Source organism: Flavobacterium sp. (assembly GCF_046155325.1).
Lineage (GTDB): Bacteria > Bacteroidota > Bacteroidia > Flavobacteriales > Flavobacteriaceae > Flavobacterium.
This window is the reverse complement of sequence record NZ_JBJXDQ010000096.1, coordinates 1-54,238: the sequence shown is the minus strand read 5'-3', so window position 1 is coordinate 54,238 and position 54,238 is coordinate 1. Positions and strand designations below refer to the sequence as shown.

47 protein-coding genes are annotated in these 54,238 nt (G+C 32.4%); 18 read left to right on the top strand and 29 right to left on the bottom strand.

Features of this window, described 5'->3' with window-relative positions; all coding sequences use genetic code 11:
* Together ACKVOD_RS06680 and ACKVOD_RS06675 are read right to left on the bottom strand one after the other, a co-directional pair.
* A partial coding sequence (locus ACKVOD_RS06680; RefSeq protein WP_409208693.1) for a thrombospondin type 3 repeat-containing protein occupies positions 1-1,004 on the bottom strand: 1,004 nt, incomplete at its 3' end.
* 221 nt (positions 1,005-1,225) lie between these two features.
* Positions 1,226-4,375, bottom strand: coding sequence for a UvrD-helicase domain-containing protein (locus tag ACKVOD_RS06675; protein WP_409208692.1), 3,150 nt, complete (start codon positions 4,373-4,375; stop codon positions 1,226-1,228).
* A gap of 163 nt (positions 4,376-4,538) precedes the next feature.
* Here ACKVOD_RS06675 and ACKVOD_RS06670 point away from each other — a divergent pair, with 163 nt between their 5' ends.
* A complete protein-coding gene (locus tag ACKVOD_RS06670) occupies positions 4,539-5,144 on the top strand; it encodes a superoxide dismutase (RefSeq protein ID WP_409208691.1) in 606 nt (201 codons plus the stop codon).
* Positions 5,145-5,466: 322 nt separating this feature from the next.
* Here ACKVOD_RS06670 and ACKVOD_RS06665 read toward each other — a convergent pair whose 3' ends face one another.
* The 4 genes from ACKVOD_RS06665 to purN form a co-directional block, all read right to left on the bottom strand.
* Positions 5,467-7,365, bottom strand: coding sequence for an amidophosphoribosyltransferase (locus ACKVOD_RS06665; protein WP_409208690.1), 1,899 nt, complete (start codon positions 7,363-7,365; stop codon positions 5,467-5,469).
* 143 nt (positions 7,366-7,508) lie between these two features.
* Entirely contained in the window at positions 7,509-8,432 is a 924-nt protein-coding gene (locus ACKVOD_RS06660; RefSeq protein WP_409208689.1) for a PfkB family carbohydrate kinase, read from the bottom strand.
* Between the two features lie 73 nt (positions 8,433-8,505).
* On the bottom strand, positions 8,506-8,985 hold the full coding sequence (gene rnhA / locus ACKVOD_RS06655; RefSeq protein ID WP_409208688.1) for a ribonuclease HI: 480 nt from the start codon (positions 8,983-8,985) through the stop codon (positions 8,506-8,508).
* Between the two features lie 9 nt (positions 8,986-8,994).
* Entirely contained in the window at positions 8,995-9,576 is a 582-nt protein-coding gene (gene purN, locus ACKVOD_RS06650; RefSeq protein WP_409208687.1) for a phosphoribosylglycinamide formyltransferase, read from the bottom strand.
* A gap of 176 nt (positions 9,577-9,752) precedes the next feature.
* Here purN and ACKVOD_RS06645 point away from each other — a divergent pair, with 176 nt between their 5' ends.
* From ACKVOD_RS06645 to pyk, 5 genes are all read left to right on the top strand, one after another.
* Positions 9,753-9,989, top strand: coding sequence for an acyl carrier protein (locus tag ACKVOD_RS06645; protein ID WP_409208686.1), 237 nt, complete (start codon positions 9,753-9,755; stop codon positions 9,987-9,989).
* A 174-nt stretch (positions 9,990-10,163) separates the two neighbouring features.
* Positions 10,164-11,417: a beta-ketoacyl-ACP synthase II gene (gene fabF / locus ACKVOD_RS06640; protein ID WP_409208685.1), complete on the top strand. Its 1,254-nt coding sequence runs from the start codon at positions 10,164-10,166 to the stop codon at positions 11,415-11,417.
* Positions 11,418-11,559: 142 nt separating this feature from the next.
* Positions 11,560-12,306, top strand: a complete 747-nt coding sequence (rnc, locus tag ACKVOD_RS06635) for a ribonuclease III (RefSeq protein WP_409208684.1) — start codon at positions 11,560-11,562, stop codon at positions 12,304-12,306.
* A gap of 107 nt (positions 12,307-12,413) precedes the next feature.
* Positions 12,414-12,902 carry an IPExxxVDY family protein gene (locus tag ACKVOD_RS06630; RefSeq protein WP_409208683.1) on the top strand — a complete coding sequence of 163 codons (489 nt, stop codon included), beginning with the start codon at positions 12,414-12,416 and terminating at the stop codon, positions 12,900-12,902.
* Between the two features lie 5 nt (positions 12,903-12,907).
* Entirely contained in the window at positions 12,908-14,338 is a 1,431-nt protein-coding gene (pyk, locus tag ACKVOD_RS06625; protein ID WP_409208682.1) for a pyruvate kinase, read from the top strand.
* A gap of 53 nt (positions 14,339-14,391) precedes the next feature.
* On the opposite strand, the gene dinB is transcribed toward pyk, so the two are convergent.
* Positions 14,392-15,474, bottom strand: coding sequence for a DNA polymerase IV (gene dinB, locus ACKVOD_RS06620; protein ID WP_409208681.1), 1,083 nt, complete (start codon positions 15,472-15,474; stop codon positions 14,392-14,394).
* Positions 15,475-15,578: 104 nt separating this feature from the next.
* On the opposite strand from dinB, the gene ACKVOD_RS06615 reads away from it, so the two are divergent.
* Complete coding sequence (locus ACKVOD_RS06615) at positions 15,579-16,049, top strand: CYTH domain-containing protein (RefSeq protein ID WP_409208680.1); 471 nt, start codon at positions 15,579-15,581, stop codon at positions 16,047-16,049.
* Here the strand turns inward: ACKVOD_RS06615 and ACKVOD_RS06610 are convergent.
* From ACKVOD_RS06610 to uvrC, 7 genes are all read right to left on the bottom strand, one after another.
* Complete coding sequence (locus ACKVOD_RS06610) at positions 16,046-16,531, bottom strand: septal ring lytic transglycosylase RlpA family protein (protein ID WP_409208679.1); 486 nt, start codon at positions 16,529-16,531, stop codon at positions 16,046-16,048. The two genes, ACKVOD_RS06615 and ACKVOD_RS06610, sit on opposite strands and share 4 nt — an antisense overlap.
* A gap of 69 nt (positions 16,532-16,600) precedes the next feature.
* On the bottom strand, positions 16,601-17,023 hold the full coding sequence (locus tag ACKVOD_RS06605) for a hypothetical protein (RefSeq protein ID WP_409208678.1): 423 nt from the start codon (positions 17,021-17,023) through the stop codon (positions 16,601-16,603).
* A 126-nt stretch (positions 17,024-17,149) separates the two neighbouring features.
* Complete coding sequence (gene pgi / locus ACKVOD_RS06600) at positions 17,150-18,793, bottom strand: glucose-6-phosphate isomerase (RefSeq protein WP_409208677.1); 1,644 nt, start codon at positions 18,791-18,793, stop codon at positions 17,150-17,152.
* A 120-nt stretch (positions 18,794-18,913) separates the two neighbouring features.
* On the bottom strand, positions 18,914-20,131 hold the full coding sequence (locus ACKVOD_RS06595; protein WP_409208676.1) for a peptidoglycan DD-metalloendopeptidase family protein: 1,218 nt from the start codon (positions 20,129-20,131) through the stop codon (positions 18,914-18,916).
* An 81-nt stretch (positions 20,132-20,212) separates the two neighbouring features.
* Entirely contained in the window at positions 20,213-20,998 is a 786-nt protein-coding gene (locus ACKVOD_RS06590) for a DUF3108 domain-containing protein (protein WP_409208694.1), read from the bottom strand.
* Between the two features lie 408 nt (positions 20,999-21,406).
* The gene (locus tag ACKVOD_RS06585; RefSeq protein WP_409208675.1) at positions 21,407-23,605 is read right to left on the bottom strand and encodes a patatin-like phospholipase family protein; all 2,199 of its coding nucleotides are present in this window, start codon (positions 23,603-23,605) and stop codon (positions 21,407-21,409) included.
* 3 nt (positions 23,606-23,608) lie between these two features.
* Positions 23,609-25,405 (bottom strand): excinuclease ABC subunit UvrC, encoded by a 1,797-nt coding sequence (gene uvrC, locus ACKVOD_RS06580; RefSeq protein WP_409208674.1) that lies wholly within the window; start codon positions 25,403-25,405, stop codon positions 23,609-23,611.
* Positions 25,406-25,493: 88 nt separating this feature from the next.
* Here uvrC and ACKVOD_RS06575 point away from each other — a divergent pair, with 88 nt between their 5' ends.
* Together ACKVOD_RS06575 and ACKVOD_RS06570 are read left to right on the top strand one after the other, a co-directional pair.
* Positions 25,494-26,057, top strand: coding sequence for a 5-formyltetrahydrofolate cyclo-ligase (locus ACKVOD_RS06575; RefSeq protein ID WP_409208673.1), 564 nt, complete (start codon positions 25,494-25,496; stop codon positions 26,055-26,057).
* Positions 26,058-26,123: 66 nt separating this feature from the next.
* A complete protein-coding gene (locus ACKVOD_RS06570) occupies positions 26,124-27,455 on the top strand; it encodes a hypothetical protein (RefSeq protein ID WP_409208672.1) in 1,332 nt (443 codons plus the stop codon).
* A 116-nt stretch (positions 27,456-27,571) separates the two neighbouring features.
* Here ACKVOD_RS06570 and ACKVOD_RS06565 read toward each other — a convergent pair whose 3' ends face one another.
* The 6 genes from ACKVOD_RS06565 to gdhA form a co-directional block, all read right to left on the bottom strand.
* Positions 27,572-28,180, bottom strand: a complete 609-nt coding sequence (locus ACKVOD_RS06565) for a lipoprotein signal peptidase (protein ID WP_409208671.1) — start codon at positions 28,178-28,180, stop codon at positions 27,572-27,574.
* A 109-nt stretch (positions 28,181-28,289) separates the two neighbouring features.
* Positions 28,290-28,670, bottom strand: coding sequence for a TraR/DksA family transcriptional regulator (locus tag ACKVOD_RS06560; protein WP_409208670.1), 381 nt, complete (start codon positions 28,668-28,670; stop codon positions 28,290-28,292).
* A 7-nt stretch (positions 28,671-28,677) separates the two neighbouring features.
* Positions 28,678-32,157, bottom strand: a complete 3,480-nt coding sequence (gene ileS, locus ACKVOD_RS06555; RefSeq protein ID WP_409208669.1) for an isoleucine--tRNA ligase — start codon at positions 32,155-32,157, stop codon at positions 28,678-28,680.
* Between the two features lie 187 nt (positions 32,158-32,344).
* Complete coding sequence (recO, locus tag ACKVOD_RS06550) at positions 32,345-33,058, bottom strand: DNA repair protein RecO (protein WP_409208668.1); 714 nt, start codon at positions 33,056-33,058, stop codon at positions 32,345-32,347.
* Positions 33,059-33,071: 13 nt separating this feature from the next.
* Complete coding sequence (locus ACKVOD_RS06545; RefSeq protein ID WP_409208667.1) at positions 33,072-35,375, bottom strand: T9SS type A sorting domain-containing protein; 2,304 nt, start codon at positions 35,373-35,375, stop codon at positions 33,072-33,074.
* A gap of 120 nt (positions 35,376-35,495) precedes the next feature.
* Positions 35,496-36,839, bottom strand: coding sequence for an NADP-specific glutamate dehydrogenase (gene gdhA / locus ACKVOD_RS06540; protein ID WP_409208666.1), 1,344 nt, complete (start codon positions 36,837-36,839; stop codon positions 35,496-35,498).
* 285 nt (positions 36,840-37,124) lie between these two features.
* Between gdhA and ACKVOD_RS06535 the strand changes: the two genes are divergently transcribed.
* The 8 genes from ACKVOD_RS06535 (at position 37,125) to ACKVOD_RS06500 (ending at position 43,980) form a co-directional block, all read left to right on the top strand.
* A complete protein-coding gene (locus tag ACKVOD_RS06535) occupies positions 37,125-37,931 on the top strand; it encodes a THC0290_0291 family protein (RefSeq protein ID WP_409208665.1) in 807 nt (268 codons plus the stop codon).
* 58 nt (positions 37,932-37,989) lie between these two features.
* On the top strand, positions 37,990-38,340 hold the full coding sequence (locus tag ACKVOD_RS06530; protein ID WP_409208664.1) for an arsenate reductase family protein: 351 nt from the start codon (positions 37,990-37,992) through the stop codon (positions 38,338-38,340).
* Positions 38,340-39,236, top strand: a complete 897-nt coding sequence (locus ACKVOD_RS06525) for a DMT family transporter (protein ID WP_409208663.1) — start codon at positions 38,340-38,342, stop codon at positions 39,234-39,236. The genes ACKVOD_RS06530 and ACKVOD_RS06525 overlap by 1 nt, the downstream gene beginning before the upstream one ends.
* Positions 39,237-39,337: 101 nt before the next feature.
* Complete coding sequence (locus ACKVOD_RS06520) at positions 39,338-40,198, top strand: YicC/YloC family endoribonuclease (RefSeq protein ID WP_409208662.1); 861 nt, start codon at positions 39,338-39,340, stop codon at positions 40,196-40,198.
* A gap of 54 nt (positions 40,199-40,252) precedes the next feature.
* On the top strand, positions 40,253-40,825 hold the full coding sequence (gene gmk / locus ACKVOD_RS06515) for a guanylate kinase (RefSeq protein WP_409208661.1): 573 nt from the start codon (positions 40,253-40,255) through the stop codon (positions 40,823-40,825).
* Positions 40,826-40,908: 83 nt separating this feature from the next.
* Entirely contained in the window at positions 40,909-41,499 is a 591-nt protein-coding gene (gene nadD / locus ACKVOD_RS06510; RefSeq protein WP_409208660.1) for a nicotinate (nicotinamide) nucleotide adenylyltransferase, read from the top strand.
* Positions 41,500-41,565: 66 nt separating this feature from the next.
* On the top strand, positions 41,566-42,729 hold the full coding sequence (locus ACKVOD_RS06505; protein WP_409208659.1) for an iron-containing alcohol dehydrogenase: 1,164 nt from the start codon (positions 41,566-41,568) through the stop codon (positions 42,727-42,729).
* A 255-nt stretch (positions 42,730-42,984) separates the two neighbouring features.
* Positions 42,985-43,980 (top strand): NAD(P)H-dependent glycerol-3-phosphate dehydrogenase, encoded by a 996-nt coding sequence (locus ACKVOD_RS06500; protein WP_409208658.1) that lies wholly within the window; start codon positions 42,985-42,987, stop codon positions 43,978-43,980.
* Positions 43,981-43,982: 2 nt separating this feature from the next.
* Here the strand turns inward: ACKVOD_RS06500 and ACKVOD_RS06495 are convergent, their stop codons facing one another.
* From ACKVOD_RS06495 to ACKVOD_RS06485, 3 genes are all read right to left on the bottom strand, one after another.
* The gene (locus ACKVOD_RS06495; RefSeq protein ID WP_409208657.1) at positions 43,983-44,390 is read right to left on the bottom strand and encodes a hypothetical protein; all 408 of its coding nucleotides are present in this window, start codon (positions 44,388-44,390) and stop codon (positions 43,983-43,985) included.
* Positions 44,391-44,613: 223 nt separating this feature from the next.
* Positions 44,614-45,633, bottom strand: a complete 1,020-nt coding sequence (pheS, locus tag ACKVOD_RS06490; protein WP_409208656.1) for a phenylalanine--tRNA ligase subunit alpha — start codon at positions 45,631-45,633, stop codon at positions 44,614-44,616.
* 134 nt (positions 45,634-45,767) lie between these two features.
* Positions 45,768-46,124 carry a hypothetical protein gene (locus tag ACKVOD_RS06485; RefSeq protein ID WP_409208655.1) on the bottom strand — a complete coding sequence of 119 codons (357 nt, stop codon included), beginning with the start codon at positions 46,122-46,124 and terminating at the stop codon, positions 45,768-45,770.
* A gap of 108 nt (positions 46,125-46,232) precedes the next feature.
* On the opposite strand from ACKVOD_RS06485, the gene ACKVOD_RS06480 reads away from it, so the two are divergent.
* Complete coding sequence (locus ACKVOD_RS06480; RefSeq protein ID WP_409208654.1) at positions 46,233-46,736, top strand: CvpA family protein; 504 nt, start codon at positions 46,233-46,235, stop codon at positions 46,734-46,736.
* Between the two features lie 224 nt (positions 46,737-46,960).
* Here ACKVOD_RS06480 and ACKVOD_RS06475 read toward each other — a convergent pair whose 3' ends face one another.
* From ACKVOD_RS06475 to ACKVOD_RS06450, 6 genes are all read right to left on the bottom strand, one after another.
* Entirely contained in the window at positions 46,961-47,704 is a 744-nt protein-coding gene (locus ACKVOD_RS06475) for a tetratricopeptide repeat protein (protein WP_409208653.1), read from the bottom strand.
* 105 nt (positions 47,705-47,809) lie between these two features.
* Positions 47,810-49,567 carry a BatD family protein gene (locus tag ACKVOD_RS06470; protein ID WP_409208652.1) on the bottom strand — a complete coding sequence of 586 codons (1,758 nt, stop codon included), beginning with the start codon at positions 49,565-49,567 and terminating at the stop codon, positions 47,810-47,812.
* 16 nt (positions 49,568-49,583) lie between these two features.
* On the bottom strand, positions 49,584-50,342 hold the full coding sequence (locus tag ACKVOD_RS06465; RefSeq protein WP_409208651.1) for a tetratricopeptide repeat protein: 759 nt from the start codon (positions 50,340-50,342) through the stop codon (positions 49,584-49,586).
* On the bottom strand, positions 50,342-51,376 hold the full coding sequence (locus ACKVOD_RS06460; protein ID WP_409208650.1) for a VWA domain-containing protein: 1,035 nt from the start codon (positions 51,374-51,376) through the stop codon (positions 50,342-50,344). Before ACKVOD_RS06460 ends, ACKVOD_RS06465 begins: the two co-directional genes overlap by 1 nt.
* 157 nt (positions 51,377-51,533) lie before the next feature.
* Positions 51,534-52,535 carry a vWA domain-containing protein gene (locus ACKVOD_RS06455; protein ID WP_409208649.1) on the bottom strand — a complete coding sequence of 334 codons (1,002 nt, stop codon included), beginning with the start codon at positions 52,533-52,535 and terminating at the stop codon, positions 51,534-51,536.
* Complete coding sequence (locus ACKVOD_RS06450; protein WP_409208648.1) at positions 52,535-54,202, bottom strand: hypothetical protein; 1,668 nt, start codon at positions 54,200-54,202, stop codon at positions 52,535-52,537. Before ACKVOD_RS06450 ends, ACKVOD_RS06455 begins: the two co-directional genes overlap by 1 nt.
* Positions 54,203-54,238: the final 36 nt, after the last annotated feature.

Below are 54,238 nucleotides of genomic sequence, written 5' to 3'. Positions count from 1 at the left end.
TCTTTGTCTAAAACTGCATCTCCGTCTGTATCAGGCCATGGACAACCAAAGTTTTCTTTTGGTCCTTTTACACTAGGGCATTTATCATCACCGTCTTTGATTCCATCTACATCAGTATCAGGACATCCTTTGAAAGCTGCTAAACCAAAAACATCAGGACAATCATCTTCTTTGTCCATAATTCCGTCTTTATCAGTATCTGGACAACCTTTGAATTCAGCTAAACCAGCTACTTCGGGACAATCATCTTCTTTATCCATAATTCCATCACCGTCGGTATCAGGACAACCTTTGAATTGTTTTAAACCAAAAACTTCAGGACAATCATCGTATTTGTCATAAATTCCATCTTTGTCAGTATCTTTTCCACCAAATTTAAATGTAAGACCTGCTGTATGTTGGAAATGAATTGGTGAATCCGGATTATCTGTTCCTGGATAGTTTCTCTCACCAAAATTATGTTTGTAGGTTGTAGCTAATGATAAACCAACAAATTCAGTAAACCATAAAGTGACACCTGCGCCACCATTTAAAGTACCAAAACTATTATCTCCAAAGAATGTATAACCACCTCCCATTTGAAGAGAAGGGTCAATAACTTTAGATTTAATCATATTCATGAAACTATATTTAATAACACCATCAGCTGCATAATACATTAAATCGCCAGGAGATATTGCAACATCTGTATGTCCTGGACCTTCCCAGTTAGCGTATTTTGTTATTTTATTTAAAGATCCTGACACACCAAAAGAAAAGTTATCGCCTACGTATCTAGTCACGTTTAAATAAGATACAGAAGGAATAACATTCCAGCTCTCGTTTACTTTAAAAAAATTTGAAAAGTGATCTCCAAAATGGCTTGGTCTATCACTAGCGCTAGTTCTTGTATCAACAGCGTTGACACCAAAAGTAATCGTCCATGGATTATTTCCGTCTTGTGCATTTGAAGTAAAGCTCAATATTAGCATTACAGCAAATAAAATTTTGTTAATTTGTTTCATCTTTTTTTTTTAAATTACGATTTAGTTAATTACTGACAAAAGTAATATGTAATTTTTACAAAACAAAATAAAATGTTAAATAAAACCTAATAAAAACCCTTTTTAACATAGAATTGTATTATAAAAGCAGTGCTAAAGTTGAAAAACTTACCCGTTTTAAGTCGTGATAATTATGTCTAAGACATTTTATTATTTCTGTTTCTTAACAAATTACTCATTTTCTAAAAATTAATCACATTGATTTCTCCGCCGATATATATAAGTGCTTTTTTTACCACTTTATAATCCATTAATTCAATTGCTTTTTGATAATTTTCTAGTTGCAATTGATGCTTTTGATGATGCGTACCGGTTTTATAATCTAATAAGTAGATTTCATTATTTTGGGTTACTACCATCTTATCTGGTTTTACAGCATTTCCATCTTTTTGAATAATTGTTTTTTCGTTTAATACAATATTATCTTGAGAAAAATAAACTAATAAATCTGTATGATTTATAATTTCATATAAAGTTTTTATCACAATTTCTTTTTGAGACATGGTAATCAAACCGTTTTCAATAGCATTTTTTATTGCAAATTCAATATCGCTTTCTGTTTTTATAAAAGACAAGATTTCGTGAATCACATTTCCATATTCGATTGCTTCTTGCTGAAATGTTCCCCACATCAATGCTTCTCTTTGAGCCATTTTAATGTGTTTTGGATTTAAAACATCGTTGACAAGCGAGATTGTTTTTAAATCATCTTTTATATTACTCGCTAATGACAATTTTTTCGGATTACCTATTTCATATTCTAAACGGTTTTGTTGAAATTGGTTTTTCTTTACTAAATATTTGATAAAGAATGAAGCCATATTGTCTGGATACAATCCGTCTTTTTTTGGTTCTAAGTATTGCGAAACAATATAAAGTTGTTCTTCTGCTCTAGTTAAAGCTACATAAAGAACATTAATATTATCTAATAATTCTTCTTGCTTTTTTTGAAAATATACCTCCGATGCTTCGGTGCCAAAACCTTCTACAGCACTAGTATTATCAATAAGTATTCTTGGTAAATCAAAAAAGTCTTCATCGGCATTTATCCATAATTTATCTTTTGGTTTTCGGCTATAATCTTCTTCAGCAAATGGAAAAATTACTACAGGAAACTCTAATCCTTTAGATTTGTGGATGGTCATAATACGCACAGCATTTTTTCCTTCAGGAGATGGAATGCTAAATTTATCCGCATTTTTATCCCAATAATTTAAAAAATCCGAAATACCCGCTTGATTTCTTATGTCTCGATCTAGAACGATGTCCATAAAGAACTGAACATAAGCATTCGTTTTATTGAGTTTAAGAAATGTTGATATAATAATCTCTACGGCTTCATATAATGATTTTTTTCTGATATTTTCAAAAGATAAAGTGACATCAAAACTTGCTAACCAATCTTCAAAATCACTTTCATTACTGTTAGTCATTCCTTGGGCGATAAAATCATGAACTGGTAATTTTTTTTGATTGTTTTGAGACAAATAATGTAAAAAATAAGATTTTGATTCTAAATCCGATTTGTTTTTTAAATATTTTAAAATATGAATTATAAAACGCACTTCTGTAGCATTTTGAATCATCAATGTTTCTGACGATAAAATTGGAATATGTTTTTGGGTCAAATAATTTGCTACAGCAATACCCTGTTTTCGTTTTCTAGTTAAAACTACAATTTCGCGATATTCAAATCCATTTTCAATCGTTTTATTTATAGCATTCAAAGTCGCTTCAACAAATAAAGCTGTTTTATCTAATGCTTCTTCTTCGTATTCATTTTCTGCTACTTTTGGAATAAAGGAAATATTGACATAACCACCTGTTTTATTGTTAGACTTTTGAAAACTTTGATTAGCATATAAATCTTTGAAATCTTCTTCTTTAAATTCGTTAGAAATCAATTTAAAAAAATCATTATTAAAATCAATTATTTGAGAATAACTCCGAAAATTTTTTTCCAAATAAAACAATTCACTTGGGTGATTTGGAAAAGCTTTTTGATCTTTGGCTAATTCAATAAACTGTTCGGCTTTACCACCTCGCCATCTATAAATAGACTGTTTTGGATCGCCTACTATCATTAAAGTTCCTTTTTCTCCATTTTCTTCCCCATCTAGAGCATTAGCAATTAATGGGATTAAATTCTGCCATTGCATTTCTGAGGTGTCTTGAAATTCGTCAATAAAAAAATGGCGATACCTTTCACCCATTCGTTCGTAAATAAATGGTGCTGGCTGATTTTGAATTTCGCGATGAATTATTGAGTTGAATTCAGATATGGAAAGTAAATTTTGTTCTACTTGAATCTTGGCTAATTCATTACTAACTGTATTCAACAAGGATAAAGGAGTAATGTTTTTTAGAAATGCTTTGTAAAAGTCTCTTTTTTCAAAACTTTTATATATTTCAGACAAAACTTGTAATAATTCAGGTATTATATTTTCGATTTCCGAACGATCTTTTGCTGTTTTATTAATTCTAATATCTTCAAATTCGTGATACGTTTTGTTTTTTGGATTAAAATTTCCTTCCTCAATACTTTGTAAATGTTTTGGAAAATAAGACCCAGAAAATGATTTGACATCTATCCCTTTTTTTTCAATCAACGATAATGCATTTTGAGCAAGTTTTGAATTTGCTGTTTCTAAAACTTTACAAGCCTCGTCTAATTTATTTTTTATTGCTATAAACTCAGCAATTGACTTGTCTTGAAAATGAGTGATTTCATTTCTATTATTTTCATTAAGAATTAAACGACCTGTTTCCAAAATTTCTTTTGAAATATCCCAAGATTTATCATCATCCGTTTTTTGGAGTGTAAAATCAATCAGTAAATTAGTTAAAGTTTCGTCTTCACCTGCTCTTGAAATTATTGAATCAACCGCTTCAATTAGCAAATTTTCTGTATCAAGCGTAACTTCAAAACTCATAGGCAAACCCAAATCATGGGCAAAAGCACGAATTACTTTGTGTGTGAATTTATCTATCGTAGAAATATCAAAGGCAGCATAATTATGAATTATATGTTTTATAATTTGTTTCGATTTGGATTTTATTTGTGGTATTGTAAGTTTAGTTTCTTGTGATATAACAGCTAATACATCTTGTGCTTTATGATTCGGGGAGTCTTTTGAAAATTCGGATAAGTTCCCTACAACCCTACTTTTCATTTCATGAACCGCTTTGTTGGTAAATGTAATTGCAAGTATATTTCTATAAGCATCATTATTCTTTGCTGTAAGAATTATTTTTAGATACTCTTTTACAAGTGTATATGTTTTTCCTGAACCAGCAGATGCATTATATATAGAAAAAGTAGGTCTTTGCATTTAAAATTTGATTAGGCACTTGCTGAAATTAATTGAATTTCTGTTGAAAAACCATACTATCAATTTATTTAATAGAATTATAACAAAATAGAATTTTCAATTCCAAAGTTAAATGTTTATTTTTGAATAAAATATTTAATAAATCATTTAAAATAATAACACTATGGCTTTTGAATTACCACAATTACCGTATGCGTATGACGCATTAGAACCTTATATTGATGCACGCACGATGGAAATTCATCATACAAAACATCATAATGCTTATATAACTAACGTAAATGCAGCTATTGCAGGTACAGATTTAGAAGGAAAAAGCATCGAGGATATTTTGAAAAATTTAGATATGAAAAACATGGCGGTTCGTAATAACGGCGGTGGGTTTTTTAATCACAGTTTGTTTTGGACAATCATGACTCCAAACGGAGGAGGACTTCCAACAGGAGAATTATTGGCTGCAATTGAAAGTGCTTTTGGTACTTTTGATGCTTTTAAAGCTGCTTTTTCGAAAGCTGGAGCTACACAATTTGGTTCAGGATGGGCTTGGCTTTGTGTAAAAGACGGAAAATTAGAAGTTTGCGGAACGCCAAATCAAGATAATACATTGATGCCGGGTGTAGGTTGTGGCGGAACTCCAATTTTAGGAATGGATGTTTGGGAACACGCTTACTATTTGCATTATCAAAACAGAAGACCTGATTATATTGAAGCTTTCTTTAATGTAATTAATTGGGCTGAAGTTTCTAGAAGATACGATTTAGCGAAATAAGCCCCCTAACCCCCAAAGGGGGAATTAGCACAATAGGCAAGAAAAAAAGACTACTAAATCTTTTTTCTTGCCTATTTTTTTATGCTAAATCCAAGTATTCATTCTTGTTTTCCTTTTTTTTAAATTCCCCCTTTGGGAGTTAGGGAGCTTTGACTTTATTCCAATAAAAAAGGTGAAATTGCTTTCACCTTTTTTGCCCCAAATCTACCATAAACTTAACCTACTAATATTATGGTGAGTCAAAGCTACATACGCAATTGACTTTCTACAAATAAAATAGATAAAATACATTAATAGTCGATAAACTGCTTGAATTTACTTTTTAATATGCTCTGGCATTTTTACCTTCATAGAAATTCATAAATGCCTTATTTACAACTCTATTACCTCCTGGAGTTGGATAATCTCCGGTGAAATACCAATCGCCTAAATTCTTAGGACAAGCAATATGTAAATCTTCTACTGTTTGAAAAATAATTTTCACCTCTGCTTTAATTTCAGGGGAACTTAACAATTGTGCTGTTTTATTTGAAACTTCTTGTTGGGTAAATGGAGCATAAATTTCGGTTACATAATTAACAACTTTGCTGTCCTTTAAATTTTGTTGTGCCTTACATTTTAGATAAACTTCGTCTACAATATGGTATAAATTGCGTTCTTTCAACAATTCTAAGGCAGCTTGAAAAGCTACTAGTCCTTCTAATTTTGCCATATCAATACCATAACAATCTGGATACCTTATTTGTGGAGCAGAAGATACAATAACAATTCTTTTAGGATTCAAACGATCCATCATTTTAATGATACTCATTTTTAGTGTAGTTCCTCTTACAATACTATCATCAATAATTACTAGATTATCTGTTGGTTTAATTACACCATAAGTAACATCATAAACGTGAGCTACTAAATCGTTTCTGCTACTGTCCTCGGTTATAAAAGTTCGTAGTTTTGCGTCTTTTATAGCTACTTTCTCGGTTCTAATTTTTACAGAAAGAATTTCCTCTAGTTTTTCTTTGGTTAATTTTTTTCGATTTTCGAGAATATAGTTGTTTTTACGTTGGTTCAAAAAGTCCTGAGCTGCTTCTATCAATCCATAAAAAGAAGTTTCTGCAGTATTTGGAATATAAGAGAACACGGTATTGTCAGTATCTTCATCTATTACATCTAGCACAGCCGGAAGGATTAGTCGCCCCAACATTTTTCTTTCTTGATAGATATCAGCATCACTACCTCTAGAAAAATATATTCTTTCAAAAGAACATGCCTTTTTCTCAGTTGCTGGAAGAATTTCTTTTTGGGTTACATTACCATTCTTTTTGATTATTAAAGCTTTACCTGGCTGTAGTTCTTGTACTTTTTCGATAGGTACATTAAAAACGGTTTGAATTACTGGACGCTCCGATGCAACTACTACTATTTCTTCATCTTCATAAAAGAAAGCTGGTCTAATTCCTGCTGGATCTCTAAAAACAAAGGCGTCTCCATGGCCTAAAAGTCCTGCCATAGCATATCCTCCATCTAAGTTTTTGGATGATCTAGTTAATATTTTTGCTATATCCAATCTTTCTGCTATTACAGGAGAAGCTTCTCGCTTTGTATAACCTTCAGCCTTGCAATCTTGATATAAATCTCTGACGGCTTTATCTAAAAAATGTCCTATTTTTTCCATCACGGTGACCGTATCTGCCATTTCTTTTGGATGTTGTCCTAATTCAACTAAACTTTGGAAAAGTTCACTAACATTAGTCATATTGAAATTTCCTGCTAAAATCAGATTTCGATGCATCCAGTTATTCTGGCGTAAAAAAGGATGAACACTTTCAATACTGTTTTTTCCAAAAGTTCCATATCGTACATGTCCTAAAAATAATTCTCCAATATATGGTATATTCTTTTTCTGCCAAGCGACATCATCTATGAATTCAGGATTTAATTTTAGCTCTTCGCTAATTCTATCATTAATTTGGGCGAAAACATCTTGAATAGGCTGTGATTCATTCGAACGTACTCTACTTATATATCGTTCTCCAGGCTCGACATCTAATTTAATACTAGCAAAACCAGCTCCATCTTGTCCACGATTGTGTTGCTTTTCCATCAGAAGATACATTTTTTGTACTCCATAGAAAGCTGTACCGTATTTATCTTTATAAAATTGTAACGGCTTTTTTAATCTAAGAAGGGCAATCCCGCATTCATGTTTAATTGCGTCGCTCATTGTATTGTAGTTGTTTAGTTGAATTTTTCTTGTTTTACCAATGATTCACAGATAATAAATAGATAGAAATTAACAATAGTGAATCTGTGTCTACTCTCTATTTTCAAAACAAAAAATGCCCCGAAATTTCGAGGCATACTTTATTATATTTCTATATCAAAATGGGTTAAAGATTTGAACTGTTTCAATCTCGATACCACTTCTTGTTTTTCTAATCTAAGCATACGTTCAGTTCCAAATTTTTCTACACAAAAGGAAGCTAAATTTGAGCCCTGAATAATTCCTTTTTTCATATTTTCAAATGAAATATCACCACTTTGTGTTATATAACCTGTAAACCCACCAGCAAAGGTATCACCAGCACCAGTTGGATCAAATACTTCTTCAAGAGGTAAGGCTGGTGCAAAGAAAATTTGTTTTCCTTCAAACAATAATGCTCCATGCTCTCCTTTTTTAATGACAACATATTTTGGACCCATAGCATGAATTTTAGCTGCTGCTTTTACTAATGAATATTCGCCAGAAAGTTGTCTAGCTTCTTCATCATTAATTGTTATAACATCCACACGTTTGATTACTTCCAATAATTCAGGCATAGCACAATCCATCCAGAAATTCATTGTGTCTAAAACCACTAATTTTGGTTTGGCTTCCATCTGATCCAATACGCTACTTTGCACTAATGGATGTAAATTTCCTAACATTACCACATCAGCATTTTTGAAATTTTGTGGCACTTTAGGCTGAAAATCTGCTAAAACATTTAATTGGGTGTCGAGAGTATCGCGAGAATTTAAGTCATTATGATAACGACCACTCCAAAAAAAAGTTTTCCCTCCTTTGACGACTTCAAGACCTGAAACATCTATGTTTCTATCGGTCAATAAATTGATATATTCTTGAGGAAAATCTTCGCCTACAATCGAAACAATGGCCGATTCGAGGTTAAAATGAGAAGCCGAAAGTCCGATATAAGTTCCTGCACCACCTAAGATTTTGTCTGTTTTACCAAAAGGGGTTTCAATTGCGTCAAAAGCAACAGTGCCAACAATCAATAATTTGTTCATTATTCAAGTTTCGAATTAAGGTGCAAAGATAGTTTATAAGGTTGTAAAATCAAAGATTGTAAATGCTTAAGTTTTACAAAAGTTTATCATGTTCTTTCTCATAAAAAGCATCAATAGATAATGTTTTTTGACTTGATGCAAAAACCGCCAATGCATCACAACGTTCATTTTGCGGGTGGTTATTATGCCCTTTTATCCATTTAAAATCAACTTGGTGTTTGCTATAAATTACTAAAAAGCGTTTCCATAAATCGGGATTTTTCTTTCCAGTAAAACCTTTTTTCTCCCAACCAAAAACCCATTTTTTCAAAACAGAATCAACTACATATTTAGAATCCGAAATAACTAAGACTTTCATGTTGATATTTTTAAGCTTTTCGAGCCCTACGATAACAGCTAATAATTCCATTCTGTTATTTGTAGTATGGCGAAAACCTTCATAAAATTCTTTTTTATGAGCAGTTCCTACTAGTTCAATTACAACACCGTAACCCCCCGGGCCAGGATTACCCTTGGCAGCTCCATCAGTGTAAATATGTATGTCGTGTTGCAAAATTAGAAGTTAAAAGTTAGTCCCGAAGTCTCGGGATAGAAGTTTTTCTATAATTTCAGGAAGATATTTTTGTTCCAGTTCGTGAATTTTTTCTGCCACTATTTCTGGTGTGTCTGTAACCAAAACGGTTACTTTTTTTTGAAAAATAATAGCTCCTTCGTCGTAATTTTCATTTACATAATGAATTGAAATTCCGGTTTCCATTTCTTTATTTTCAACAACTGCTCGGTGTACATTCATACCGTACATCCCTTTTCCGCCATATTTTGGCAACAAAGCAGGATGGATATTTATTATCTTATTAGGGAAAATTTCTACTATTGACTCCGGTAGTTTTAATAAAAAACCAGCCAAAACAATTAAATCAGGCTGAAGATTAATTAATTTTTGTAAGAAAATAGGTTCGTTAAATAATGTTTTAGAAAAAATTTCGGTCGGAATATTAAAATTCTGAGCTCTTTCTATAACTCCAGCATTTGGGTTATTGGTGAAAACTGTTATAACCTTAGCAATTTTTTTATTTTCAAAAAATTTAATAATGTTTTCGGTATTAGTACCCGATCCCGAAGCAAAAATTACTATTTTATTCATAATTATAATGATTTCTTTTATGCAAAAAAAAGAATAAAAAGGGAGAATAAATAACATTATGTGTTCTTTATTAAAAAAAATATTCTACTTTAGACGACACATTTATTAACTAAATAGTTGTTTTAAAATAAAGTTTTTTATTTTTGCAAACAATTTAAATTTAAAATTCAAAGATTATGTCAGACATTGCATCAAGAGTAAAAGCTATTATCGTAGACAAATTAGGTGTTGACGAAAATGAAGTTGTAACAGAAGCTAGCTTCACTAATGATTTAGGAGCTGACTCTCTAGACACGGTAGAGCTTATTATGGAATTCGAAAAAGAATTTGATATTCAAATTCCAGACGATCAAGCAGAAAATATTGGTACTGTAGGTCAGGCTATTTCATATATTGAAGAAGCTAAGAAATAATATTAAACACCCATTTTCTTTTTTGAAAATGGGTGTTATTATTTTTTAAACAAACATTACTGATTGAAATTCAATCAAAACGATATTAAATACTATACCCATAGCTCTTTTGTGATTGTTATTCAACAAGAAAGCATGGGTTTTATTTGTTAAAAACATCAAATACATCAAATTATGATATTAAGACGAGTTGTTGTTACAGGTTTAGGGGCGCTTACTCCTATTGGAAACAATATTCAAGAATATTGGACTGGTCTAATAAATGGTGTTAGTGGAGCTGCTCCAATAACCTATTTTGATGCTTCAAAATTCAAAACTCAGTTTGCTTGTGAATTAAAAAACTTTAATGTTGAAGATTTTATTGACAGGAAAGAAGCTCGAAAAATGGATCGTTATGCTCAATACGCAATGGTTTCATCTGAAGAAGCTATGAATGATGCTAATTTTGACTTAAATACTATTGATAAAGATCGTGCAGGTGTAATTTGGGGATCAGGAATAGGAGGCTTGGAAACTTTTCAAATTGAAGTTCTTAATTTTGCAGCTGGAGATGGTACGCCAAAATTCAATCCTTTTTTTATTCCCAAAATGATTGGAGATATTGCATGTGGCCATATATCGATAAAATATGGATTTAGAGGCCCAAATTTCGGAACCGTTTCTGCATGTGCTTCTTCAACAAATGCCATAATTGATGCTTTTAATTATATAAGATTAGGTCATGCCGACATTATGGTAACTGGTGGCTCTGAAGCCGCAGTGACAATTGCTGGTATGGGAGGATTTAATGCTATGCATGCCCTTTCTACAAGAAATGACGATCCTAAAACAGCTTCAAGACCTATGGATAAAGACAGAGATGGTTTTATTTTAGGAGAAGGTGCAGGAGCTTTAATCCTTGAAGAATATGAACATGCCGTTGCTCGTGGCGCCAAAATTTACTGTGAATTAGGTGGTGGTGGAATGTCTGCCGATGCACATCACATTACTGCTCCTCATCCTGAAGGTTTAGGTGCAAAAAATGTAATGCTCAATTGCTTACGTGATGCTGGTTTAAAACCAACTGATGTTGATGGTGTCAATATGCATGGAACTTCAACTCCTCTTGGAGATTTAGCTGAATCAAAAGCTATAGAACATGTATTTGGCGATCATGCTTATACTATGAATTTAAATTCAACAAAATCCATGACAGGGCATTTACTTGGTGCAGCAGGTGCGATAGAAACTATATCTTCGATTCTCGCTATGAAACATGGAATAATTCCACCTACTATAAATCATTTTACAGATGATGAAAACATCAATTCTAAATTAAACTTTACTTTTAATGTGGCGCAAAAAAGAGAAGTTAATGTTTTGATGAGTAATACTTTTGGATTTGGAGGGCATAATGCTTGTGTATTAGTAAAAAGATTAGATTTTTAAATATCTATGAAATGAGCATGACTAATAATTGGTCACAATTGAAAATCATCGAATACCAAAATAAAATAGCAACCGATGGGATAAATACCAATGAAGATATGCGAATTACACATGACCGATAAAAAACAATAAATATCTACATATGAATATAATTAAAAAAATGTTTTCAAAATCCCGTTCTCAAGAAGACGGGATTTTTTTTAATGCTATTCATGAAATCTTAGGATTTGCTCCAGTTTCACTTGAAAATTACCAGAAAGCATTTACACATAGATCATCAAATAAGTTTGATGTAAATGGAAATGCAATGAACTATGAACGCCTTGAGTTCCTGGGTGATGCCATGATAAGTGCTGTTATAGCTGCTCATTTGTTTGAAGAAGTTCCTGCTGGAGACGAAGGATATCTCACCAAAATGAGATCAAAAATAGTTAGTAGAGAACATTTAAACGAATTAGGAAAAGAATTAAACTTAGTTCGATTTGTTTATAGTAAAGTTCCTATACAACATTTTGGAGAAAATATTCACGGAAATATTTTTGAATCTCTTGTTGGAGCGATATATGTTGACAAAGGATATTCATTTTGTGAAAGATTTATTCAAAAAAGAGTTATTATTCCTTTTGTCGATATTGCACGATTAGAAGGAAAAGTAATTAGTTATAAAAGCCTTGTAATTGAATGGTGTCAAAAAGAGAAAAAACATTTTCATTATGAAATTTTTGAGGATAATGGAATAGATGGGCAAAAATATTTTGGGGTTAAATTAAGTATCGACGAAAAAATTATTGCAAAAGCACGAGCCACATCAAAAAAGAAAGCAGAAGAAAAAGCTTCTCAAAGAGCCTATTTTGTCTTTCAAAAATTAATTGACACTAAACTAACTTGAAAATTAACAAACTAAATCGTTATCGTTTATAAAATAAAGAAAACAAACATTTTATAAATAATAATGCTTTCTAAAAATACTATATTTACATCTTATTTTTGATGAATATGCCAATTCACAAATTAGATTTTGAAGATTTTGAAGAAATTAATTATGTTCTAATTGCTATTCACACATCATTAGAAGATTATAGATTAGCTTATTTTATTAATCAAAAGCTACAAATTAATCTAAGTAAAAGTGAAAACGAAATTCAAATCAATGTAAAAGAAGGGGAGACTAATTTTTCAAGATTTTTTTACCAAAATATTGAAAAAGAAATATCTTGGAATTTAATTCAAAATAAAAACGAGGTCATTCAACAAAAAAAAGATAATATCCAAAATCTATTTTCAAATTTAACATTAGAAGTATTAACTAAAGTGTTTTTACTTCCTGAATACAAAAAAGTAGATTATTTTTTAAAAATTGAAAACATAGAAGAAACACAAAATATTGATAAAGTTCAAACTGAATTAAACAAAATTGATACAATATCAGCTGTTTATAATGTTGACTTAAATAAGATAAAATCAAAAAATAATTTAATTTTTTAATAAAAATGCTTACAAACAAAAAAACAAAAATTGTTGCCACATTAGGGCCTGCATGTAGTACAAAAGAAATCATAAAAGATATGGTTGATGCTGGTGTAAACGTGTTTAGAATCAATTTTTCGCATGCCGATTACGAAGATGTAAAGAATAAAATAAATATAATTAGAGAATTAAACGAAGAGTTCGGCTATACTACAGCAATTCTAGGTGATTTACAAGGTCCAAAACTACGTGTGGGTGTAATGGAAGACGGAGTAGTAGTAAATGATGGTGATCTAATTACTTTTACAACTGCAGAAGATATTCTTGGAACAGCTAAAAAAGTTTTCATGAAATACCAAAACTTTCCAAATGATGTAAATCCAGGAGAAAGAATTTTGCTTGATGATGGTAAACTTATATTTGAAATCGTAGAAACTGACAAAAAAACCGAAGTGCTTGCAAAAGTAATTCAAGGTGGTGAATTGAAATCTAAGAAAGGGGTTAATTTACCAAACACAAAAATATCTTTACCGGCTATGACCGAAAAAGATGTGGCCGATGCCATTTTTGCAATTGGTCAAAAAGTAGATTGGATAGCACTTTCTTTTGTAAAAACTCCTAAAGATTTACAAGATTTACAAGAATTAATTGCTAAACATTCTGAATTTAAAATTCCTATTATAGCTAAAATCGAAATGCCCGAAGCATTAGAAAATATTGATAAAATAGTTGCTTATTGCGATGGGATTATGGTGGCTCGTGGAGATTTAGGTGTAGAATTACCCGCACATGAAGTTCCTCTGGTTCAAAAAGAATTAATTCGCAGAGCTAAAACAGCCCGAATTCCAGTAATTGTTGCTACCCAAATGATGGAAACTATGATTACTAGTCTCACTCCTACACGTGCTGAGGTAAATGACGTTGCCAACTCAGTAATGGATGGCGCAGATGCTGTAATGCTTTCAGGAGAAACTGCAACTGGAAATTACCCTGTTCAAGTAATTCAAAAAATGACTCAAATTATTGAAGCTGTTGAGGATTCTCCTCTTATTCAAGTCCCTCAAAACACACCACAAATAAAAACAAGTCGTTTTATTACCAAAATAATATGTCATCATGCATCCCAATTGGCTAATAGTATTAAAGCTAAAGCCATTTGTACCTTAACTAATAGTGGGTATACTGCTTTTCAAATTTCAGCATGGAGACCTCAAGCACATATTTTAGTGTTTACTTCTAATAAAAGAATTCTTACCAGCCTTAATTTATTATGGGGTGTTAAATCCTTTTATTATGACAACTCAGTAAGCACCGACGACACTATTTCAGACATCAATGAAATTGCTAAAACAAAAGGGTATGTGGTGAAAGGAGATTATCTTGTAAACCTATCTGCTATGCCAATTACAGAAAAAGGTATGGTCAATACTTTAAGAGTTTCTGAAATAGAATAATTTTAAAAATTTTAATGATTTCAAACCATCCTCGTTGTAGGATGGTTTTTTTGTTAAAAAGCAAACTTAAGCTGTGCCACAACCGTCTTCTTTTCTGCGGTATTGAGATTACTCAAGGAAATTCCTAACAAGCGAACAGAGTCTTTTAATCGTTCTTGATAAAGTAATTCTTTGACAGTTTCAACTATCATTCCTTTGTCAGAAATAAAATAAGCCAATGTTTTACTACGTGTTTGTTGGGTAAAATCGCTGTATTTTATTTTCAATGTCACTGTTTTCCCTGCTATTTGATATTTTCGTAATCTTTTTTCAAGACTAGTTGCTATATTTTCTAGTTGTTCAATCATAAATATCTCTGAAGACAAATTACTCTCAAAAGTGTGTTCAGCGGCGACAGATTTCGTTATCCTATCTGATTTTACCTCGCTTGTATGAATGCCTCGAACGACATTGTAATAGAAACTACCGGATTTTCCAAAGTGTTTTTCAAGGAATTCCAAGGTTTTACTCTTTAATTCCAAACCCGTGAAAATTCCTAATTGATACATTTTTTCAGTCGTGACTTTCCCCACGCCATAAAATTTTCGAATGGGTAGCACTTCTAAAAAAGAAATAACCTCATCAGGATTAACGGTTTTTTGCCCGTTGGGTTTATTATAATCGCTGGCTATTTTTGCCACAAATTTATTTACCGAAATTCCTGCCGAAGCCGTCAAACCCACTTCACTCAGGATGCGCAACCGTATTTCTTGTGCCAATAATGTGGCGCTCGGATTTCCTTTTTTGTTTATGGTTACATCAAGATAGGCTTCGTCAAGCGACAACGGTTCAACCAAGTCGGTATAATCATTGAAAACAGCTCTAATTTTGTTTGAAATCTCTTTGTAGCGTTCGAATCGGGGTTTTACAAAAATTAAATCAGGACAGTTTTTTTTGGCCAAAACGCCACTTATGGCACTTCTAACTCCAAATTTTCTAGCTTCATAACTTGCTGCCGCAACAACTCCCCTATTTTCTGCTCCACCGACCGCTATAGGTTTTCCTCGCAAAGCAGGATTATCCATTTGCTCTACCGAAGCAAAAAAAGCATCCATATCGATATGTATTATTTTTCTAGTGGAATTCAAATCAGACATAAAAACAAATTTAAGTAAAACAAATTTACAACACACCCCTAGATTTTTTATACATTTGAAATAATACTATTTGATAGATTACGCAATACTTTAATTTGGTAAAAATGATAGAAATAGAAAGAAAATTTTTAGTTACATCAGAAGCCTTCAAAAAGGAAGCTTTTGCCCAAAACAGAATTACCCAAGGCTATTTAAGTTCTGTTCCTGATCGTACCGTTCGGGTTCGTATTAAAGGCGAAAAGGGCTTTTTGACCATCAAAGGAGCATCAAATGAATCGGGGTTGTCAAGATTTGAATGGGAAAAAGAAATCCCTATTGATGAAGCGACAGCATTATTAAAGTTATGCGAAAAAGGAATTATAGATAAAAACCGTTTTGAAGTAAAAGTGGGGAATCACATTTTTGAAATAGACGAATTTTATGGTGAAAACAAAGGTTTAATTTTTGCCGAAATTGAACTCATGGATGAAAATGAATTTTTCGAAAAACCGCTTTGGCTTGGCAAGGAAGTTACAAATGACATTCGATATTACAACTCTTATTTGAGTAAAAACCCTTTTGCCGATTGGTACTAATTATTTTGAAGTACTTCTAAAGTAACTAACATTACTCCAGCCGATTTATTGGCGCATATTTCCTTAAAAGCTCGTTTTGACAAGTCTATTTCTCTAGAACGTACAAATGGACCTCTATCAATAACCTCTACAATTACAAATTTCCCATTAACCTCATTGGTCACTTTTACTTTGGTTCCAAATGGAAATTTTTTGTGAGCTGCTGTATATTTATTATTGTCAAATCTTTTGCCACTAGCTGTTTTTTTTCCGTTAAATTTATCAGCATAATAAGAGGCGTGAGCTTTATTTTTATATAATTTAAAATTTTTATTTTCAAAAAATAAAGTATCCAGTCCAACTTCTTGTATCGGAAAAAGGTTTTTACTTTTTTTAATGGTGTCCTTGCCTAAAACCGTTTTTTGCTTGTCCGAAATCAGGCTTTGACTCATCGCTAAACCAATAAGAGCAGTAGTAAGTAAAAGCGTGATTGTTTTTTTCATTAGTACTTTTTTTGAAATTAGTTTTAGAAAAAACTATTTATAAAAATATCCTTATCAAGAAAAAGTTTTCTAAAACCACATCCCCCAAGGGATTCTACTCAAAATAAGCACTAAACCTAAACCATAATAAATAGAAAAAGTTTTAAATTTTGATTCGCTTGTAGTTAATTTTTTATGTTTGACCCAACCTATTGTAATCAAAGTAATTCCTATAATATTGATTAATGGATGCTCCAAAGAAGTTAAACGTAAAGCTTTGTCCGACATTTGTCCTAATGAAGAAAAACCCAATGGAGAGACAAAATACAAAATTATTCCTATTACTATTTGGGTGTGAATACTGGCTAGTGCCAAAATAGCTATTTTTCGGTCTATCGGAGTAAATTCTTTTTTGGAAACTAGTCCAATAACTGAATTTACAACTGTTATTATCAAAAGTAAAAGGGCTAAATAAGCCCAGCCAGAGTGAAATTTTTGAATAAAATAGTACATAAAATAATTTTTTGTTTCAACAAATATAATAAAAAAGGGGATAAAAAAAAGGCATTCTTGCATCAAGAACACCTTTTTATAACTATTTGACTAGAATCAAAAAATATAATTCTAGTTTACTAATCCTTATTTATTTTTCAAAAAATGATTTAATAAAAATGTCGTAGAGCTGTCATGCTCATTTACAGTCTTAGAGTGTATTTCGTCTAAAATAGAATTGGCCAATTGTTTGCCCAATTCTACCCCCCATTGATCATAACTAAAAATATTCCAAATAATGCCTTGCACAAAAATCTTGTGTTCGTACATCGCTATCAATGAGCCTAATGAATTTGGCGTGAGTTTTTGAATTAATATAGTATTTGTAGGTTTGTTTCCGGCGAAAACTTTAAAAGGCAATAATGCTTTTGCTTTTGCTTCAGAAAGTCCTTGTTTGTCAAATTCAGCCTGAACTTGCGCGGCTGTTTTTCCGTTCATTAAAGCTTCGGTTTGTGCAAAAAAGTTAGACATCAATTTATCGTGATGATCTTCATTCCCGTACAATGGTTTTACAAACCCAATGAAATCTGCAGGAATCATTTTTGTTCCTTGATGAATTAATTGAAAAAAAGCATGTTGAGAATTGGTCCCTGGTTCTCCCCAAATAATAGTACCTGTTTGATAATCAATTTGATTTCCGTCTCTTCCAACACTTTTTCCATTGCTTTCCATAGTGCCTTGTTGTAAATAAGGCGCCAATTTTTGTAAATATTGGGTATATGGAATCAGGGCTTCGCTTTCGGCACCAAAAAAATTATTATACCAAACACTTAATAAAGCAAGAGTAACTGGGATGTTTTTGTCAAAATCAGCTGTTTTAAAATGGGAATCCATTTCGTTTGCGCCTTTTAATAGAGCATCATAATTATCAAAACCAATTGCCAAACTTATCGAAAGTCCAACAGCACTCCACAAAGAAAATCTTCCTCCAACCCAATCCCACATTGGGAAAACGTTGTCAGAATCTATTCCAAATTCCGTAACTTTTTGAATATTTGTTGATACTGCCACAAAATGCTTGGCTACATCATCTTGGGTAGCAGATTCTAAAAACCATTTTTTGATAGTAATTGAGTTTGTTAGTGTCTCTTGAGTTGTAAATGTTTTGGAAGCTATTACAAATAGCGTAGTTTCTGGATTTAGCTTTTTAATAATTTCGTTAACATGATCCCCGTCAACATTCGAAACGAAATACACATTCAAATGATTTTTGTAAAACTGTAAGGCTTCAACTGCCATTGCTGGTCCCAAATCTGATCCGCCAATTCCTATATTTACAATATCTGTAAATGGTTTTCCGGTATATCCTTTTCTAATTCCTCCAACTACCTCGTTTGTAAAGTTTTTGATTTTATTTTTAACTCTGAAAATTTCAGGCATTACATTTTCACCATCTACTTTTATATTTGAAGATTCGTTGGCGCGCAGAGCAGTATGTAAAACGGCTCTGTTTTCGGTTTGATTAATAATATCTCCATCAAAGTATTTAGCGATAGCATCTTTTAATTGAACTTCGTTTGCTAACTGAAATAATAAATCAAGTGTTTCTTGATTAATAATATTTTTTGAATAATCAACGACAAAATCATTCCATTGAACATGAAAATCTGAAGCTCTTGAATCATTTTCAATAAATAATGATTTCATCGAAACATGTTGCATTTTTTTAAAATGATCTTGAATATTTTGCCAAGCGGCAGTTTTTGTTGGATTTGAATTTAATAATCCCATTTTGCTTAAAGTTAAATATTAATGCTTTTCTTTTATCAACTGAATTACAAATTTACACTATTAGTTTGTAAATAATCGCCTCTTAATTATGTTAAATACTGACAATTTATGCTCATTAGTTTATAAGCTTGCGACACTATCCAATTCCTTTTTTAAAGGTTTAATTTGAGACATAAATCTGGGTAAATTTTGTTTATCCATAGATTGAGAATTGGGTAATTTTAGTTTTAAAGCATCTACTTGAACCCCGTTCTTCCAAAATCGATAACACACGTGTGGTCCCGAAGCTAGTCCCGTGCTACCCACTTTTCCTATAACACTACCTTGATTAACTCTTTGTCCTTTACGAACCAAAATTTTGGATAGGTGTAAATATTGAGTAGCATAGGTAATATCATGCTTTACTTTTACAAAATTTCCGTTACCCGCTGTATATCCTGTTTGCTCTACAACCCCAGAAGCTGTTGTCATGATTGGCGTACCAGTAGGCGCAGCATAATCTGTACCTTTATGGGCTTTCCAAGTTAATTGAACGGGATGAAATCTATTTTTTGAGAAACGCGAAGTTATATTAACAAATTTTAATGGTGCTTTTAAGAAAAAATTCTTTAGTGCTTTTCCCTCTTCATCATAATAGTCAATTTTTTCAGAATTTTGATTTTGAGCAAAAGGAAATGCATAAATTAATTTTCCTTTATACTCAAAAAAAGCGGCTTTTAAACTATCGACTCCATCATAAATTGTATCGTCAATATACCTTTCGGTAAAAGTTATTCCGAATTTATCTCCTTTTTTTAACTTAAAAAAATCAATTGACCAAGCATATACTTTTGTCAACTTATTGGCTAATCCAACATCAACACGCTGTTTGCTTAATGCTTCTGACAACGACCCATGGAGTTTACCTGTAATGGTTCGTTGCTTGAATCGCATAGGTCTTGTTTTTTTATAAACCAAAATAGAATCTCTAAAATCAATTACATAATAACTGGATTTATCAGGTTGATAAATGAAAACTTGCAACTTTTTATAGCGGTCTTTAGATCTTAATAAAGTAAAAGGTTTTCCTATTTTAATTGTTTTTACGCTAAAACTATCTTTTACTTTTTCTATAATATCATACACCTTTTTGTCTTCAAGATTTTGATTGTCTAGAATACTTCCAAATGTATCTCCGCTTTGAATAGTATCGTGCATAACATTAAAATCACTAAAACTGAATCCAAAATTATTAACTGCTTTAGAAGATTCATTATCAGGAATTATATTGATGGCGTCTGATTGTCGACAAGAAATCAATGAAAACAAAAAAAATATAAATAAAGATACTTTTTTCAAAGTCTGTGTATTTGGCAATTTATTAGTATTATGAACCCTCACATGAAATATATATTCAACAAGGTAAGATAGGGAATTAAATTAATCGAATGTTTTTTTATTTTTTACTTTGAAAGAATATTTCAATCCTTTGAATGCGTCTAAATCAGCTTTTATAGACCCGACGGCTAGACTTGCTTTGATACGAAGAGGTAATTTATTATTGTCATCAGAGACCCATACTGTCAAACTTTCTTCTTCTTTGAAAACACGCCCTGACTGAACTAGTGGTCTAAAAATCATTGACGGTATCACTCCAAATTTAGTTGTTATATCTTCACGTCCTAAAAATTTGAGTTTAAATTTTGTAGTTTCATCATCAAAAAACATATCAATAACTACGGATTCTCCAGGAACTAATTTATCGATATTAGGATGGTTCCTTAAATAATAAAAGGCAGAAAGAATATCTTGAGAATTTTTAGGAATTTCAAGGGTTTTCTGTGTTTTATTCTTATAATCTTTTACAAAGATTTTGTTTTCTGTATGGCTAAAAAAACCTTCTTGGTTTTTTGTATACCCTCCTTCATCAATTTTTCGAACAAATTGGTAAGGTATTCCCGTTTCTTTATCAAAATAGCTTTCGTATAAATCATCTACTTTAAAAAAAAATCGAGACATTCCTGTGGTGTATCCTTTTCCTATGACGTGGAAAACTTTCTTATTACTTATTACAGCATCTTTAACCTCAACTGTTACATAACCCGCATTTAAAATTCCATAGTGAATCCTAAATTTAAACAATTCGCCTACTTCAAAGGCATCTTCCCTTTGGGAATCAAAACTTACCGTTACAATAAATAACAATGCAATAATTATCTTTTTTATCATCTGTTTGAATTATGTTTTAACGGCAAATACAAATTCTGTTCCAAATGTATTAAAACAAAAAAACTCAGTCAAATAATGACCGAGTTTTTATGCTATTAACTAACCAAAAAATATAAATTATGAAATTTATATGAAAATCAAAAGGAAACCACCCCTTTTAATTCCGTTACAAAGATACATAAGTTTATAGTTTTTTTAGGTAAAATTAAAGTTTAACAGAAGATTTGTCAACATAGTTGTTAAAATAAGTTATTTTTTTACATTATATAAAAAAAAGGGGCTTTTTTAGCGTTCCTTTAAATTTATTTGTCAAAATATTAAATAAAAATCAGAGAGAATTAGTGGAATATTTAATTTTTCAAGGATAACAACGATAAATTCAGGGATTTTCCAATTATAAAAAGGTTAAAACCAAAACCCAACACTAATCCAGGTAAACTCTTTTCTGGTTTCGGGTGACCAAGAATACTTTATTTCTAATGGACCTATCAAAGTTTCTAAGCCGTATCCAAGTGCATAACCTGAATGTCTGGGAATAGAAACCCAACCGACTGTACGAAATAAATTATCTTGAATATTTGCGTAATTAGCTGTTAGGTTAATATGATTTTTTTTGAATATTTCGTAATCAATTGTCGCAGTTGATCTTAGATAACTATTAGCTGATTGACTCAAAAAATCATATCCGTAAAAATGCTTAAAATTATTTATGCCGTTGAATCCATATCCCCCAAAACTAAAATTAAAAAAAGGCACACTTGAACTTCCTATCGAAACACCAGCATCGGTTTGAAATCGAACTGAAGTGTTTTTAGAAATTTTTCTAGCGATTCCGAAATCTACTTTTGCAATAGAATATGGGGTAAAGGTGTTAGTATAATTTGAAGAAGCTAAATAAGATTGAATATCTCCAGAAAAAAACCAACCTGCTTTAGGGAAGTATATATTGTCAAGGGAATCATACTTCATATAACCAAAAACACTCCAGTAAGTGCTTTTATCAATAATTGTTGAAAGTTCTTTTGAAGTTCTAGTGTTTATATTTAATATTTTAATTTCAGCTCCAACTCCTAATAAAAATTTATGTGCAAACAATGTTTGCACATAGGCTTGATTTGTCCAATCATCATAATCAATATTTATAGTTTTTATATCGGGAAAATCAAGACTTAAACCCGTCATCTTTTTGGAAACATATTTATTAAATTGATTAAAATGTGATTTAAAACCAAAGCTCCAATAAAATCCATTGTCAATATAATAATCTAGATTATATCTTAAATTATCTCCCAAAACAAGATCTAAAGATGTGATGTCATTTTTAAACAATGTCTTTTTCTGAGTAATGTTTACTAAAACTGCACTTTTAAACAAATCGTCATAATGCAAAGCAAATTTTAAAAAAGTGTGATTTGTAGCTTCAGTCAAAGAAAGTTTTAAATCATCTTTTGATTTATTTTCCTCAAAGTAATAATTTATAGCGCTAAAATTTTGAGTCGCATTAATATTGTCAATGGAAGTTCTCAATTGATCGTAACTAATTTTATCTCCTTCTATAAACCCTAGTTTTCCTTTGACATAAGACCGGGTGTAGTTTTTTAGTTTATTGATATAAATATTGTTAATTTCTAGACTATCCGAAATTGTTTTTTGGGAAGTAGTATGATACTCTTTATTTCCATATTTTTTTAATTGCTCTATAACTTCAAAAGCAGCTTCTTCTCCTTTTTGAATAATGTTTAATCCTTTATCAAAGGAAATTAAGCCGTAATTTTTAATATCTGGTTTTATATAAATGTCGGTGTCTTTTATGTTCAATTTCATTTTTTCAATTGATTGAAGTACGGTGACCTGACTTAAAATTTTTGTGGCTTGTTTTAGTTCTTCTCTACTCAATAATCCATCTTGAACATCGACTCCAATAATTATATCAGCTCCCATTTTTCTAACCTCCTCAATAGGATAATTGTTTGTAACGCCCCCATCAACAAGTAACATACCGTTGATTTCTACTGGCGAAAATAAAGTAGGAAATGCAGAACTAGCAATCATAGCATGCGCTAAATTTCCTTTGTCTAATATAACTTGTTCTCCGGTTTCAATATTTGTTGCAATACACAAAAAAGGAATTTTGAGTTGGTTAAAATCTCTAACATACCTTACATTTCTAGTAAATGAACTCAGCAAATTATAATTATACATTCCTTTTGAAAGGGCATCAGGAATACCGATTTTAAATTTATTAAAAGGCAATACAAAAGCATATAATTCGTCATTTTTCTTCTCATAAAAATTTTTGGAATTTCGGGGTGTATAATCTTGAAATAATTTGTCAAAGTTTATAGTTCTAAATATTGAGTCAATTTGTGTTGCATTATATCCAGAAGCATAAAGTCCTCCAACGACTGCTCCCATACTAGTTCCGCCAATGTAGTCAATTTTTACTCCTGCTTGTTCAATAACCTTTAAAACACCAATATGTGCAAATCCTTTTGCACCACCACCACTTAAAACCAATCCTATTTTAGGTCTTTTGATGGTGTCTTGTGAAAAAACAGATATGACACTGAAAAAGAGAAAAACGAATAAGACTGTCTTTTTCATTTATTAAGTATTAGTCTTGTAAAAGTCGGTAATTTTTTTGGCTTTTGAAACTCCAACTACTTCTAAAATTTCTTTTTCTGTAGCCAATTTCAATCTTTTAACACTTTTAAAGTGCTGTATTAAAGTAAGCATCGTTTTTTCGCCTATTCCTGGTATATTTTCAATAGAAGAGCTTAGTGCTGCTTTGCTTCTTTTGTCTCTATGATGCGAGATTCCGAAACGATGGGCTTCATTTCGCAATTGCTGGATAACTTTCAAAGTTTCCGACTTTTTATCCAAATACAGCGGGATTGAATCCCCTGGATAAAAAAGTTCTTCAAGTCTTTTGGCAATACCAATAATCGTAATTTTTCCACGCAAACCTAGTTCGTCAATACTTTTTAATGCCGATGACAATTGTCCTTTTCCACCGTCAATAATAATAAGTTGTGGTAGTTGTTCGTTTTCATCTAATAATCGTTTGTATCTTCTGTAAACCACTTCGGTCATCGAAGCAAAATCATCAGGTCCTTCGACGGTTTTGATGTTAAAATGGCGATAATCTTTTTTACTGGGTTTCCCATCTTTAAAAACAACACAAGCTGCTACGGGATTTGTGCCTTGAATATTTGAATTGTCAAAACATTCGATATGCCTTGGCTCAAATGGTAATCTTAAATCTTTTTGCATTTGAGCCATAATACGATTGGCGTGACGATCTGGATCTACAATTTGAAGTTGTTTTAATTGTTCTATTCTGTAAAACTTAGCATTTCGAATAGACAAATCTAAAATCTGTTTCTTATCTCCAAGTTGAGGAACTGTTATTTTTAGGGTTGACCCCAAATCAACTTCAAAAGGAACAATGATTTCTTTAGACAATAACCCAAACCGTTCCCTGAGTTCAATAATCGCTAGTTCTAATAATTCGGCATCGGTTTCGTCCAGCTTTTTTTTGATTTCCATAGTATGGGAGCGAATTATCGAACCATGTGAAATTTGCAGAAAGTTTATAAATGCCGCACCTTCATCAGATACTATCGAAAACACATCTATATTTGTGATTTTTGGATTAACAATCGTAGAACGAGATTGGTAATTTTCGAGAATTTCTATTTTTTCCTTGATTTTTTGGGCTTCTTCAAAATGCAAGTCACTAGCCAAATTGATCATGAGCTTCTTAAAATCTTTCATGCTTTCTTTAAAATTCCCTTTTAGAATTTCTCGAACAGCATTCACTTGTTTTTGATAATTTTCTAAAGTTTCATGACCCTCACACGGCCCTTTGCAATTGCCAATGTGATATTCTAAACAAACCTTAAATTTCCCACTTTCGATATTTGATTTACTTAAATCATAATTGCAAGTTCGTAGCGGATATAATTCTTTTATCAATTCCAAAATTGTGCTCACTGTCTTGAAACTAGTATACGGTCCAAAATATTCCGAGCCATCCTTTACCAATCTTCGAGTTGAAAATATCCGTGAAAATGGTTCTTTTTTGATGCAAATCCATGGATAGCTTTTGTCGTCTCGCAACAAAACATTGTATCTAGGTTGTAGCGTTTTAATTAAGTTGTTTTCTAGTAAAAGTGCATCTGTTTCTGTAGGAACAACGATGTGTTTTATGGTTACAATTTTTTTAACCAAAACATTCGTTTTGGCAGTGTCGTGAATTTTATTGAAATAAGAAGCAACTCTTTTTTTTAAGTTTTTGGCTTTGCCAACATATAAAATTTTACCATCCTTATCATAATATTGATAAACGCCAGGCCCGTCTGGTAAGGTTTGTATTTGAAGTTCGAGGGTTAGGTTGATCATAGAACAAAGTTAATAAATTCAAGACCAAAATGTATAAGTTCGCATAAAGAGATTCGTATTTTAGCTACTTTTATCTTTTAAAAAAATTATGACTAAAAAAGAATTGCGAATTAAATACAAAGCCTTGCGAAACCAACTCTCAGAAGAAGATTTGGAACAAATGAGTTTGGTAATTGCTAATGAAGTGCTGAAGCTTCCTGTTTGGGAGAAAACATATTTCCATATTTTTCTGCCTATTATAGAACAAAAAGAAGTTAACACTGAGTATATCTTGCATCTTCTTTCTGGAAAAGACAAAGAAATTATTGTGTCGAAAAGTGATTTTAAAACTCTAAATATGACTCATTTTCTATTAACAGACAATACCAAAATAAAGAAAAACGAATACAATATTCCCGAACCTATTGATGGTTTAAAAGTTCCTGCCAACAAAATTGATGTGGTTTTTGTACCGCTTTTGGCTTTTGACAAAACTGGACATCGAGTAGGCTATGGCAAAGGATTTTACGACAAATTCTTGATGGAATGCAAACCCGAAACTATAAAAATTGGACTTTCCTTCTTTGATTCAGAAGAACTAATTGAGGATGTATTTATAAACGACTTAAAGCTTGATTATTGTGTTACACCAAATGGAGTTTATCGGTTTTAACTACCTTAGCAGAATACAATCTCAATACGCCTTAGATTTGGCGTTATCACCATACAAAAACTGCATTTGAAAGAAAATGAAATAAATATAGAGTCTTACAATTTTATTGGAAAAATGTTGTCTTTTTCAGAAGCACCAACTCCAAAAGGAAAATGGAATGGATCTTCTGACCATTTACAATATGTAGATCTTTCAGATAATTTTATAAATTCTCCAATAATTGAAAGGCAGTATATGCCTGAATATTCTGAAACAAAAATCTATATTTCAATTGATGGGATTAAATATGGATTCATAGATTCTGAATACGTAAATTTTTATAAATTTATTTATAAAATATCTTTATGGAACTCATTATATAAAACAGTTTCTATAGAATATTTAAAGGAAAAAACATTGTATTGGATTATTGATATTTATAAAAACAAAAAAACAAAATCTGATTTATTGCCATTTATTGAAAGTTGCTTAAATACTGACATAAAAAAAATCAAATACTATTTCCCGATTTTAAATCTTGACATCGAAAAATCATTCAAAATTGGAGATGTTGAGTTTACTTTTTTTACCAAAGAATTTTTTGATGAATTTTGGGATAAAAAGTCAAAAGAAATGAATACTTCTGAAGAAAGTTTTAATTCTTTATTTAGAAAATATCAAGGTCAAGTGTTTGTTTTATCAGAAGTAGAAGCCGAAGAATCTAAAGCACAAGAATTGGCATACGATAATGTTTGTCTAGCAACAGACATTATTAAACTTTTATCTCCCACTGTTTATTTCCCAAACGAAAAATGTAATATTGAACTTGAAAGCAGACTGCCTTTTAGTTTTGAACATTTATCTATAGAATCAGATAAAAAATTTGATTTTAAGATTTCAGTGCAAACAAATAGAGGAACGTTTGTGATTAAAAATGAAATGATAGAAGGTATAAGGGAAAATATGCTGAAGCTTTTCGGTTATTTACTTACTAAAAACGAAAAAAGCGATTTAGAAAGAAAAATAATTTCCTCAATACAATTCTATTCTAGATGTATGATGGAAAATGATTTGCATTTAAGGGTTTCTCATTTAATAATGATAACAGAAAGTATTTTTTTACTCGATGAAGAAACATATAAAATGGAGAATAAATGTAAAAAAAGAATGTGCCAACTAATATACAGAAACGACAAAAAACTCAGACAATCATTATATGACTGTTTAACTGATATGTATGAAATTAGACATAAAATGACACATAAATCAATAAAAAACTTCATTGAAATAGAAAAGCTAAGATTATTACAAACAAGTATTGTTGATGTTTTTTTAATACTTCTAGACAATGTTAAAGGATTGAAAAATAAAGAAGCATTAATATTGAACATTGATGAAGAAATAAAAGCCAACACTTAATTATCTATTCAAATAAATTTCTAAGCTCCCCAAATCCCTAGCCCTGATAGCAGCGAAAATCCTTTTTTGAGGTTTTTACCGAAAAAAAGATTGCAGCGAATAGCAGGAAATAGCTCCTAATGCTGATGATGAAAAGCTTTTTTATTAAAGAATATTAATATCCCAACTCCTGTAGAAATAGCCATGTCGGCAATGTTGAAAATAGCATTAAAGAATTTAAACTGATTACCACCTATAACTGGTATCCAACTTGGCCAATTCCCTTCGAATAATGGGAAATATAACATATCAACTACTTTGCCGTGAAACCAAGTCCCATAGGGTTTATCTGTAAATAATATAGCTAAATGACCATAACTATCGTCAAAAATAACACCATAAAAAACGGAGTCAATAATGTTTCCAAAAGCGCCTGCAAGAATTAGTGAAATAGCCACAATCAAATAATTAGAACTGTGTTTTCTTTCTACAGAATCCCACAACCAGTATCCAATTCCTGTAACAGCAATTAACCTAAAAAGAGTCAAAAACAATTTACCATATTCTCCAGGAATCACGGTTCCCCATGCCATTCCTTCGTTTTCTATTAATAATATTTTAAACCAGTTGGTTACGTCTATTTGACCAACTTCCCCATAAACAAAATTGGTTTTGATAAATATTTTGGTAAATTGATCTGCAAGTAAGATGAGGAAAACTATCAGATAGGCATTTCGTAAGTTCATTTTATAAATTTTAATGGCGCACAAGCAGATAAATTATAAAAATTAAATCCCAAATCCCAATAATTTAATACGTTATTATTGGGATTTGGAATTTGGAATTTTTTAATTGTTATCGTTGCAAATTCTTAGCTTCTATACTCATTGTAGCATGAGGAACAATCATTAATCGCTCTTTGCTAATTAATTTCCCTGTTACTTTACAAGTTCCATAGGTTTTATTTTCTACACGAAAAAGAGCATTTTTCAAGTCACGAATAAACTTTTCTTGACGAATGGCTAACTGTGAGTTGGCTTCTTTAGACATGGTTTCGCTTCCTTCTTCAAAAGCTTTGAAGGTAGGCGAAGTATCGTCAGTTCCATTATTTAAATCGTTCATATAAGCGCTTTTTATCAAGTCTAAATCGGCTTGTGCTTTGGCTATTTTTTTTAATATTAACCCTTTAAACTCAGCCAAATCTGCGTCTGAATATCTTGCAATTTCATCTGTCATTTTCTTGTTATTTAGTGATTGCTATTTTTGTTTTTATTTCGTCAAATTCGATTTCTGTTCCATTGCTTAAATCATCTTCAAAAACTAATATTTCAGTTAATGTTTCAGATTTAATGTAATCTTCATTTGCTTTTACTGCTTTTTCTAATTGCTTCGCCTGTTCGCTTTGGCTCGGGTCTGTATTTTTTTGCAAATGTACTTTAATTTTGTCAACAACCTCAAAACCAGAATCTTTTCTTATATTTTGAATTCTATTAACTAATTCTCTTGCAATACCTTCTAGTTTTAATTCCTCAGAAATGGTTATGTCCAAGGCTACAGTAATTCCATTGGAATTAGCAACCAACCAACCTTCGATATCTTGCGAAGAAATCTCCACATCTTCTACCGATAAAGTTATGCTATTTGTAGCAATTGTAATATCAATTTTACCATCCTTATCCAATTGATTGATTTGAGTAGCTGAAAAATTTTCTATCTCTTTGGCAATCAATCCCATATCTTTACCAAATCGTGGGCCAAGAGCTTTAAAATTAGGTTTAATTTGTTTAATTAAAATTCCAGAATCGTCGTCTAAAAATACAATTTCTTTGACGTTAACTTCGGCTTTTATTAGATTAGAAACAGCTTCAATTTCGGCACGTTGATTCTCGTCAAGTACCGGAATCATTATCTTTTGCAACGGTTGACGCACCTTGATCATTTCCTTTTTTCTAAGCGATAAAACCAGTGAAGAAATGGTCTGTGCTTTCTGCATTTTTCTCTCTAACAATTTATCAACAAAGTTTCCAACATATTTTGGGAATTCTGCCAAATGTACAGAGTCAAATTTTTCCGATTGTGTTGCCAAAGTTAAATCTCTGTAAAGCTTATCCATGAAAAAAGGAGCGATAGGTGCACCGAGTTTGCTAATGGTCAATAAACAGGTATATAAGGTCTGATAAGCGGCAATTTTGTCCTGTGCATATTCGCCCTTCCAAAAACGACGACGACACAAACGAACGTACCAATTACTCAAGTTTTCACTCACAAATTCCGAAATGGCACGAGCTGCTTTCGTAGGTTCATAATCTGCATACGCTTCATCAACCACTTTAATTAGAGTGTTTAATTCTGATATTATCCATTGGTCAATTTCTGGCCTTTCGTTAATTGGAATTTCATTCTCAGCATAAGTGAAATTGTCAATATTGGCGTACAATGCAAAGAAAGAATAGGTATTGTATAATGTTCCAAAGAATTTACGTCGAACCTCAGCAATTCCTTCCAAGTCGAATTTTAAATTGTCCCAAGGATTCGCATTCGAAATCATATACCAACGCGTGGCATCAGGTCCATATTCGTTTAATGTATCGAATGGATCGGCTGCATTTCCTAAACGTTTAGACATTTTTTGTCCGTTTTTGTCCAAAACCAAACCATTTGAAACTACATTTTTATAAGCTACTTTGTCAAAAACCAAAGTCGAAATCGCGTGTAAAGTATAAAACCAACCTCTAGTTTGATCTACACCTTCGGCAATGAAATCAGCAGGAAAGTCTTTGTTTTCGTCAATTTTATCTTTGTTTTCAAAAGGATAATGCCATTGCGCATAAGGCATTGCGCCAGAATCGAACCAAACGTCAATCAAATCGGATTCGCGTTTCATAGGTTTTCCGGAAGCCGAAACTAACGTGATTTCATCCACCACATTTTTATGTAAGTCAACCAAATCATAGTTTGCTTCGTCCATATTTCCAATTTCGAAACCTTTGAAAGGGTTTTCCTTTTGGAAACCTGCAGCAATAGATTTTTCAATTTCGTTGTATAATTCTTCCACCGAACCAATCAAAATTTCTTCTCCCGAATCGTCGGGGCCAGCTTCACTTCTCCAAATTGGCAATGGAATTCCCCAAAAACGAGAGCGCGATAAATTCCAATCGTTGGCATTTTTCAACCAATTTCCGAAACGACCTTCTCCAGTTGATTTTGGTTTCCAATTGATGGTTTCGTTCAATTCGAACATTCGATCCCGAACTTTGGTAATTTCTATAAACCAAGAATCTAGGGGATAATACAAAATAGGCGTGTCAGTTCTCCAGCAATGTGGGTAACTGTGCACGTATTTCTCTACTTTAAAAGCTTTATTTTCTTCTTTTAATTGGATGGCAATTTCCACATCTATCGAACGCTCTGGTGCTTCACCTTCGTTGTAATATTCGTTTTTAACGTATTTTCCGGAATAACTTCCTAAACCATCGATGAATTTTCCTTGTAGATTTACTAATGGAACTGGGTTTCCGTTTTCGTCTAAAACTAACATTGGTGGAACTTCGGGAATGGCTTCTTTAGCTACTTTTGCATCATCAGCACCAAAAGTCGGCGCTGTGTGTACAATTCCTGTTCCATCTTCTGTAGTTACAAAATCTCCAGCAATTACTCGGAAAGCATTTTCTGGGTTTTGATAAGGTAAAGTGAATTGCATCAATTGCTCGTAACGAATTCCAACTAAATCCGCTCCTTTACATTCTGCAATAATTTGATATGGAATTTTCTTGTCGCCTTCTTTGAAATTTTCAAAATCAGAAGCTTCAGTACTTGCAAAAAATCCTTTCGAAAATTGTTTTCCAACCAAGTTTTTGGCCAAAATCACTTTTGAACGCAAATAAGTATATTGATTGAAAGTGTCAACTAATACATAATCAATTTTTGGACCTACTGTCAATGCAGTATTTGAAGGCAAAGTCCAAGGTGTTGTCGTCCAAGCGAGGAACGCCCCCTCCGACTCCCCCGAAGGGGGAGAGGCAATACCGAAAGCTTTAGACACAGTATTTTCTCCTGTTCCCCCTTTGGGGGTTAGGGGGCAGAACTGCGCCACAACCGTCGTATCCGTAACATCACGGTAACTTCCCGGTTGGTTTACTTCGTGCGAAGACAAACCTGTTCCCGCTTTTGGAGAATACGGCTGAATGGTGTAGCCTTTGTACATCAAATCCTTGTTGTAGATTTGTTTCAAAATCCACCAAACGGTTTCCATATACTTGGATTTGTAGGTGATATATGGATCTTCCATATCTACCCAATAGCCCATTTTTTCGGTTAAATCGTTCCACACATCGGTGTAACGCATCACCGTTTTTTTGCAGGCTTCGTTGTATTCTTCTACAGAAATAGTTTTTCCAATATCTTCTTTTGTAATTCCTAGTTCTTTTTCAGTGCCTAATTCTACGGGTAACCCATGCGTATCCCAGCCCGCTTTTCGCTTTACTTGGAATCCTTTTTGTGTTTTATAACGGCAAAATATATCTTTAATAGCACGTGCCATGACGTGGTGTATTCCCGGCAATCCGTTTGCTGAAGGTGGGCCTTCAAAAAATACGAATGGTGGGTTGCCTTCACGAGTGGTTACGCTCTTCTCGAAAATGTTTTCTTTTTTCCAAAAATCAAGTACTTCCGATGCCACTGTGGGCAAGTTAAGTCCTTTGTATTCAGTAAATTTTATGCTCATTTTATCCTTTTCTTAAATCGTGGTGCGAAAGTAATAAATAGTTATGAATTATGAGTTATGAGTTGTGAGTTTTTGTTTGCCACAAAGGCGCAAAGGCACAAATTTTGAAGAGATTACGCCAGATTTTGTCAATGCTTAAAATTTTAAATTAAATCTTTGTGACTTTGTGACTTTGTGGCTGAATTTTTTAAGAAAAAATCTCCTTCAAAACCTCTAAAGATTTTGGTTTTCTGAAACCGTCTAAATGAAAAACATAATAATCAATCAGTATTTTCAAGACGATTTGCCTTTCAATCACGTGGAAGATTTTTTGGTCGTTATCAAATTTTAAAGGAATGAGTTTTTTAAAGAGATTCGTTTCGTGTTCTGTGAGCGAACCGATTCCGTGAAATGGAGTAAAAACACCTTCGTTGGCATCGAAAAAAGGAAATTCTATTCCAGAAATATCAGGATAAAAACCAAGGTATTTCGTGATTTCGAGCATTAAAATTAAATGAAAATTAGCCGTTTCATCGTGATTGTCGAGCCAAAATAAAGTGGTTTCCAAAAAGGCAAAAAGATGTTCATTTTTCTCCTCTTCGTGAATGGAATGATGCAGAATTTCAGAAATAAACATCACAATCGTACTTTTATAAATATCCGAATGTATAGTTTGAAATGGCATTGCAATTTTGATTTCCTTGAAATTCTCTAATGTTCCCTTATTTTTATGAACCGCTTCGATTTCAAGAATAGTTAACGGTTGAAAATAAGCGATTTTTTGGTTAGACTTTCTAGAAGAAAAAGCGTCACGTACAAAGTAAGATTTTAAACCGTGGGACTTTGTAAAACACCGAACTATCAAGCTTTTTTCTTGGTATTTGATAGAAGAAATGACGATAGCTTTGGTTTTTACCAACATTGGAATTTGGAATTTACCTAATAATCATTACTTTCTTTACTTTGGTTTCAATACCATCTTGTGCTGCAACAAAAATCATATAGACTCCAGAAGCTACTTTGTGTTTCCCAAAAGCGGTGGTGTCCCACTCGATTGTTCCTCCTTCAGAAGTGGTTTCATGAACTAGATTTCCTTGGATATCCGTGATTTTTACATTCGCTTTATCTAATAATCCCGTAATTTTTACATTTCCTTGAAATTCAGGTCTTACGGGATTAGGGTAAACATACACGCTTTCTAAGTTTTCATTTGCAACTGTTGAAGTCCCCTTGAAAGAAACCATGCCTTTGTCTGTAGCAATAAAAACCTCTCCTGTATCGGAGTTTATGGCAATGTCATTTATAGTATTACTTGGTAATGGTGAGTTATCTTTGGTGAAATGGTATTTAGTTTCTTGACCATTTGAAGAAACTTGAAAAACACCTGAATCTGCTGTGCCTACCCATTTATTATTGGCACCATCAACAACTATATCTGTTATAAATTGTTCGTAAAATAATTCTTGCGCGAGATTATCTTCTAAAATGATGATAGGATTAGTCGTCATTTGGTCCTCAGTAAGAAAACTGCTGACATTTGACAATACTCTCAATCCTTTTGTAGTACCTATCCAAAGTTGATTTCTAGTATCTAATGCAATCACTCTTACATCATTAATGGGTAAATTACCTTCAGTAGAGCCAATACTAATTTTTTTAAATTTATTGTTGGATTCATTAAAACTGATCAAACCATTGGTATTAGCGCCAAACCATTTTGTGCCATTTTTGTCAATAATCATTCTGCTTAAATTGGCATCTTTACTGTCCTTCAAAATAGTTCCTAAGGAATAACTTTGCCATTGTCCATTGATTTTTAATACACTTAAACCTTTGTCGACTAAACTATTATTTACCCACAGATTTCCTGATTTATCAAAGGCTGTTCCGTTGATTCGAACATCATTGCGATATCCTGGAATAAATGTAATTTCTTCTAAACTACTATTGTTTTCATTATATAAAAAGTTGGGTTCGTCATTCTCAATTTTTAATAACCCTGAAAAAAAAGAACTCGCATATACTTGTTTTTCATTCTTAGGATTTATAATAATCCTTGAAATTGCTTTGGCTCCCAGTACTTTTTCATAAGGAATATGTAGCCATCCTTTTGAAGTATATTTACTAATGCCGTATGAATTAGGAAAACCATCATTATTAAATGCGTAAGGATTATAATTGCCTGAATAACCCCCATATACTGCCCAAAGCGTGTTTGGAGTAACATCAAGTGCAAAAATATTGTTACGTGTTGGACCAGAAGGAGTATTGTTATCAAAAAGTGAATTTGGAGTGATTAAAGTACTCATCATTCCATCTTCTTTTGTACCCATATATATTTTATCATCAACTACTGTAGCGCATGTAAAACTAGGAATACTAGGTGTAATTTGACTACTATTTATTTGACGGATTAATTCCAATTGTTTATCAAAAACATAAACACTGGAAGCTGTTGTAGCAATCAAATAATTAGTAGTGGCTTTAAAATGCATTTTTCCTTGACCAATATCGAAAATTTCATCGAAACTTGCTCTTGCTCCATTGTACATATAGATTTTATTATTCGAATTATAAGCAACCAACTGATTGTTAAAGTTTACTATTCCATTCCAATACCGAGCATCAAAGACTTGCCATTGCTTGAAATCATTCAAATTAGGATTAGAAAGATTCCCTTTTCTGATTCCGTAATATTGGGTTACAGCATAAATTTCATTATTGTAGATGGTGGTTTGATACACTCTTGTTTCTTCGCCAGAAGGTCCTATAAAATAAGTATCTCCAAACTGCAGGGTTGATAAATTAAATTGTACCACTCCAAAATCACAGGAAATATATACAATCCCATTATATTCAATGAAGTGATTGATTTTCTTGATGTTAGAAGGTATCTGTTTTTTAACAATATCTACTACATTAAGCATGCTATTATCAGCATCATTGATTATAACAATCAACCCATCTTCATAACCTACTAGTGTTTTTTTAAAAGTTGGACTGTAATATAGTGCAGCTATCGTTTGTCCTGAAAGCCCATCAATAGTATTAGTTGTTTTAATGATGCTTGTGTTTTGAGAGAACAATGCATTTTCGGAAGCTGCAAATACAGCAGTAGTTGATTCTGAAATGTCTTTTATTTCATTATAACTAAAATAGCCTTTCCATAACAAATTGTTTTGTGCAAAACTTATTTGAACTACAATCAGAAACAGAATAAAGAGTACATTTTTTTTCATTATTTGTATTACTAATGATGCGCAAATATAATACAAACGAAAGTTTTTGAATTTTGTTACCTAAAATTAAAAAGACTTTCTTCAATTAAATTGAAGAAAGTCATCTCCTAAATATATATTCTATACCACTCCTTGAGCAAGCATAGCATCTGCCACTTTAACAAATCCTGCAATATTAGCTCCTTTTACATAATCAATATATCCCGAATCATCCGAACCATATTTTACACAAGAAGCATGAATATTCAACATAATCTCCTTCAATTTTTGATCTACTTCCTCAGATGTCCAGCTTAATCTCAAAGAGTTTTGAGACATTTCTAATCCTGAAGTTGCAACACCACCAGCGTTTGAAGCTTTTCCTGGTGAAAATAATATTTTTGTTTTTTGAAAAACAAGAACTGCCTCTGGTGTTGTAGGCATATTGGCACCTTCTGTAACGCATACACAGCCGTTTTTCACAAGTAAATTAGCTTCTTCTTCATTCAATTCATTTTGTGTAGCACATGGCATAGCTATATCACATGGCACTTCCCATGGTCGTTTACCTGCTATATATTTTGCATTTGGGTATTTATTCAAGTAATCACTGATTCTTCCTCTATTTACGTTTTTAATTTCCATAACATAGGACAATTTATCAGCGTCAATACCATCTTCATCATAAATATAACCTGCAGAATCCGACATTGTTACTACTTTGGCACCTATTTGAATTGCTTTTTCAACAGCATATTGAGCCACATTTCCTGAACCTGAAACCACAACAGTTTTCCCTTCAATAGTTTCTCCTTTAGTTGCCAACATACTTTGCGCAAAATAAACCGCTCCATAGCCCGTTGCTTCAGGTCTTATTAACGATCCTCCAAAAGAAATTCCTTTGCCTGTTAGTACACCAGTAAATTCATTTCGTAGCCTTTTATATTGACCAAACATATAACCTACTTCTCTTCCACCCACACCAATATCTCCGGCAGGAACATCGGTATTTGAACCAATGTGTTTAGATAATTCCGTCATGAATGCTTGACAAAAACGCATCACTTCATTATCAGATTTTCCTTTTGGATCAAAATCGGCTCCGCCTTTACCACCACCCATTGGCAATGTTGTTAAACTGTTTTTAAAAGTTTGTTCAAAAGCCAAAAATTTCAAAATACTTAAATTTACAGAAGGATGAAAGCGAATTCCTCCTTTATAGGGTCCAATAGCTGAATTCATTTGAATTCGATAGCCACGATTTACTTGGGTTTCGCCTTTATCATCAATCCAAACAACTCTAAAAATGATGATTCGATCGGACTCAACCATTCTTTCTAATAGCATTTTGTTTTGATATTTACTATTTTTTTCAATAAAGGGAATTACTGTTTCAGCAACTTCCTTCACTGCTTGCATAAATTCTGGCTCATTGGGATTTTTTTTGGCTACTGCCTCAATAAAACTACTAATACTTTTTGTCATAATAATTAGATTATTGGTTTAAGAAAACGTTTTCGTAATAGATACAAAGTTACATTATATGATATTCTTGCTTCATAATTTTAAATTAAATTAACATTATACAGACCTTATTATTAATTATAAATCTTTTACTTTAAAATTCAAAATAATTAACATAAAAACGGATTAAATGATATATTTTCTTTATAAAAAATCGATATTCAATAGTGATTTCTAGATAATGTTTTTCATAGTGCCTACTATGATTGTTGTTTTTATATATTTGTATTAAGTAATTATGTGTCCATGATCCCTAAATCAATTATAGCATTCTTTTTCTTCCTATTTGGATTTTCGAATAGTGTTTATTCACAGTTTGGATTTTCTCACGAAATTGGGTTTATTGCTGGGCCAGTTGCCTTTCAATCAGATTATGGAGAGCGATACAATTTATCTACTAATGCAGGAAATACGGGTTATGGGGTTGGATTAATTCATTACATCAACTTTTCTTATGAAGCCGAATGTAACTGCTATACTCCCGAAACGTATTTTAACGACCATTTTAAACTTAGAAGTGAATTATCTTATAATAAAACCGAGTTACAGCATTTTGGGGAATGGGTTGCGCCCAACAAAACTAGTAAGGAAGCAGATCAGCTAAGAGGAATGAGAGGTAGCGCAGCAGTAACAAACATAGGCATGCAACTAGAATATTTTCCGTTTAGCATTCGGGATTTCACCTCAACAATTGAAAGCTGGGGGCCTTTCATAAGTCTTGGAGCACAATTTAGTTTTTATAATGCTACCGCATCTTCTACACTTGGAAAATTAGGAACGCCTTTTACCACATACCCAAAATATTTAGTTCCTACAGATGATCGTCCTTATGGATTTTCAACAGAAGCAGAATCGGTTTGGTCTATTGTTGGCAGTGTGGGTACCCGCTATAAACTCTCTCCATTATCAGATTTAATGATAGATTTAAGAGGGCAATATTATTTTTCGAATTGGGTCGATGGTTTGAATCCAAATCCAGAAGAGTTTAAAGAAAATAGAGCCAACGATTGGCTTATTTGGTTAAATGTCGGCTACATATTTTATTTACAATAAAAACAAACTTTTTCTTGTATTTTGCATTCTGTTTTTACAAAGCAATACCTTTACATAAATGAACAAAATATACTATCTCGCTTCTTGTGATACTTGCCGAAAAATCATAAAATCATTGCCGAAAGAACATAGTTTGGTATTTCAAGACATCAAACAATACCCTATTAGTGTTGAGGAATTAGAAGAAATGTATGCTCTTTCTGGAAGCTATGAAGCTCTTTTTAGCAAAAAAGCACAGCTGTACAAATCGATGGATTTAAAAAACAAAAAACTAACCGAAGCCAATTTCAAAAAATACATATTAGAACATTATACCTTTTTGAGTAGACCTGTGTTTATAATAAATGATAAAATATTCATTGGCAACAGCCAACAAAATATACTTCAAGTAATGAAAGCTTTATCTTAATGACAAAAAGGACTATAGCCTTAATAGGCTCCACCATTGTTTCAATAATTTACGGACTTACCTTTACGTTAGCCAAAGATGTAATGCCAATTTATGTTCAAGCATATGGTTTTGTCATTATGCGCGTAGGCGGTGCTACAATTTTATTTTGGCTTTTTTGGCTTCATAATCGGAGATTAAAAGAAATTCGAGAGGAAAAGATTGACCCTAAAGATTATTTAAGAATAGTAATAGCTGCTTTTTTTGGTGTGGCACTCAATATGCTCTCTTTCTTTAAAGGTTTAAGTTTAACATCCCCTATTTCCACATCGGTGCTGATGGTTTCAACTCCAATGATTGTTCTCGTTCTTTCGGCAATTATCATCAAGGAACGAATGCAAAAAAGAATGGTTTTTGGAATAGTTTTAGGCTTTATTGGAACTGCCTTTCTTATCCTCTACGGAAAATCTGTTGAAAATGCTCCTAATGCAAGCTTAGGGAATTTTTTAGTTTTTGTAAATGCCTCTTCTTATGGTCTTTATCTAGTTCTTGTAAAAAAACTAATGGATAAATATAATCCTTATAATTTTGCGAAATGGATTTATCTGATAGGATTTATTATGGTTTTGCCTTTTGGTTGGAGCGAATTTGTAGCCGTTAATTGGGGGGTAATGCCTTTGGATATCTATTTAAAAATTGGATTTGTAGTGGTATTTTCAACATTCTTGACTTACTTATTAAATTTACTTTCTATGAAAGAATTAAAACCAACTACAATTGCTGTTTTTATCTACTTACAACCTGTTTTCGCTACTATTTTTGCCATCAGTTTAGGAAAAGATGAGTTGGCATTAGTCAAGATTATTTCTGCTGTTTTGATATTTACTGGTGTTTATTTAGTAACTCAAAAGAGGTAATTACTTATTAGCAAATAATCATTATCTTTTTGTTACTACTAATTACTAATCGCTACTTACTACAAAGTTTAGTATATTTGAATTCTGATTAAAAAAATAATATGATACAATCAATGACCGGATTTGGTAAAGCGAGTTTGCAATTACCAACCAAAAAAATAACCGTAGAAGTAAAATCTTTAAACAGCAAAGGCTTAGATGTAAGTGTAAGAATGCCATCGTCTTACCGCGAAATGGAATTGGGTTTACGCAACCAAATCGCCTTAAAACTAGAACGAGGAAAAATAGATTTTTCTGTTTTTATCGAAAGTACCGCCGAACAAACTTCCACGAAAGTGAACGTGCCGATAGTGAAAGCCTATATCAATCAATTGCGTGAAGTGTATGCTGATGCCGATGAAACCGAATTGATGAAAATGGCTATCAGAATGCCCGATACCCTGAAAACCGAAAGGGAAGAAATCGACGAAAATGATTGGAGTGAAATTCAAAAAGTAATCGAGGAAGCCTTAAATTATATTGGCAATTTTAGAAGAGATGAAGGTACTTCATTAGAAAAAGAATTCCAATTGCGTATTGGTAATATCCGACAATACATGAACGAGGCCTTGGCACTTGATTCCGAGCGTGTTCAAGCCATAAAAGACCGTTTGCAAACCGCCATTTCAGAGTTACAAGTGAATGTTGACGAGAACAGATTTGAACAAGAATTAATCTATTATTTAGAAAAATTAGATATTACCGAAGAGAAAGTACGTTTGACCAATCATCTTGATTATTTCTTGGAAACCATTAACGGAACTGAAGCCAATGGTCGAAAACTGGGTTTTATCACTCAAGAAATGGGTCGCGAAATAAACACGATGGGTTCAAAAGCTAATCATTCACAAATGCAAAAATTAGTAGTGATGATGAAAGATGAATTAGAGAAAATTAAGGAACAGGTTTTGAATGTACTTTAACACAATTTGATTGCAGATTGGTGATTAACAATTTATGATTGCAGATTTAAAAAAATGAAAAAAGGAAAATTAATAGTTTTTTCGGCACCATCGGGTTCAGGGAAAACAACCATCGTTAGGCATTTATTATCGAAAGAGAGTTTAAATCTTGAGTTCTCCATTTCGGCGGCAACACGTGAAGCTCGTGGCGAAGAGGTAAATGGGAAGGAGTATTATTTTATGTCGCTTTCTGATTTTAAAACTCACATCAAAAATGAAGATTTTGTAGAATGGGAAGAGGTCTATAGAGATAATTTTTATGGCACTTTAAAAAGTGAAGTAGAACGCATTTGGGCATTGGGAAAAAATGTAATTTTTGATATTGATGTCGCTGGAGGATTACGAATCAAACATAAATTTCCGGAGGAAACTTTGGCCGTTTTTGTAAAACCACCCAGTGTTGACGAATTAAAACGTCGACTCAAAGAACGTTCAACAGAAAGTGATGAAAAGATTAATATGCGTATTGCAAAAGCACACGTAGAACTGGCAACTGCTCCGCAATTTGATGTTATTATCAAGAATTATGATTTGGATGTTGCACTTGAAGAAGCCTATCAATTAGTAAATGACTTTGTAAACAAGTAAATTATAAAAATTGAAAGATTTAATAATTGAAAAATTACTTTGGTTTTTAAATCTTTTAATTTTTAAATCTTTCAATTAAATATATGAAAATCGGTCTCTATTTTGGATCCTTCAACCCCATTCATATTGGGCATTTGATAATTGCCAATCATGTGGTCGAACATACTGCTTTAGACCAGGTATGGATGGTCGTCACACCGCATAATCCACTAAAAAACAAAAACACTTTATTGGATGATTACAAACGGTTGGATTTGGTTTTCCTTGCCACCGAGCATTATCCAAAAATCAAACCCTCGGATATAGAATTTAAATTGCCGCAACCCAATTATACAGTTAATACTTTGGTGCATTTACAAGAAAAATATCCAAAACACACTTTTTCTTTAATTATGGGAGAAGATAATTTGAAGTCGTTAAACAAGTGGAAAAATTATGAAGTGATTATACAAAATCATGAAATCTATGTCTATCCTAGGGTAAACTCTATAGCAATCACTGAAGAGAATAAAGCATTTAAAGATAACTCCAAGATTCATTTTATTGATGCGCCAATTGTAGAAATATCATCTACTTTTATTCGAGAAAACATTCAAAAGAATAAAAATGTTCAACCTCTTTTACCTGCAAAAGTTTGGGAATACATTGACCATAATAATTTGTATAAAAAATAAACTTAACATTCTTTTACAAAACGTTTTAATTTGGGTTTGGTACCTTTATACCCAAAATAAAACATCATGAATAATTTCGAATTCTATAACCCTACTAATCTAATTTTTGGTACTGGGCAAATACAAAAATTAGCCGTATTAATTCCCAAAAATTCGAAAATTCTTCTTGTTTATGGTGGGGGAAGCATATTCAATAACGGTATTTATTCAAAAGTAAAAGAAGCTTTGAATGACTTTGAAATAATCGAATTTGGTGGCATTGAACCCAATCCAAATTTTGAAACTTTAATAAAAGCAGTCGCTATCACACAAGAAGAAAAAATAAATTTTATACTTGCTGTAGGCGGTGGAAGTGTCATTGATGGTGCAAAATTTATTTCGGCAGCAGCTCATTTTGAGGGAAATCCAATTGAAATATTACAAAAACGTATTTTGTTTAAGGATGTTTCTAAAGTAATCCCATTTGGAACTGTATTAACTTTACCGGCAACAGGTTCAGAAATGAATTCTGGAGCAGTAGTGACTATAGCTGCAACACAAGAAAAATTAACTCTTGGAGGTAGTGCTTTATTTCCTAAATTTTCAATTTGTGATCCTACAGTGATTGCTTCTTTACCAAAACGCCAACTACAAAACGGAGTCATTGACGCCTACGTTCATGTTTTAGAACAATATTTGACCTATCCGCATGAAGGGTATTTGCAGGATAGAATAGCCGAAGGAATATTAGAAACCTTAATCCAAGTAGGCCCTAGTGTTGTAGAAAAACCAAAAGACTACGCTTTAGCCTCTAATTTCATGTGGAGTTGTACAATGGCTTTAAACGGATTGATTCAAAAAGGCGTCCCTTCTGATTGGGCAACTCATATGATAGGACATGAATTAACAGCCTTATTTGGAATTGATCATGCTCGAACATTAGCAATTATTGGTCCTAATTTATACCGCGTAATGTTTGAAACAAAAAAACAAAAATTAGCACAATACGGAAAACGTATTTTTAATTTATCAGGGAGCGAAGATGAAATAGCCAACGATGCTATCAACAAAACAATAGCTTTTTTCAAAATTATGGGAATGCCAACTCAATTATCTGAATGCGAAAAAAACTTTGATAAAACAGCTGATTTTATAGTCAATCGTTTTGCAGAAAGAGGCTGGACAGCTTTAGGTGAAAAACAAAATATCACTTTAGAAAAAGTAAAATCAATTGTTGAAATGAGTTATTAGCACTAAAAAAGGCGAACCTTTTTCCATAAGTACGCCTTTTCAAATTACTAAATCAACTAATTCAAACAGTTATACATAAGTAAAACACTTACGCATAATAACTTACAACGATTTTCAAATCATTATATTGTGTGAATCTGAAGTTATTTTATAAAATAACTACCATTTTTATAATTTAGGATTCTATTTTCAGAACTTACTTTTTTGTTTTATGTATAAATTTTTAAGTACTTTTGATTACATATAATAAAATTAATGAACAATACTATAAAATTCGCAGTAATAGGTGGCGGTAGCTGGGCAACAGCAATTACAAAAATGCTTTGTTCCAATGTTGATGAAGTAACTTGGTATATGCGAAATGAAGATGCTGTCGAATATATAAGAGCACATCATCATAACCCAAATTACTTAAGTTCAGTAGAATTTGACATTAAAAAATTAAAATTAACGAATGATATCAATGAAGCTGTTGCCTATGCTGATTATATCATTTTTGCTATTCCTTCGGCGTTTTTGAGCCAAGAATTAGAAAAATTGACTCTTTCTTTAAAGGATAAAGTAATTTTCTCGGCCATCAAAGGAATCGTTCCCGAAACGAGTTTGATTGTTGGCGAACATTTTAATACCGTTTACGATATTCCTTTCGAAAACATAGGCGTAATTACGGGGCCTTGTCATGCCGAGGAAGTGGCGCTGGAGCGTTTGTCTTATTTAACTATAGCCTGTGGCGATGCCGAAAAAGCAGAAATAGTAGCTCAAAATTTATCCAGTAATTATATCAAAACTAAGATTTCGGATGACATTATAGGAACTGAATATGCCGCCATGCTCAAAAATATTTTTGCTATTGCTGCGGGTATTGCTCACGGACTGGGTTATGGCGATAATTTTCAATCGGTGTTGATGAGTAACAGCATTCGGGAGATGAAAAAATTCATCCGAAAAGTGCATCGAATGAAGCGCAACATCAATGATTCTGCCTATTTGGGTGATTTATTAGTGACGGGGTATTCTGTGTTTTCTAGAAACCGAATGTTTGGCAATATGATTGGAAAAGGCTATACCGTAAAATCAGCTCAAATGGAAATGAGTATGGTTGCCGAAGGCTATTATGCCGCCAAAAGTGCCTACAAACTCAATCAAGAATACAAAGCCAATACCCCAATCATTGACGCGGTGTACAGTATTTTGTATGAAGGAAAATCAGCTAAAAAAGTGTTTGAAAAACTGACGGAAAAGTTGGATTAATCCTATCTAACAATCACCCCATCTACGAATAAAATAGGAACTTCCTCTACATAATCTGGAGTGATGGAGTTTGCTTTGAAGATGAATTTTCGGTCGTATAATTTGTCGGCGATAAAAAAAGTAACCATAAACTCATTGTTGAGTACCAAAACACTTTTTTCCAACATTTCAATTTTTACTACAGAAACCGATGGGACTTCTACAAACGCATGACGCAAAAGCGACGTTTTTTTCATTTCGCCATCGATGGTTCCAAAAGCTTTTGAAACTACCATAACACTATCGAGATTGAAATCGCTGTCGTTTATTAAATAGGCATACCAAACTTTTTCCATAAAATCGTCGCTCCATTCTTGGACCGCGGCGAGGAAAACGTTTTCTACGATGGGGATTATGATGTCTGTTTTCATTTTAATGTTTTGCCACGAAGACTCGAAGGCACAAAGTTTTATTTTGAAAATACTATAGTTTTGTTTAACCAGACTAGCCCTGATTGCAGCGGAAATCCTTTTGAAAATAATGCTTATTTTTTCTTGTTATTGCAGAACGACCAACGGAAGTTCCTGCAATGACTTAGAAGAAAAAGCAGTATTGAGAAAGATTGAAGCGGAAAGCAGGAAATAGCTTCTAAAATTAAATACTCGCTTTGAATTGCTCCAAGAAACGAACGTCATTTTCGTAAAACATTCGAATATCGCCAATTTGATACAATAACATGGCGATTCTTTCGATTCCCATTCCAAAGGCGAAACCTGTATATTCTTCTGGATTGATGTTGCAATTTTTCAAGACATTTGGATCTACCATGCCGCAACCACCAATTTCCAGCCAACCTGTTCCTTTTGTAATACGGTAATCGGTTTCGGTTTTTAGTCCCCAGTAAATATCTATTTCGGCACTCGGTTCGGTAAACGGAAAATAAGAAGGGCGCAAACGTATTTTCGATTTTCCGAACATTTCTTTGGTAAAATACAAAAGCGTTTGTTTCAAATCGGCAAAAGAAACATCCTTGTCAATATACAATCCTTCGACTTGGTGAAAAATACAATGCGAACGCGATGATACAGCTTCGTTACGAAAAACCCTCCCTGGAGAAATCGTTCTTATTGGTGGTTTGTTATTTTCCATATACCGTACTTGTACCGATGAAGTATGGGTGCGCAACAAAACATCTGGATTGGTTTGGATGAAAAAAGTGTCTTGCATATCACGCGCTGGATGGTATTCAGGCAAGTTTAATGCGGTGAAATTATGCCAATCATCCTCAATTTCTGGTCCTTCAGAAACATTAAAGCCTACGTTAGAGAAGATATCAATAATTTGATTTTTGACTAAAGAAATAGGATGACGAGAACCTATTATTACGGGTTCGGCTGAGCGCGTTAAATCACCATAAAACCCTTTGATTTCTTGTTTGCTTTCAAGGGATTCTTGAATGGATTTTACTTTTTCCTCGGCAGTAGTTTTTAATAAATTAATAACTTGTCCAAACTCCTTTTTTTGATCATTAGGAACATTCTTGAACTCAGCAAAAAAGTCTTTTAAAAGCCCTTTACTTCCTAAAAATTTAATTCTGAATGCTTCTAATTCTGAGGTGTTTTGAGTTGAAAAAGCTTGAGCTTCGCTAATATATTCTTTAATCTTGTCTGTCATTTTCATTCAATAATTGAGATTGCGAAATTAAGAAAAAGTTAGAAGTTAGAAGTTAGAAGTTAGAAGTTTTTATATACATCTACATTAAAATCATAAATCTGCTCCCGAAGCTTCGGGACTAAAATCAACAATCATCATTCAATTAGTTGCTTTTCTATAAAATAATTGACAATGGCTTCTTTCATCAAAACCGATTGTTCTCCAGCTTTTAAGGCTGGTAATTCTTCTTTTACCTTATAATGAGGCCATCCGTCTTCATCAAAAAATTCAAATTCATAAAATCCATAAGGTTCTAATAATCGACAAATAGCAATATGCATTAGATTGAGCTTTTCGTCCTTTACATAGGTTTGATGTACTTTGCCGAGTTCTTGAACGCCAATTAAATAAATAATGGCGTCTAAATCTAAGTCTTCACCCTGCGAAAATTGATCCGAAAGTATCGTTACAAGCTGCTCCCAGCGTTCTTTAAGTTGTATATCTCTTGACATTTAGATTGCGGATTTTAGATTTTAGAATATCTAAAATCGTTCGGGCAAAGATACCAACATAATTCTTTTATCTTTGTTCTTTATTCTATTCTCTTTATTCTTTTTTTTATGAGTTTTTTAGATATTGTTTTGGGTGTTTTTTTAGCTTTAGGTTTGTACAAAGGAATGCGAAACGGGCTTTTTGTAGAGTTGGCTTCTTTTGTTTCTTTATTGTTAGGCATATATATAGCCATAAAATTTTCTGGATTTGCTACAAGAATTTTGTCTGGATTTGTAAATTGGAATCCAAAAACGGTTCAAATATGGGCTTTTCTTCTTACCTTCATTTTGGTAATTATTGGTGTTTCGTTAGCTGCAAAATTCTTAACTAAAATAGCCAGTTTTGCCTATTTGGGCTGGATTAACAAACTAGGCGGTGGTGGGTTTAGACTATTAAAAACTGTATTAATTCTAGGTGTTTTTTTAAATTTTTTCGAAAAGATAAATTTCAACAATACTTTTGCCAAAAAAGAAACCTTAGACAAATCACTATTTTATCGCCCTATACAAAAAACAGCAGGATTCGTTTTTCCTTCTATCGAAAAATGGTATAAAGAGTTGAAAAAAAAGTGAACAGATTTCAGAGACCGGATTTCAGATAGCAGGTTTCAGATAGCAGGTTTCAGATAGCAGGTTTCAGATAGCAGGTTTCAGATAGCAGATTTCAGATAGCATGTTTCAGATAGCAGGTTTCAGATAGCAGATTTCAGATAGCAGGTTTCAGATAGCAGGTTTCAGATAGCAGCACATAAGGATTCTAAACTCACAAACACAATCTGCAACCTGAAATCTAAAGTCTATTTCACTTCCTTAATTGCCGATTTGTCAATCCAACCTTCGGTTCCATCGGTTAATTGAATTTTTTTCCAATTACTTATGGTTTCTAATACAAAAACTTTAGTTCCCTCGTGTAGCATAAATGCTGTTGTACTTGCGTTTTGTGGTTCGCTTTTTACTGCTGCTATTTCGGCAAAAACAATGGCTGGTTTTTCTTTATCGTATTCATTTTTAACAGAAATTGCTGCCGAAACACTTATTAATTGCAGTAAAATAAGCACTATGATTCCGATGAAAAATACTCTTTTGTATAAGGAAAACTGCGAAAAATAATAACCTATAAAAAGTAAGAGAAATAAAGTCGCTAATACAACTGATATCCAACCCCAAGTATTATAGTGAAATACCGAAATGAAATCGAGAATCATTTTTGAAAAACCTACTTGTGGAATTTCTTTAATTTCATCAATTTGTAGTTTTTGGGCGAATTTTAAATTATTGGCGATTTCTGAATCATCAGGATTGAGCAGTAAAGCTTTTTCATAATTATATATAGCTGGAGCTACTTTATTTATTTTGTAGTAACAATTACCTAGATTAAAATACAATTCCGCCGAATGTTCATTTGCTTTTAATACCGATTCATAAGCGGTTACTGCTTGTTTGTATTTACCTTTTTGATATAACACATTTCCTTTTTCAAAACCACTTTGGGCAAAGAAAATTTGGGTTAAAAATAAAAATATTAAAAGTAATTTTTTCATTATTTATGTTTTTTGCTAGACACTATTTTACTCCAATTAATTATACAAAAAACACACACCTAACCCCTCTCAAGAGGGGGATTTATGGCTACTAACAATTAGTAGTTACGAAATCTGTTTTTCTAAATCCGAAATAATCTGTACCGCTTTGTCAAAATCTTGTTCAATGGCCGAACTCGAAATGAGCGCATATCTTGCGAGTTCACAATTCTCAGTAAGCAGAATAAATTCGTTGACCGTTTCTGTATTTGTATTTCTTGATAATAAAAGTTCTTGAATATTGCTTTTGCTCATTTCTGAGGTTTCAATATGCAACTTAGCCTTAAGAAAATTATGCATAGCTTTTTCCAATGCCACATAAAATGGGTCTTTATTATTTATCTGTTTTTTGGCTTCCGACAAGTATTTTTTAGCCAATCGATTATTATTTTTTATTCTATTTCCAGCAACATCTCCATCTATAGCTTCCTTTTTCTTTTTGAAAAGCACTATTAATGGGAGCATTAAAAATGGCAAAAACAATAAACTATAAAAAGTGTTAGAACCAAAAAAATCATCGTTTTTCATTGATAATAAATTGGTTTTTAACTTAATAAATTTGAATTGTTCACTAGTCGAAATTTTGTTTTTAGTGACTCCCGTTGCTTCAGCAACATTAGGTTCATCCGCAGTAGGACCTTCAAGAACATTGATAATTATCTCGGGCGAACTGATTGTTTTATAGCTTCCTGAACCCAAATCAAAATAAGAAAAATGCATTGATTTTATCGGGTAATTTCCTTTAAATTGAGGGATAATTGCATAATTATCGAATGTTTTTCCGCTCATTCCAGACAAATTTGTATTTACTTTGTCGGTATGAACTGGGTCGTACATTTCTAATGCATTGGGCACTATAGGTTTTGGCAACGTAAATAATTTCATATTTCCACTTCCTGTTACAATTACTGCTAAATCTAGGCTTTCTCCATTTTTTAGATTCGTTTTAGAAGGGATTACCTTAAAATCAAATTTACCCACAGCTCCAGAGAAATCAGCAGGTTTTCCTGCCTCAGGAAGTGCTTTTACAGCTATTGTTTTCGAACCTGCAGACACCCTTTTATTTCCTTGGGTCATTAATACTTGCCCAAAAATGTTTCTTCTGTTAGAAGGTAATTGTACGTCAATGTCTAATGATAAAGGCTCAATTTCTAGTTTTCCTGTTTTTTGTGGATACAAAACTGTTTTTCTTAACACAACATAACGATATTTCTCGCCTTTAAACATGCCTTCTTCAGCCACTAATTGTTTAATATCTATATTTTGACTCCAAAAATCATTGTATTTGGGTTTATTGAGTTCTCGCCAATTTGAAATGCCAATACTATAACTAAAATATAACTTATATACTACGGTAATGGGTTCGTTTAAATAAGGATTTGTTTTAGAGATATCGGCTACTAAATAAATGTTATCATCTGCAGAAACTTGAGTGTCGTTAGGGTCTTTTGGTTGTTCTACAGCAGCGGTAACATTAATTTTTATTGGGTTAGTCTTATATATTTGACCATTATATTCTATAGTTGCTTGCTTAATTATGAGATTCCCTTTTTGGGACGGCAAAAGAAAATAAGAATAGGTTTTTTCGAAGGAACTTTTTCCATTTACCCAGGATTGACTGACTTGCTGACTTGGTCCTGCAATGATTCTAAACCCTTCAAAATTGGGTTGAATAAAGTTGTCTCCATCCACATTCATCGTAAAATCAATTCGAAGTCTTTCATTTAGTCCAAGTGTGTTTTTACTCACTTTGGCTTCAAATTGAACTTGAGCCATCAGTGCATTAAAACCTATTAAAACCAAAGCTATTATAAAATTTTTCATTTCTTATTTTATTGAACTACCAATCTTTTTCAGTTTGTATTGGTTTGCCTTTTACTTTTTTGGCATTTACTTTTTCTTGTATATTTTTCTCTTCGTTGTTTACTGCATCCAAGAGATTTTCTAATCGTTGTTGTGAAATTCCACCAGGCAATGGCTTAGGTTTCCCGTTTTCATTGGGTTTGTCTTTGTTTTTTTCGTTTTTACCCTCTTTATTATTAGGTTTATCTTTTTCTTTACCCTTGTCATCTTTCTTATCTTTATCTCCGTCCTTGTTGTCGTCTTTCTTGTCTTTGTTTTTATTTTTGTCGTCTTTTTTGTCCTTATCCTTTTTTTTATCATTCTTAGGAGGATTTTCTTTAAGCATTTTTTTGGCTAAAGCAAAATTATAACGTGTTTCCTCGTCACTCGGGTCATTTCGAAGAGCATTTTTGTAGGCTTCAACTGCTTCACTATAATTTTTTTCTTTCATAAAAACATTCCCTAAATTATGAAATATTTTATGTTTTTGAATTTTTGATTTTGAATTTTCGATTGCTTTTGCATAAGCATATTTGGCCTCCTCAATTTGGTTTTGCTTATAAATTGCATTCCCTAAATTATAAGGTGAAACTGTTCTTTTATTAAATTTTGAATGCGAAATTCTATAATTGGCTTCAGCTTCAACAAACTTGTTCTCGGTATAATCTTGGTTAGCTTGATCCATAGCCTTGTCTTTCTCTTGAGCCGAAACAGCAAAAGAAAAAAATAATATAATATATATAATACTTTTTTTCATTATTCTTTTTCGTTAAATAAATTCAGCTTTTTCACCCAAGTTGTTTTTCTTTCTAAAAAGAAAATATCGATAAACAACAGAAAAAAAGCAATGCCAAGGAACCATTGAAATTGAGACTGAAAATTGGCCATTTGGGTCGATTCGAATTCTGTTTTTTGAATAGTGTCTAATGTATTTTTTATATAATCTATTACTTCTTTGGTATTATTTCCATTCACATAACCCCCTTTTGTGGTATTAGCAATCGTCATTAAACCTTCTTTGTTTAACTTTGTAATTACTACTTCGTTGTTGTTGTCTCTTTTGAAACTTTCGACAACTCCATTAATCCTAAGCGGAATGGCACTTCCTTTTTCGGTTCCTATCCCGACAGCAATTATTTTCATTCCCAATTTATTGGCTTCCTCGGCAGCATCCTCAGCACCCTCAGAGTGGTCTTCTCCATCTGAAATCAAAATCAATAATTTACTAGTTTTGCTTTTATCATCAAAATAAGTTGCTGACAATTTAATTGCTTCATCAAGTGAAGTTCCCTGAGAGGAAACTATATCGGTATTCATGCTTTGCAAAAACATTTTGGCAACACTATAATCAGTAGTAATGGGCAAAACTGGAAATGCACTTCCGGCATAAGCCACAATTCCTATCCTGTCACTTCCCAATTGATTGATTATTTGGGATACAATTTGCTTGCTTTTATCTAATCTATTTGGGGCAACATCTTCGGCAAGCATACTTTTAGAAACATCCATGGCAAAAACGATGTCTATTCCTTCTCGTTTAACCGTTTCCATTTTAGTTCCCATTTTTGGATTAACCAAGCCAAAAATCAAACAGATTAATGCCAAAAGTAGTACTGCCAATTTCAAAATAGGTTTAAAAACTGATTTTTCTGGACTTAGTTTTTTAACGAGTTCTAAGTCCCCGAATTCACGATGTTTTTTTCTTTTCCAATATTGATTGTATAGAAAAAGCACTACCAAAAGGGGTACTGTAAAAAGAAGGTATAAATATTTTGATTCGTCTAATTCCATTATTCAGATTTCAGATTTCAGATTTCAGATTTCACTCTAAAATCAAACCTTAATTTTGTACTATTTTAATTAATCATTTTTCATTTTCAAAGTATATTAGCTTCTCATTTATTTTCAATCTCAACTCCATATTTCTTTGAGAGGGCTGGAGTGATGCTTATATAAAACTCCTATAAACCGTGTTTCGTAATCCTATTTCTACTAATAATAACAGAACTGTCAACCAAACAAAAGGTCTAAATTTTTCGTCATAATCATAAAATTTAAGCTCTTCTATTTCTGTCGTTTCTAGCTTATTGATAGATTCATAAATTTCAGCTAATTTGCTATTACTGGTGGCTCTAAAATATTTTCCATCTGTTTTTCTGGCAATGCTTCTCAATAATTGTTCGTCAATTTCTACTTGCATCATTTGAAACAAAAACTGTCCATTAGGAGCTATTGCATACGGAAATTCAGCCATTCCATTAGTTCCAATTCCAATGGTATATACTTTAATACCATATTGTTTGGCTATATCTGCAGCGGTTTCAGGCTCTATAAATCCTCCATTATTCACCCCGTCTGTCAATAGAATAATAACTTTACTTTTGGCTTTGCTATCTTTTAATCGGTTTACTGCTGTGGCTAATCCCATTCCTATTCCTGTTCCGTCTTTTAAAACATTATCATATTTAATGCTGTTAATTGCATCTTCAATCACCGCTTTATCACTGGTTACAGGTGTTTTGGTATAGGCTTCAGAAGCATACACTACGAGTCCTATTCTGTCATTGGGTCTTTGTTCTACAAAATCCGCAGCTACTCTTTTAAGCGCTTCCATTCTGTTGGGTTTTAAATCCTTTGCGAGCATACTGCCTGAAACATCTACCGCCATGACAATATCAATTCCCTTAGTTGTTTTGGTTTTATTGCTAACATCAACTGTTCTTGGTCTTGCCATAGCAATAATTAACGAACTTAAAGCCAATAATCGAAGTACATCTAAAAAAGGTCTTAATCTAGCCAAAAACGATTTATTACTTCCAAATCCTTTAAGTGAACTTATTTTTAAAGTGGTTGATGATTGATTCCTTTTCAAATATAACCATGCGATAGCGATTGGAATCAAAAGAAACAACCAAAAAAACTCAGGGTTTAAAAAAGTGACTTTTCCCATTATTGTTTTGTGTTTTGAAGTTCAACCGAGCTTAAAATTTTATCCGAAATATCATTAGCATATTTATCACCCTCTTCATGAACAATAATAACTTGTTGTAATCCGCCTTCTTGACTAAAAAGCAAGGCTTCATAATAAAATTTTGTACTGGTTTTATTTTCTTCATCAATTTTTGAAAAAGTCCCGTAGCCTTTAATCCCTTTAATTCCTTCGGCAGTTTCAAACTCTTCTTGCTTTACAATCATGTTTTGCGCTCCTTGTGACTCTAATGTTTGTAATGCAGATTCTAATGATTTTGATAATTCAATTTCTGTTTGCTTCGCCTGTTCGCTGGCACTCGGGTCTTGTTTATATTTTAAGGTCGATACCATTATATAAAAATTGTCATTGAAATTGCCAAAAGTAAAGGATTGCATGTCTTTGATTAATGCTAAACCATTTTGGGGAAGCACCTTTTTTAAATCAGTTCTCACGAGTACTTTTGGAGTATTGATTCTAACTAACGGACTGCCATATTCACTTTTTACCCATTCGCCTTCTAACAATTCTTTAGAAGAATTTCCTAAAACATTATCAATTACATAATCGAATCCTTTTGTAGCAATAAAAAAAGTAGTGATGGCAAAAAGTAGTCCTACCAATGAAACTACTGCAATAGTTACTTTTTTCTTTCTTTGTTTTTCTTGTTCTATTTTCAGCTGTTGTTGTCGTTGCATTTCGTTGAGTAACGATTCATCTTCTTTTTCGAGGACAACAGGTATAGATTTGTCTAAAGTGACAATGGCTCTTTCAATTTTTTTGCGGTCTTCGGTAATTTCAAAATCCATAGGTTTTGATTTGGCAAATTTTACTAAATCGGCTTGTTTCAAAACGGTAAACAAATTTTCAATGGTTTCCTTAGAAAGTTTCATTTTCTTTTTAAGAGAAACAACTTTTAACCCTTCGATTAATTCAGAAGTTGTGCTTTCCATTGCGGGTATTTCGATGGCTTCCTCAATATAATTTCTGACAATATCAGTCAATTCACTATAATATTCTTTTATTTCACCCCTTTGCCAAAGCTCTTTTTTTTCCAATTTGTTGAGCTTAGAAGTTGCTTTCTCTATTGGGGTTTTATAGACTTCTTCTTCCGTAGTTTTCTTATTTTTTTTATTTTTAATATACCAATATATCAATCCGCCAATGCCTGCAATAAATAACAGTGCTAATAGATATTTCCACCAAGTTCCAAAAAAAGAATTCTGAGCAGGAATAATATTCTTTATGTCAAACATTTTTTGTTTGAGAGTATCTACCTGAACATTGGTAACTTCAACACGAAGTGAGTCAGATAAAAAAGCTTTGTTATTGATTAGGATCCGAACACTCGGGATGGTAAATTTTCCTGAATCAAATTGGGTTAATCCGTATTTTTTAATTAATTCATAGCGGTCATTTTTTAGAATGGTGTCAATGGGATAAGATGAAATTACTTCGAGTGTTCCAAAAAATTTTAAATTAGGAAAAACCACTTTTGTCAAGGTATCAACCTCGGTTTTTAATGTTAGTTTAAACTCGGTACCTATTTTATTTTTAATAGTATCAATACTGGTTGTCACTTGTTTTTGTTGACCAAAAACGGTGGTGGCAGAAAGCAGCAGTAATAGTAAATATAGTTTAATTTTCATTTGTTTTTAACTTTAGTCCTGTCAGGGTTTGGAACC

Bases quoted from the DNA above. Each gene is read 5' to 3' on its own strand.
- recO (WP_409208668.1), bottom strand. From the start codon at position 33,058: ATGTTGGTAAAAACCAAAGCTATCGTCATTTCTTCTATCAAATACCAA.
- ACKVOD_RS06560 (WP_409208670.1), bottom strand. From the start codon at position 28,670: ATGACAGATGAAATTGCAAGATATTCAGACGCAGATTTGGCTGAGTTT.
- ACKVOD_RS06645 (WP_409208686.1), top strand. From the start codon at position 9,753: ATGTCAGACATTGCATCAAGAGTAAAAGCTATTATCGTAGACAAATTA.
- gmk (WP_409208661.1), top strand. From the start codon at position 40,253: ATGAAAAAAGGAAAATTAATAGTTTTTTCGGCACCATCGGGTTCAGGG.
- ACKVOD_RS06565 (WP_409208671.1), bottom strand. From the start codon at position 28,180: ATGAACTTACGAAATGCCTATCTGATAGTTTTCCTCATCTTACTTGCA.
- uvrC (WP_409208674.1), bottom strand. From the start codon at position 25,405: ATGATCAACCTAACCCTCGAACTTCAAATACAAACCTTACCAGACGGG.
- ACKVOD_RS06500 (WP_409208658.1), top strand. From the start codon at position 42,985: ATGAACAATACTATAAAATTCGCAGTAATAGGTGGCGGTAGCTGGGCA.
- ACKVOD_RS06605 (WP_409208678.1), bottom strand. From the start codon at position 17,023: ATGTACTATTTTATTCAAAAATTTCACTCTGGCTGGGCTTATTTAGCC.
- purN (WP_409208687.1), bottom strand. From the start codon at position 9,576: ATGAATAAAATAGTAATTTTTGCTTCGGGATCGGGTACTAATACCGAA.
- pheS (WP_409208656.1), bottom strand. From the start codon at position 45,633: ATGACAGACAAGATTAAAGAATATATTAGCGAAGCTCAAGCTTTTTCA.
- ACKVOD_RS06585 (WP_409208675.1), bottom strand. From the start codon at position 23,605: ATGAAAAAGACAGTCTTATTCGTTTTTCTCTTTTTCAGTGTCATATCT.
- nadD (WP_409208660.1), top strand. From the start codon at position 40,909: ATGAAAATCGGTCTCTATTTTGGATCCTTCAACCCCATTCATATTGGG.
- rnc (WP_409208684.1), top strand. From the start codon at position 11,560: ATGAATATAATTAAAAAAATGTTTTCAAAATCCCGTTCTCAAGAAGAC.
- ACKVOD_RS06660 (WP_409208689.1), bottom strand. From the start codon at position 8,432: ATGAACAAATTATTGATTGTTGGCACTGTTGCTTTTGACGCAATTGAA.
- ACKVOD_RS06545 (WP_409208667.1), bottom strand. From the start codon at position 35,375: ATGAAAAAAAATGTACTCTTTATTCTGTTTCTGATTGTAGTTCAAATA.
- ACKVOD_RS06460 (WP_409208650.1), bottom strand. From the start codon at position 51,376: ATGGAATTAGACGAATCAAAATATTTATACCTTCTTTTTACAGTACCC.
- ACKVOD_RS06670 (WP_409208691.1), top strand. From the start codon at position 4,539: ATGGCTTTTGAATTACCACAATTACCGTATGCGTATGACGCATTAGAA.
- ACKVOD_RS06465 (WP_409208651.1), bottom strand. From the start codon at position 50,342: ATGAAAAAAAGTATTATATATATTATATTATTTTTTTCTTTTGCTGTT.
- fabF (WP_409208685.1), top strand. From the start codon at position 10,164: ATGATATTAAGACGAGTTGTTGTTACAGGTTTAGGGGCGCTTACTCCT.
- ACKVOD_RS06630 (WP_409208683.1), top strand. From the start codon at position 12,414: ATGCCAATTCACAAATTAGATTTTGAAGATTTTGAAGAAATTAATTAT.
- ileS (WP_409208669.1), bottom strand. From the start codon at position 32,157: ATGAGCATAAAATTTACTGAATACAAAGGACTTAACTTGCCCACAGTG.
- ACKVOD_RS06675 (WP_409208692.1), bottom strand. From the start codon at position 4,375: ATGCAAAGACCTACTTTTTCTATATATAATGCATCTGCTGGTTCAGGA.
- ACKVOD_RS06665 (WP_409208690.1), bottom strand. From the start codon at position 7,365: ATGAGCGACGCAATTAAACATGAATGCGGGATTGCCCTTCTTAGATTA.
- ACKVOD_RS06485 (WP_409208655.1), bottom strand. From the start codon at position 46,124: ATGTCAAGAGATATACAACTTAAAGAACGCTGGGAGCAGCTTGTAACG.
- pyk (WP_409208682.1), top strand. From the start codon at position 12,908: ATGCTTACAAACAAAAAAACAAAAATTGTTGCCACATTAGGGCCTGCA.
- gdhA (WP_409208666.1), bottom strand. From the start codon at position 36,839: ATGACAAAAAGTATTAGTAGTTTTATTGAGGCAGTAGCCAAAAAAAAT.
- ACKVOD_RS06610 (WP_409208679.1), bottom strand. From the start codon at position 16,531: ATGAAAAAAACAATCACGCTTTTACTTACTACTGCTCTTATTGGTTTA.
- dinB (WP_409208681.1), bottom strand. From the start codon at position 15,474: ATGTCTGATTTGAATTCCACTAGAAAAATAATACATATCGATATGGAT.
- ACKVOD_RS06575 (WP_409208673.1), top strand. From the start codon at position 25,494: ATGACTAAAAAAGAATTGCGAATTAAATACAAAGCCTTGCGAAACCAA.
- pgi (WP_409208677.1), bottom strand. From the start codon at position 18,793: ATGGGATTATTAAATTCAAATCCAACAAAAACTGCCGCTTGGCAAAAT.
- ACKVOD_RS06475 (WP_409208653.1), bottom strand. From the start codon at position 47,704: ATGAAAAAATTACTTTTAATATTTTTATTTTTAACCCAAATTTTCTTT.
- ACKVOD_RS06615 (WP_409208680.1), top strand. From the start codon at position 15,579: ATGATAGAAATAGAAAGAAAATTTTTAGTTACATCAGAAGCCTTCAAA.
- ACKVOD_RS06535 (WP_409208665.1), top strand. From the start codon at position 37,125: ATGATCCCTAAATCAATTATAGCATTCTTTTTCTTCCTATTTGGATTT.
- ACKVOD_RS06530 (WP_409208664.1), top strand. From the start codon at position 37,990: ATGAACAAAATATACTATCTCGCTTCTTGTGATACTTGCCGAAAAATC.
- ACKVOD_RS06525 (WP_409208663.1), top strand. From the start codon at position 38,340: ATGACAAAAAGGACTATAGCCTTAATAGGCTCCACCATTGTTTCAATA.
- ACKVOD_RS06505 (WP_409208659.1), top strand. From the start codon at position 41,566: ATGAATAATTTCGAATTCTATAACCCTACTAATCTAATTTTTGGTACT.
- ACKVOD_RS06470 (WP_409208652.1), bottom strand. From the start codon at position 49,567: ATGAAAAATTTTATAATAGCTTTGGTTTTAATAGGTTTTAATGCACTG.
- ACKVOD_RS06480 (WP_409208654.1), top strand. From the start codon at position 46,233: ATGAGTTTTTTAGATATTGTTTTGGGTGTTTTTTTAGCTTTAGGTTTG.
- ACKVOD_RS06495 (WP_409208657.1), bottom strand. From the start codon at position 44,390: ATGAAAACAGACATCATAATCCCCATCGTAGAAAACGTTTTCCTCGCC.
- ACKVOD_RS06455 (WP_409208649.1), bottom strand. From the start codon at position 52,535: ATGGGAAAAGTCACTTTTTTAAACCCTGAGTTTTTTTGGTTGTTTCTT.
- ACKVOD_RS06450 (WP_409208648.1), bottom strand. From the start codon at position 54,202: ATGAAAATTAAACTATATTTACTATTACTGCTGCTTTCTGCCACCACC.
- ACKVOD_RS06520 (WP_409208662.1), top strand. From the start codon at position 39,338: ATGATACAATCAATGACCGGATTTGGTAAAGCGAGTTTGCAATTACCA.